Source organism: Scandinavium lactucae (assembly GCF_033843265.1).
Lineage (GTDB): Bacteria > Pseudomonadota > Gammaproteobacteria > Enterobacterales > Enterobacteriaceae > Scandinavium > Scandinavium lactucae.
In genome coordinates, this window is record NZ_JAWXRD010000009.1 from 1 (window position 1) to 41,192 (window position 41,192).

Annotated in this window: 41 protein-coding genes, 1 tRNA gene and 1 pseudogene; 25 read left to right on the plus strand and 18 right to left on the minus strand. The window is 50.6% G+C overall.

The genetic code is table 11. The features are described 5' to 3' along the window. The 3 genes and pseudogenes from SIK69_RS07450 to SIK69_RS07460 all read left to right on the plus strand — a co-directional run. Positions 1–485: HNH/endonuclease VII fold putative polymorphic toxin (locus SIK69_RS07450; RefSeq protein ID WP_319785771.1), on the plus strand; the 485-nt coding region annotated here is incomplete at its 5' end. Between the two features lie 5 nt (positions 486–490). After that, positions 491–883 carry an Imm50 family immunity protein gene (locus SIK69_RS07455; protein WP_319785772.1) on the plus strand — a complete coding sequence of 131 codons (393 nt, stop codon included), beginning with the start codon at positions 491–493 and terminating at the stop codon, positions 881–883. 573 nt (positions 884–1,456) lie between these two features. Next, positions 1,457–1,576, plus strand: a pseudogene (locus SIK69_RS07460) (integrase core domain-containing protein); the annotation flags it as partial. Positions 1,577–1,857: 281 nt separating this feature from the next. On the opposite strand, the gene SIK69_RS07465 reads toward SIK69_RS07460, so the two are convergent. From SIK69_RS07465 to aspA, 6 genes are all read right to left on the minus strand, one after another. Continuing rightward, a tRNA-Phe gene (locus SIK69_RS07465) sits at positions 1,858–1,933 on the minus strand. Positions 1,934–2,057: 124 nt separating this feature from the next. Beyond that, positions 2,058–2,633: a transcriptional regulator gene (locus tag SIK69_RS07470; protein WP_319629178.1), complete on the minus strand. Its 576-nt coding sequence runs from the start codon at positions 2,631–2,633 to the stop codon at positions 2,058–2,060. 36 nt (positions 2,634–2,669) lie between these two features. Continuing rightward, positions 2,670–4,382, minus strand: a complete 1,713-nt coding sequence (locus SIK69_RS07475) for a protein-disulfide reductase DsbD (RefSeq protein WP_319785773.1) — start codon at positions 4,380–4,382, stop codon at positions 2,670–2,672. Continuing rightward, complete coding sequence (cutA, locus tag SIK69_RS07480) at positions 4,358–4,681, minus strand: divalent cation tolerance protein CutA (RefSeq protein ID WP_319629180.1); 324 nt, start codon at positions 4,679–4,681, stop codon at positions 4,358–4,360. Before cutA ends, SIK69_RS07475 begins: the two co-directional genes overlap by 25 nt. A gap of 112 nt (positions 4,682–4,793) precedes the next feature. Further along, positions 4,794–6,095 carry an anaerobic C4-dicarboxylate transporter gene (locus SIK69_RS07485; RefSeq protein ID WP_319629181.1) on the minus strand — a complete coding sequence of 434 codons (1,302 nt, stop codon included), beginning with the start codon at positions 6,093–6,095 and terminating at the stop codon, positions 4,794–4,796. A 116-nt stretch (positions 6,096–6,211) separates the two neighbouring features. After that, on the minus strand, positions 6,212–7,648 hold the full coding sequence (gene aspA / locus SIK69_RS07490) for an aspartate ammonia-lyase (protein ID WP_319785774.1): 1,437 nt from the start codon (positions 7,646–7,648) through the stop codon (positions 6,212–6,214). 336 nt (positions 7,649–7,984) lie between these two features. Between aspA and SIK69_RS07495 the strand changes: the two genes are divergently transcribed. Further along, positions 7,985–8,455 carry an FxsA family protein gene (locus SIK69_RS07495; RefSeq protein ID WP_319629183.1) on the plus strand — a complete coding sequence of 157 codons (471 nt, stop codon included), beginning with the start codon at positions 7,985–7,987 and terminating at the stop codon, positions 8,453–8,455. Positions 8,456–8,497: 42 nt separating this feature from the next. Here SIK69_RS07495 and yjeH read toward each other — a convergent pair whose 3' ends face one another. Next, positions 8,498–9,742 (minus strand): L-methionine/branched-chain amino acid transporter, encoded by a 1,245-nt coding sequence (yjeH, locus tag SIK69_RS07500; protein ID WP_319785795.1) that lies wholly within the window; start codon positions 9,740–9,742, stop codon positions 8,498–8,500. A 208-nt stretch (positions 9,743–9,950) separates the two neighbouring features. Here yjeH and SIK69_RS07505 point away from each other — a divergent pair, with 208 nt between their 5' ends. The 15 genes from SIK69_RS07505 (at position 9,951) to SIK69_RS07575 (ending at position 25,295) form a co-directional block, all read left to right on the plus strand. Then, on the plus strand, positions 9,951–10,244 hold the full coding sequence (locus tag SIK69_RS07505) for a co-chaperone GroES (RefSeq protein ID WP_013367964.1): 294 nt from the start codon (positions 9,951–9,953) through the stop codon (positions 10,242–10,244). A gap of 38 nt (positions 10,245–10,282) precedes the next feature. Next, complete coding sequence (gene groL, locus SIK69_RS07510; RefSeq protein ID WP_319629185.1) at positions 10,283–11,926, plus strand: chaperonin GroEL; 1,644 nt, start codon at positions 10,283–10,285, stop codon at positions 11,924–11,926. Between the two features lie 522 nt (positions 11,927–12,448). Continuing rightward, positions 12,449–13,180 carry a type IV pilus major pilin gene (locus SIK69_RS07515; protein WP_319785775.1) on the plus strand — a complete coding sequence of 244 codons (732 nt, stop codon included), beginning with the start codon at positions 12,449–12,451 and terminating at the stop codon, positions 13,178–13,180. 75 nt (positions 13,181–13,255) lie between these two features. Next, entirely contained in the window at positions 13,256–14,986 is a 1,731-nt protein-coding gene (locus tag SIK69_RS07520) for a prepilin-type N-terminal cleavage/methylation domain-containing protein (protein WP_319785776.1), read from the plus strand. Positions 14,987–15,034: 48 nt separating this feature from the next. Further along, complete coding sequence (locus SIK69_RS07525; RefSeq protein ID WP_319785777.1) at positions 15,035–15,826, plus strand: TcpQ domain-containing protein; 792 nt, start codon at positions 15,035–15,037, stop codon at positions 15,824–15,826. A 24-nt stretch (positions 15,827–15,850) separates the two neighbouring features. Beyond that, entirely contained in the window at positions 15,851–17,296 is a 1,446-nt protein-coding gene (locus SIK69_RS07530) for a type II and III secretion system protein (RefSeq protein WP_319785778.1), read from the plus strand. Positions 17,297–17,312: 16 nt separating this feature from the next. Next, positions 17,313–17,879 carry a pilus assembly protein gene (locus tag SIK69_RS07535; RefSeq protein WP_319785779.1) on the plus strand — a complete coding sequence of 189 codons (567 nt, stop codon included), beginning with the start codon at positions 17,313–17,315 and terminating at the stop codon, positions 17,877–17,879. A gap of 3 nt (positions 17,880–17,882) precedes the next feature. Beyond that, complete coding sequence (locus SIK69_RS07540) at positions 17,883–18,737, plus strand: hypothetical protein (RefSeq protein ID WP_319785780.1); 855 nt, start codon at positions 17,883–17,885, stop codon at positions 18,735–18,737. Then, positions 18,719–19,237 (plus strand): hypothetical protein, encoded by a 519-nt coding sequence (locus SIK69_RS07545; RefSeq protein ID WP_319785781.1) that lies wholly within the window; start codon positions 18,719–18,721, stop codon positions 19,235–19,237. The genes SIK69_RS07540 and SIK69_RS07545 overlap by 19 nt, the downstream gene beginning before the upstream one ends. Next, on the plus strand, positions 19,234–20,760 hold the full coding sequence (locus SIK69_RS07550; protein WP_319785782.1) for an ATPase, T2SS/T4P/T4SS family: 1,527 nt from the start codon (positions 19,234–19,236) through the stop codon (positions 20,758–20,760). The genes SIK69_RS07545 and SIK69_RS07550 overlap by 4 nt, the downstream gene beginning before the upstream one ends. Continuing rightward, the gene (locus SIK69_RS07555) at positions 20,747–21,793 is read left to right on the plus strand and encodes a type II secretion system F family protein (protein WP_319785783.1); all 1,047 of its coding nucleotides are present in this window, start codon (positions 20,747–20,749) and stop codon (positions 21,791–21,793) included. The genes SIK69_RS07550 and SIK69_RS07555 overlap by 14 nt, the downstream gene beginning before the upstream one ends. Before the next feature lie 12 nt (positions 21,794–21,805). Continuing rightward, complete coding sequence (locus tag SIK69_RS07560; RefSeq protein ID WP_319785784.1) at positions 21,806–23,170, plus strand: hypothetical protein; 1,365 nt, start codon at positions 21,806–21,808, stop codon at positions 23,168–23,170. Between the two features lie 50 nt (positions 23,171–23,220). Then, on the plus strand, positions 23,221–24,045 hold the full coding sequence (locus tag SIK69_RS07565) for a prepilin peptidase (RefSeq protein WP_319785785.1): 825 nt from the start codon (positions 23,221–23,223) through the stop codon (positions 24,043–24,045). A gap of 33 nt (positions 24,046–24,078) precedes the next feature. Beyond that, complete coding sequence (locus SIK69_RS07570) at positions 24,079–24,864, plus strand: M23 family metallopeptidase (protein ID WP_319785786.1); 786 nt, start codon at positions 24,079–24,081, stop codon at positions 24,862–24,864. Positions 24,865–24,941: 77 nt separating this feature from the next. After that, a complete protein-coding gene (locus tag SIK69_RS07575; RefSeq protein ID WP_319629199.1) occupies positions 24,942–25,295 on the plus strand; it encodes a DUF4156 domain-containing protein in 354 nt (117 codons plus the stop codon). 42 nt (positions 25,296–25,337) lie between these two features. On the opposite strand, the gene yjeJ is transcribed toward SIK69_RS07575, so the two are convergent. Beyond that, positions 25,338–26,171, minus strand: coding sequence for a YjeJ family protein (gene yjeJ, locus SIK69_RS07580; protein ID WP_319785787.1), 834 nt, complete (start codon positions 26,169–26,171; stop codon positions 25,338–25,340). Positions 26,172–26,287: 116 nt separating this feature from the next. Beyond that, positions 26,288–27,316, minus strand: coding sequence for an EF-P beta-lysylation protein EpmB (gene epmB, locus SIK69_RS07585; protein ID WP_319629201.1), 1,029 nt, complete (start codon positions 27,314–27,316; stop codon positions 26,288–26,290). Between the two features lie 40 nt (positions 27,317–27,356). On the opposite strand from epmB, the gene efp reads away from it, so the two are divergent. The 3 genes from efp to ecnB all read left to right on the plus strand — a co-directional run bounded on the left by efp (position 27,357) and on the right by ecnB (position 28,375). Then, positions 27,357–27,923, plus strand: a complete 567-nt coding sequence (efp, locus tag SIK69_RS07590) for an elongation factor P (protein WP_319629202.1) — start codon at positions 27,357–27,359, stop codon at positions 27,921–27,923. 65 nt (positions 27,924–27,988) lie between these two features. Continuing rightward, a complete protein-coding gene (locus SIK69_RS07595) occupies positions 27,989–28,120 on the plus strand; it encodes an entericidin A/B family lipoprotein (protein WP_373422901.1) in 132 nt (43 codons plus the stop codon). Positions 28,121–28,228: 108 nt separating this feature from the next. Beyond that, entirely contained in the window at positions 28,229–28,375 is a 147-nt protein-coding gene (gene ecnB / locus SIK69_RS07600; protein ID WP_319785788.1) for a lipoprotein toxin entericidin B, read from the plus strand. Positions 28,376–28,406: 31 nt separating this feature from the next. Here the strand turns inward: ecnB and SIK69_RS07605 are convergent, their stop codons facing one another. Beyond that, a complete protein-coding gene (locus SIK69_RS07605; protein WP_319785789.1) occupies positions 28,407–28,997 on the minus strand; it encodes a LuxR C-terminal-related transcriptional regulator in 591 nt (196 codons plus the stop codon). Between the two features lie 257 nt (positions 28,998–29,254). Here SIK69_RS07605 and sugE point away from each other — a divergent pair, with 257 nt between their 5' ends. After that, positions 29,255–29,572 (plus strand): quaternary ammonium compound efflux SMR transporter SugE, encoded by a 318-nt coding sequence (sugE, locus tag SIK69_RS07610; RefSeq protein ID WP_319629206.1) that lies wholly within the window; start codon positions 29,255–29,257, stop codon positions 29,570–29,572. Here the strand turns inward: sugE and blc are convergent. The 5 genes from blc to frdA form a co-directional block, all read right to left on the minus strand. Continuing rightward, positions 29,569–30,099, minus strand: coding sequence for an outer membrane lipoprotein Blc (gene blc, locus SIK69_RS07615; RefSeq protein ID WP_319629207.1), 531 nt, complete (start codon positions 30,097–30,099; stop codon positions 29,569–29,571). The two genes, sugE and blc, sit on opposite strands and share 4 nt — an antisense overlap. Before the next feature lie 101 nt (positions 30,100–30,200). Next, complete coding sequence (gene frdD, locus SIK69_RS07620; RefSeq protein WP_319785790.1) at positions 30,201–30,560, minus strand: fumarate reductase subunit FrdD; 360 nt, start codon at positions 30,558–30,560, stop codon at positions 30,201–30,203. 10 nt (positions 30,561–30,570) lie between these two features. Beyond that, on the minus strand, positions 30,571–30,966 hold the full coding sequence (gene frdC / locus SIK69_RS07625; protein ID WP_312628970.1) for a fumarate reductase subunit FrdC: 396 nt from the start codon (positions 30,964–30,966) through the stop codon (positions 30,571–30,573). A gap of 10 nt (positions 30,967–30,976) precedes the next feature. Continuing rightward, positions 30,977–31,711, minus strand: a complete 735-nt coding sequence (locus SIK69_RS07630; RefSeq protein ID WP_319629209.1) for a succinate dehydrogenase/fumarate reductase iron-sulfur subunit — start codon at positions 31,709–31,711, stop codon at positions 30,977–30,979. Next, positions 31,704–33,494, minus strand: a complete 1,791-nt coding sequence (gene frdA, locus SIK69_RS07635; RefSeq protein WP_319785791.1) for a fumarate reductase (quinol) flavoprotein subunit — start codon at positions 33,492–33,494, stop codon at positions 31,704–31,706. The genes SIK69_RS07630 and frdA overlap by 8 nt, the downstream gene beginning before the upstream one ends. A 312-nt stretch (positions 33,495–33,806) precedes the next feature. Here frdA and epmA point away from each other — a divergent pair, with 312 nt between their 5' ends. After that, positions 33,807–34,784: an elongation factor P--(R)-beta-lysine ligase gene (gene epmA, locus SIK69_RS07640; RefSeq protein ID WP_319785792.1), complete on the plus strand. Its 978-nt coding sequence runs from the start codon at positions 33,807–33,809 to the stop codon at positions 34,782–34,784. A gap of 58 nt (positions 34,785–34,842) precedes the next feature. Here the strand turns inward: epmA and mscM are convergent, their stop codons facing one another. The 3 genes from mscM to rsgA all read right to left on the minus strand — a co-directional run bounded on the left by mscM (position 34,843) and on the right by rsgA (position 40,287). Further along, positions 34,843–38,157 carry a miniconductance mechanosensitive channel MscM gene (gene mscM, locus SIK69_RS07645; protein ID WP_319785793.1) on the minus strand — a complete coding sequence of 1,105 codons (3,315 nt, stop codon included), beginning with the start codon at positions 38,155–38,157 and terminating at the stop codon, positions 34,843–34,845. Between the two features lie 19 nt (positions 38,158–38,176). Further along, positions 38,177–39,145, minus strand: coding sequence for an archaetidylserine decarboxylase (gene asd / locus SIK69_RS07650; protein WP_319785794.1), 969 nt, complete (start codon positions 39,143–39,145; stop codon positions 38,177–38,179). A gap of 89 nt (positions 39,146–39,234) precedes the next feature. After that, positions 39,235–40,287 carry a small ribosomal subunit biogenesis GTPase RsgA gene (gene rsgA / locus SIK69_RS07655; RefSeq protein WP_319629214.1) on the minus strand — a complete coding sequence of 351 codons (1,053 nt, stop codon included), beginning with the start codon at positions 40,285–40,287 and terminating at the stop codon, positions 39,235–39,237. Positions 40,288–40,393: 106 nt separating this feature from the next. Here rsgA and orn point away from each other — a divergent pair, with 106 nt between their 5' ends. After that, positions 40,394–40,939 (plus strand): oligoribonuclease, encoded by a 546-nt coding sequence (orn, locus tag SIK69_RS07660; RefSeq protein ID WP_319629215.1) that lies wholly within the window; start codon positions 40,394–40,396, stop codon positions 40,937–40,939. Positions 40,940–41,192 lie beyond the last annotated feature (253 nt).

Consider the following 41,192-nt stretch of genomic DNA (forward strand, 5'->3'; position numbering starts at 1 on the left):
ACTATGATACGGAGACGGGGCAGTACCTGACGCCGGACCCAATCGGGCTGGCGGGTGGGGTGAACCCGTACGGGTATGTGCATAACCCGCTGAGCTGGGTGGATCCGCTGGGGCTGGCTTGTTGTCCGCCGAAGTATGGTTCAAGGAATGAAGCTTTCAGGGCAGCAAAAAGGGATGCGGGCATAGCTATGGGGCAACAACCAGATTTAATTGGTCGAGTTGAATTAACAGATATCAATGGGCACAAAACATTAGATACTAATTATAAGCCGATCATTACAAGGGAATATCATTATACACGGTCTGATGGTTCTAAAATTGTAATCCAGGAACACTCTACGGGGCATATTTATGGCCCTTCAGGAGCACCAGGCAACCAAGGGCCACATTTTAACACCCGGCCATATGATCTGGATTCAGGAAATGGTTCAAGAAATAGCTCTGTACCTGGGACATCTGATCACTATGAATTTCCAGGGAGGTAATATTTATGTGGTTTGAACATGCCATTTTTAAAGAGAAGTTGAAGTTCATGTTTAACAATGAGCTTTCGATTGAACATGTTGAGCTTGATACAGTTTTATACTATAGCATATCCATGTTAAGGGTACGCTTGAATAGTAGAGTGTTACCAGCCATTACTCCAGAAAAATGGAGGGGGATTAATTATAATTCGTTGTCGATAACATTGGAGTTTGGCAATGTTAAACAATTTGAATGCAAGGGTGGTGATATTGGATTTGAATGTTGTCCAATCATTACCCCTACTAAAGAAAAAACCACCCTACAGATAATGAAAGGTAATTTCATTCTTTATTGTGAGGCTGATTTTATGACAATAAAAGATATTATTCCTTTCATAGACACTCGGTTTGATTGTTAATTGTGGTCTCTAGGAAAGATCTTTCTGATCTTTCCTAAGCTTTATTATCAAATTCCCGCTCAATATACTAAACCAGTACATCCTGTATTCCCTTCATCATCCCCCCCGTCTGATAAACCTGCTTACTGGTAGGGGAGTCAGCGGGCAGTGTAAAAACCTAGGTACTTGAAAAAATGGAACAGGAATTTCTGATGTAGATCTCACATGAATAGATGGTTAGATGGGGCTAATGGCCAACCAGTCTAGGCGAGACAAATACAAATGGGAGCATAAAATTATTCAATATCACAACCCTGATACTCAGAAATAACACCTGGTATGGTGCTGACCCTCACTTTAATTTCAGGTCAGAACGACCAGATAATCCGGGTGATGCCGGGCGGGAGAGCGTTCCCGGAAGAGCGATTAGAGTACGACGCTGACCTGAATATCCGGGCGGCCTGGGCGGCGGCGGAACCGTTCAGCCAGCAACAGCGGGTGGGGCGGGTGGTCAGCCGTGGCGACTGTGAGTACCGGTACGACACCACCAGACGACTGACGGAAAAGCGGTTGTGCCGGGACGGCTGGCGACCACAGCGGTGGCTGGCGGAATACAACAGCGAGCGGTCTCATGAATCCCTGAATAACCTGACGCCGGAAGAATACCGACTGAAGGCTGAAAAACCGGAAACCTCAAAAAGTGCGTGGAACTAAAACAGGGGTGCTTACAAAATCACGTTCTCCGTACTTAAGTCAGGAACGTATCAACGCTATTCAGAACAGGTCGCAGAAAAGAAAAAGCCCCGTTTTTCAGCGAGGCCTTATGAATAGTAGTGCCCGGACTCGGACTAACGCCGAAGGCGTTGAACAGCGCGCTTGTCGCGCTGACCTCGAAGGGGTGAGCCGCTCGCGGTGAATAATCGAACGGAGTTCGATGGAGAGTCCGTTTCCTCAGAAAGCAAAAAACCCGCCATAGGCGGGTTTTTCTAAATAAGTGGTGCCCGGACTCGGAATCGAACCAAGGACACGGGGATTTTCAATCCCCTGCTCTACCGACTGAGCTATCCGGGCAACGGGGCGAATTAAACCCTAATCAGCGATTGGCGTCAACCCAAATCACGGAAAACTGACGCGTTTGCTTAACTTTACGGCAGTTTGCGCAATTTCGCTGCGATTAGCCTCAGGGTGTCGCCTGTCAGGTTAATGCCCCACCTGAACGACACTGAGCAAAGCGCAAAATATCCTCGGCCAGACGCTGCGCGGTGTCCACATCCTGTTGACTGCGCTTGACCAGCAAACGGCTCAGACAGCCTTCCAGCACCAGCTCCATCTGCTTTGCCACCATCGTTGGGTCATCAATTTCAAGCTGGGTCAGCAGCTCATGGGTGAATTCATGAGCGGCGCGCTTTTGCCGTTCTGCCATCTGATGAATCGGGTGCTCTGGATCCGGATAAAACGTACAGGCAGCAATAAACAGACAGCCGGGATAGCGATGGTTGCTCACACATTCGGTTAGTGCGTTATAGCGGGCCATCAGCTTTTGTTCGCTGGTCAGTTCCTCATTCAGCATAAGCTGACGACGCCAGATATCGACTTGCTGACTCAGATAGCGCAGGACGTCATAAAGAAGCGCTTCTTTATCGGGCCAGAAACGCTTCAGGGCATCGAGCTGCGTATCGGTCGCATCGGCGACCATCTCCAGCGTTGTGTCAGCAATCCCTTTGAGTTCAAGTAATTGCAGGGCCTTCCCCAAAACTTCTTCGCGTTGCACGGCTTTGTCCTCCGTTAATCCCTTTAAAAGTGTCGTTTACTGGGCCAGTTTCTGCAAATGCGCCTGAAACGCGGCGGCATCCATAAACCCGGCAACCCGCATGGCTGGGATCTCTTTTCCTGCGGGATCAAAAAACAGAATGGTTGGCAGACCCGGAACTTGCAACTGTTTAAGCAGGGCAGCATCCTGGGCTGTGTTGCGCGTCACGTCGGCTTGCAGCAAAACGCTATTTTTCAGCGCCTGCTGGACCTGCGGATCGCTAAAGGTGTATTTCTCAAATTCTTTACAGGCCACGCACCAGTCGGCGTACAGGTCGAGCATTACCGGTTTACCGTTCGCACTGGCCAGCGCCTGGTTCAGCTCATCGACATTGGCGATGCGCGTGAAATTTAAGTGCGCTTGTTGCTGGGTTTGCACCGCGCCAAAAGCCCAGTCTTGTAATGGGCGCACGCTAACTAGCGCCGCTGCCAGCAGAATGATTTGCACCACTCGCATCCACGGTTTGCTGGCCGCCAGACTGGTGATAAATGCCCAGCCAAAGAAGGCGATGCCGAGCATCGACCACAGACGCAACCCCCACACGTCGCCGATAATCCGCTCCAGCAGGAACACTGGCAGGGCGAGGATCACAAAGCCAAAGGCAATTTTGACCTGTGCCATCCACGGGCCGCTTTTCGGCAATAGGCGGTTACCGAAGACGGTGACCAGAATCAGCGGTAAGCCCATGCCCAGCGCGTACAAATAGAGCGTGCCGCCACCGAGCCACAGATTACCACTTTGCGCGATGTACAGCAGGATGGCGCTGAGCGGGGCGGTAGTGCAGGGCGAGCAGATCAATCCGGCGATCGCCCCCATCACAAAGACACCGCCCGCCGAACCACCTTGCTGACGGTTGCTCATCAACGTCAGTCGCGTTTGCAGCGATGAAGGCAGTTGCAGGCTGAACAAACCAAACATCGACAGGGCTAGCAGGATAAATACCGCAGAGAGGCCAATCAGCACGTAAGGATGCTGGAGTGCCGCCTGGAATTTTAACCCAGCCGCCGCCACCACCAAACCCAGCGCGGTATAGGTCAGCGCCATGCCCTGAACATAGATAAATGACAGCAGCAGCGCACGTCCGGTAGAAAGGCGCTGCTGGCCACCGAGGACAATCCCGGAGATCAGCGGATACATCGGTAACACGCAGGGCGTAAAGGCGATGCCGATACCGATCAGCAATGCCCATAATGCTGAAAATGGCAGGGATGTGGTTTCAGAGGCAGTGCTGCCTTTCACCTCGACATTCTGTTGTGCAGCAGGCGCTGGGATGGCCGCCGAAGCTACCACTTCGCTCAATGGCACCACTTTGGTTTCCGGCGGATAGCAGAATCCGGCCTCGGCGCAGCCCTGATAAGTGACGGTCAGAGTTGCCCCTTTGCTGGCCTCGGCAATCGTAACCGGCAGTGTGAGCTGATGGCGGTAAATTTCGCTTTTGCCAAAGAACTCGTCTTCATGCCACTCGCCGTCTGGCAGATGCAAAGGGGCGACTGAGGCCTGCGCCGGGGTTACCGTTATCTGTTTGCGATACAGATAATAGCCATCTTTAATTTGCCAGCTCAGGTTCAGGTCATGCGCATTCTGCTGAAAATCAAAAGCAAATGCCTGGTCGGCAGGAATAAAATTGGAGCGGCCGGGCGCGTCAAACAGTCCGGCAAAGGCTGATGTGCTGCACAGCAGCAGGATCAGCGTAATGAATCGTTGAGCCATGAGAGGTATGTGTTGTCTCCGTGGGAAACGGGTAAAACCAGCAGTTCTGGCGTTTGATACGGGTGATGTGACTTCAGGCACTCCAGCAGCTTCTGCTGATGTTCCGTGTCGGATTTCAACAGCATCTGCACTTCATACTCTTGCTCCAGCTTGCCCTCCCAGTAGTAGAGCGAGGTAGCGCCAGGCAGGAGAGTCACGCAGGCGGCAAGCTTTTCAGCCAGCACTTTGGCGGCCAGATCCTGGGCCGTAGCTTCATCCGGGGCGGTACAGAGTACAACAACTGCATCAGGCAGGGTCATCTTCAACCTCGTATCGGCGAAAAAAGGCACTATAGCATGATGCGGGGGAAGGGGATGAATGCGTCGGGCCGCTGAGCAGCCCGACTTTAACTAATTTTACACCCTGAAGGGTTTAGAGGATGAAGCTGCCCAGCAGGAAGCCGAAACAGACGGCAAAGACCACGCCCATGGTGCCCGGAATAAAGAACGGATGGTTAAACACGAAGCGGCCAATGCGCGTGGTGCCGGTGTCGTCCATCTGTACCGCGGCGACGAGCGTTGGGTAGGTCGGCAGAATAAACAGGCCAGAGACGGCAGCAAACGAGGCTACGGCGGTCAGCGGCGTTACGTTCAGCGCCAATGCCATCGGCATCAATGCTTTCGCGGTGGCAGCCTGGGAATAGAGCAGAGCGGATGCGAAGAAGAAAATGACCGCCAGCAGCCACGGATGGCCCTGAATCACGGTGCCCGCGGTCTCTTTAATCCAATCGATGTTCGCCGAAACGAAGGTATCGCCCAGCCAGGCCACGCCCAGAATACAGATACAGGCGCTCATCCCGGCCTTAAAGGTGCTGGAACTGAGGATACTGTCGGTTTCCACGTCACACAGAATGGTAGTCAGGGTAGCGACGCTGAGCATGATAATCAGGATGGCGTTGGTGGTGTTCATCAGCGGTGTGGCGACCAGCCCCAGGCTTGGGCTGTTGATGATGGCATACGCCACCACGCAGAGTACCCCGAGCAGGAACATCAGCACCGACAGTTTTGCCCGCGGTTTGATTTCCATCTGGCGTTCGCCACGCAGTTCAACCAGGCCTTCTTCCAAACGCTTCAGGTACACCGGGTCATCGGAGAGTTTAGAGTTAAACAGCATGGTGACGAGGAATGACATCAGCAACACCGCCAGCAGTGTCGACGGGATAACCACCGACAGCAGATGAATGTAGCTCACGCCGTGGCCTTCCAGCACCGAAGACATGTACACCACCGCTGCGGAGATTGGGGACGCGGTAATGGCAATCTGGGCTGCCACTACGGCGGTGGAGAGTGGACGGCAGGGCTTAATACCTTGTTCTTTTGCCACTTCGGCAATCACGGGCAGTGTCGCCAGCGAAATGTTACCGGTGCCTGCAAAAATGGTCAGGAAGTAGGTGACGACAGGCGCGAGAATGGTGATGTATTTCGGGTTTTTACGCAGCAGTTTTTCCGTTTGATTGACGAGATAGTCCAGGCCACCGGCAATCTGCATCGCCGAGATAGCCGCGATAACCGCCATAATGATGGAGATAACGTCAAACGGGATGTGTCCCGGCTTGACGCCAATGAGGGCCAGCACCAAAACGCCTAAACCGCCGGCGTAACCGATACCAATCCCTCCGAGTCTGGCGCCAAGAAATATCGCCGCTAATACAATGATAAGTTCAATGACTATCATGATTGCTTCCCTTGATTGTTAGATGTTGGATACTTAAATGTTATTTTTTTGATGTTCTATAAAAGAAAAAAGGCACGTCACCGCTGACGTGCCTCGCATGATTTTAACCTGAATTATTACTGTTCGCTTTCATCGGTAAAACGCTTCGCTTTATAGGCCGGGTGCATCAGGTTTTGTGGGGAGAAGATATCGTCCAGCTCTGTTTCGGTCAGCAGACCACGCTCCAGGACGACTTCACGCACGCTCTTCCCGGTTTCCGCACAAATTTTGCCGACGATATCGCCGTTGTGGTGACCAATGAACGGGTTGAGGTAGGTGACGATGCCGATGGAATTATAGACGTAACTCTCACACACTTCTTTGTTGGCGGTAATGCCGTTGATGCATTTTTCCAGCAGGTTGTAGCAGGCGTTGGTCAGGATGTGGATAGATTCAAACATCGCTTGGCCAATCACTGGCTCCATCACGTTCAGCTGCAGCTGGCCTGCTTCAGAAGCCATGGTAACGGTGGTGTCGTTACCGATCACTTTAAAGCACACCTGGTTGACGACTTCCGGCACGACCGGGTTCACTTTGGCTGGCATGATAGACGAACCGGCCTGCAGTTCTGGCAGGTTGATTTCGTTCAGACCAGCGCGCGGGCCGGAGGAGAGCAGGCGCAGGTCGTTACAGATTTTCGACAGTTTCACCGCCAGACGTTTCAGGGCGCTGTGAACCATCACGTATGCGCCACAGTCGGAGGTGGCTTCAATCAGGTCTTCGGCAGGTACTACCGGCATGTTGGCCACTTCAGCCAGTTTCTGCACCGCCAACTGCTGATAGCCATCCGGCGTGTTCAGACGCGTTCCGATGGCGGTTGCGCCCAGGTTCACTTCGAGCAGCAGTTCTGCGGTGCGCAGCAGGTTTTTGGTTTCCTCATTCAACAACACGTTGAACGCGTGGAATTCCTGACCGAGGGTCATCGGCACCGCGTCCTGAAGCTGGGTGCGACCCATTTTCAGAATGTCCTGGAATTCAACGGATTTTCGCTGGAAGCCATCGCCTAACTGATTGATAGCGTCAATTAATTTCACCACGGAGGCATACACCGCGATGCGGAAACCCGTAGGGTAAGCATCGTTGGTCGACTGGCATTTATTGACGTGATCGTTAGGGTTCAGATACTGATATTCCCCTTTCTGGTGTCCCATCAGCTCCAGGCCGATATTTGCCAGCACTTCGTTAGTGTTCATGTTCACCGAGGTGCCAGCACCGCCCTGATAGACGTCGACCGGGAACTGGTCCATGCATTTGCCGTTGTTCAGCACTTCATCACAGGCGGCAATAATGGCGTCGGCAACCCCTTTCGGGATGGTGTGCAGCTCTTTATTCGCCAGTGCAGCGGCTTTCTTCACCATGACCATCCCGCGAACAAATTCCGGGATGTCGCTGATTTTGCTGTTGCTAATGTAGAAGTTTTCAATCGCTCTCAGAGTATGGACACCATAGTAAGCGTCCGCTGGAACTTCCCTGGTACCCAACAAATCTTCTTCGATACGAATGTTGTTTAACATGTGAACCTTCTTGATTAAGCTGCTAATGAATTCACCCTACACACAGGATGAGTGGGGTCATGTGTGTTTTTTGACCGACGATTATTTCCTTAATCGGCCCGGTGCCCATGATCATATGCTGATAATAGCGAATTGCCGTAATCTGGATCACTTATTATGCGCCGATCCGCATCGGATTTATTAATCTGTGAAATGAATCACCGCATTAACCGTGCGGGAAAAAAGGCCGCTGATGCCGATTGAAAACGGCGATTTAGCCTCCATCTCCAGATCACGCGAATCGCAAACTCATTCAAACAGACGCCGGGAGCGGCTGTTGCTCAACAGGAGAAACCAGTGCGCTGGATACCTTTTATTGCATTTTTTTTATACGTTTATATTGAGATCTCGATATTCATTCAGGTCGCGCATGTATTGGGCGTACTGCTGACCCTGATTCTGGTGATCTTCACTTCGATTATCGGGATGTCGCTGGTGCGTAACCAGGGCTTCAAAAACCTTGTGATGATGCAGCAGAAGATGCAGGCGGGTGAAAGCCCAGCGGCAGAGATGATCAAAAGCGTGTCGCTGATTATCTCTGGTTTGTTGCTGATTTTACCGGGCTTCTTCACCGATTTCCTCGGTTTGTTACTGCTGTTGCCGCCGGTGCAAAAACACCTGACGCTTAAGCTAATGCCGCATCTGCGCTTTGTACGTACGCCAGGGGGCGGATTTACCGCCGGTAATGCGGGTGGGGATACCTTCGAAGGGGAGTACCAACGCAAGGACCAGGAGCGTGACCGTCTGGAAAACAAAGACGATCGCTAATGAAGAGTGCCCGGTGACATTGCGTTCGCCGGGCGTGTCAGACTAAGCGTGGACTTGGCCACGCTTGGGCAAGAACAGCCACAGTGCTGCCAGCATGAAAATGGCGTACAGACTTTTCAGGCCGAGCATTGCCATTAAAAGCACGCACAACACCCCGCCAATCACCGCCAAAACTCGATATCGCCCCTTCAACAGACGGCAACCGGCCAGCATACACAGCAAATAAATCATAATGAAAATACCGTTGGCATAGACGATCAGCGCTTGCAGATTAATGCTCAACGTATAGATGCCGAGGGTACTTAGCACGCAACAACCCAGTACCGCATTGAGTGCATTAATCGGCAGTCGGCGGGGTGAAAGCTGCGCCAGACGGCTGTCAGGCCGATACTGTGCCTGCGACCACACCATCCGGGCGAAGCTCTGAATATAGATATTCAGGCTCGCGAAGCAGGCCAGAAAACCCACCACACTGGCAATCCATAATGCTTTCACACCGAACAATGTCACCACGATGGACGGCAATGACGCAGCGGCGGCTTTCTCTACCCCGAAGGCATGGAAATGCAGCACCAGCACGGTACAGGCCCAGTAAACCGCACCTGCCAAAAGTAGGCCAATCATCAACGCCCGCGGGAAATCACGCTCCGGTTGTTTGAATTCGGATGCCATATGAGCGAATGCCTCCAGCCCCACGAAACACCAGAACATCACCGACAGCGCGGCGAAAAGCTGCGAGTGGTCGATGCTGGCAATTGGCGGGAACGGAATGGCGGACAGCGTAATGTCACCCGCCCACCATAAGGCCACAATCAGCGCGACAATCGCAGCCGCGACCAGCGTTTGCAGATTCGCGCTGGTGCTGGCTCCGCGAGAACTGACCCACCAGATGATGCAGAGCGTACCGAGTTCCGCCAGTAGCAGCTGTTCATCGTGCCAGCCAAACAGCGCCTGGCTAAAACCGGTGGCGATATGCAGTGCCGCAGGCAGTCCGACCGGGATAACCGACAGAAAAAGCCAGCCGGTCACGCGTTCAAGGCGCGGGCCAAACGCCATGCCGACAAAATGTGCCACGCCACCGGCGCTGGGGAAATGACGGCCTAATATTGCAAAGACAACAGCAATCGGGAACACCAGAAGGATAAGCGCGGGCCACGCCCACAGACTGTTGTCGCCTGCGACCAGCGCACCCAGCGCCGGAACGGCAAAAACGCCGGTGCCGAGCAGCGAAGTAGACAACAGCCCCACACCCTGCGCCAGCCCCAGCTCTTGTTTCAAACCACTCATCACATCAACCTGTTGCGAGAAAGTGAGCATCGTAGCACTTCAGGGACGAGTGGCGTTTTGTGAGAACAGCACAATCAAAAAATTTTTTTTAGATTTGCCCCTTGAAGCGATAGAAGGCGGCCCCCATCTCTCAGGTCACTAGCCGGTAAACCACTGCGGCCCGGCGTCACCCATAACTGATAAAGACTTTCTCAAAGGAGAGCTATCAATGAGTATTCGTCCGTTACATGATCGTGTGATCGTCAAACGTAAAGAAGTTGAATCCAAATCTGCGGGCGGCATCGTTCTGACCGGTTCAGCAGCAGGCAAATCAACTCGTGGCGAAATCATCGCTGTCGGTAAAGGCCGCATCCTGGAAAACGGTACAGTGCAGCCACTGGACGTGAAAGTGGGCGACATCGTTATTTTCAACGATGGCTACGGCGTGAAGTCCGAGAAGATCGACAACGAAGAAGTCCTGATCATGTCCGAAAGCGACATTCTGGCAATTGTTGAAGCGTAATCCACGCGCACACTGAACGAATTTGAGGAATAAAGAACATGGCAGCTAAAGACGTAAAATTCGGTAACGACGCTCGTGTGAAAATGCTGCGCGGCGTGAACGTACTGGCAGATGCAGTGAAAGTTACCCTCGGCCCTAAAGGCCGTAACGTGGTTCTGGATAAATCTTTCGGTGCACCGACCATCACCAAAGACGGTGTTTCCGTTGCACGTGAAATCGAACTGGAAGACAAGTTCGAAAACATGGGCGCGCAGATGGTTAAAGAAGTTGCCTCTAAAGCGAACGATGCTGCAGGCGACGGTACCACTACCGCAACCGTACTGGCTCAGTCCATCATCACTGAAGGTCTGAAAGCCGTTGCTGCGGGCATGAACCCAATGGATCTGAAACGCGGTATCGACAAAGCTGTTGCTGCGGCTGTTGAAGAACTGAAAACTCTGTCCGTACCGTGCTCTGACTCTAAAGCTATCGCTCAGGTAGGCACCATCTCTGCTAACTCCGACGAAACCGTGGGTAAACTCATCGCAGAAGCGATGGATAAAGTGGGCAAAGAAGGTGTTATCACCGTTGAAGACGGTACCGGTCTGCAGGACGAACTGGACGTGGTTGAAGGTATGCAGTTCGACCGTGGCTACCTGTCCCCGTACTTCATCAACAAGCCAGAAACTGGCGCAGTAGAACTGGAAAGCCCGTTCATTCTGCTGGCTGACAAAAAAATCTCTAACATCCGCGAAATGCTGCCAGTGCTGGAAGCCGTTGCGAAAGCAGGCAAGCCGCTGGTTATCATTGCTGAAGACGTTGAAGGCGAAGCGCTGGCAACGCTGGTGGTTAACACCATGCGTGGCATCGTGAAAGTGGCTGCGGTTAAAGCACCTGGCTTCGGCGACCGTCGTAAAGCGATGCTGCAGGACATCGCCACCCTGACTGGCGGTACCGTTATCTCTGAAGAGATCGGTATGGAGTTGGAAAAAGCGACTCTGGAAGACCTTGGTCAGGCGAAACGCGTTGTTATCAATAAAGACACCACCACCATCATCGATGGCGTGGGTGAAGAAGCGGCAATTCAGGGTCGTGTGACTCAGATTCGCCAGCAGATTGAAGAAGCAACGTCTGACTACGATCGTGAAAAACTGCAGGAACGTGTAGCGAAACTGGCTGGCGGCGTTGCCGTTATCAAAGTGGGTGCTGCGACTGAAGTTGAAATGAAAGAGAAGAAAGCGCGTGTTGAAGATGCTCTGCACGCAACCCGTGCTGCGGTAGAAGAAGGCGTGGTTGCAGGCGGTGGCGTTGCGCTGATCCGTGTTGCAAGCAAGCTGGGCGAACTGCGTGGCTTGAATGAAGATCAGAACGTGGGTATCAAAGTTGCGCTGCGCGCAATGGAAGCTCCACTGCGTCAGATCGTGCTGAACTGCGGTGAAGAGCCATCTGTAGTGGCTAACACTGTGAAAGCGGGTGACGGTAACTACGGTTACAACGCAGCGACCGAAGAATACGGCAACATGATCGACATGGGTATCCTCGACCCAACCAAAGTAACCCGTTCTGCACTGCAGTACGCAGCCTCTGTCGCTGGTCTGATGATCACCACCGAATGTATGGTGACTGACATGCCTAAAGGCGATGCGCCTGACTTAGGTGCTGGCGGCATGGGCGGCATGGGTGGCATGGGCGGCATGATGTAATAGCCCGTTTCTTATCCCTTATTAAAGGGTAAGGATGCCAAAAAAGGACAAGCCGAAAGGCTTGTCCTTTTTTTATTTCTGTATTCATACGAAATATGGAATCAAATAATTACCGCAACATTTAACGCTCTCCTTTAAATATTAATTAAAGAGCCTCGTGTTTTCTGACAATATCCGCTTTTTTTAGACTATTTATGAATGATCATTCAAACTGATCATTAATTTATGAATGATCTGATTTAAAAATATTATTAGCGGGGGTGATCGGTTACTACAGCTTATGCCTATTTGTATATTGATATATTCCTAATTGTTAGATGATGATCACTTTCAACGAGCAGAAAGATGTTTTTTTGTTCTACCATGCACTCGCTGGTTTTGAATGGGTGAAAGCAGGGAATTGAGCAACGGTTCTATTTCGTTCATTGCTGCACTTTTCTTTAGATTTTACTCTGTATATAGCCAGCGGAGTCGTTTAACGACGTATGGCAAGGTAGACTTTAAATCAAAGGATAGATTGTAATGAAAAATGCTATTTCCGCGTTAAAGCGCAAAGCAAATCAATATCAAGGACTAAAAAAACAACGTGGTGTGACCTTATTGGAAATCATCATCGTTCTGGGGATTATTGGTATTATCGCAGCAGGTGTGGTTGTTCTGGCGCAACGAGCGTTCTTTACTCAAGATATTAGCGATCTTGCGGACAGTGCTAACACCATCCATGTCTCCACCGTTGACGGTTTTGGTAAGGATGGCGGATATCCTGCTGGCGGTGTAGCCGCACTTGGATTTGCTGATGAAACAGCGCTGAAAACGGATGCGTCTGGCGATATTCTGGCAACCTTGTACAAGATGGGAAAAATTTCCAATTCTGAAGCCCGAAACAGTATCTCTGGTGACTACTTTGTCATCCAGGGAGTACCGACAGTCGCCGAGTCAACAGACCTGAAAGGGTTCGTTCTCAGTGTTAATGGCCTGGATATGGAACAATGTCGTGCACTACTTGGACAGGTTGCAGGTGACTGGGAATATGTTGAAGTGACCTCAGCTGCTTCCGGCACAGCCCCTGAGCTTCCTGCATCTCTCGATGTGGACACAACGACCATCCCTGCCGCGGGTACCATTTTACCGCTTAACACCGTGGGTGTTCTGAAAAGTCTGGCGGTATCAACAAACCGCGATCTGAATAGTGCAGACTATGCAATGGCCTGTGCTGATTCCAGCACAAACGCCATTAACTTAGGTAGTCGTTAATATTTTACCGTAAGCCTGATACAAACGCCTCCTTTTGGGGGCGTTATTTGTATGCCGAATAGCATGGTAAGTGAAATGTCGCTAACGAAAAAGAGTAAGGGTTTTACGTTGCTCGAAATGATTATCGTCATGGGCATCATGGGGATTATTCTTGCCACGATAACGGTATACAAAAAAAGACAAATAGAGGCCGTAGGTAGGCAAAATCTGGCGAATGTGGTCGTTGGGGATATCTATGGGTTGCTAACCTTTGCTAATGAGGATGTCATTGGTGTCGATGAAAATGGTGATGGCAAGGCTGACGTTCTTAGTCTTGATAATCCGCTTTATGATAAAAAGTATGTTCCCAATGGTGACCTTAAAAACAAAACCTACAGTCAGCGCGTATCCAACATCGCCCTTACGGATGAGATAGATAATTCAGGTAATTATATTCAGTGGGATAATAGTAAGGGGCGTGGATATTTCACCAGCAAATCCTGTAAGAATGGGAATAACAGTGTCGCGGAAGGAACATTTTTCAAAGAGTATCTCCCCTGCAACCAACCCACGAACAGTAGTCACCGGGATCTGGTATTAGAGCGTGTGGACATGGTAGGCGATGAGCAGACGCACTCCATCGACCGTATCGATTTTATTGTTGCTTATAATCCTGGCCCCACCAAAAGCAGCGACGTGCAGAAATTTTCTATTGAAAACTACACCACTGCGTTTAGTGAAGCTTTTGCTCACTATGGCCTGGTCTATTCTCGTGCCGACATGATTTATCGTTCTACGGCGATGAGTAGTACGGCCAACAATTACGGTAAGAACTGGACGTTGCTCAAACTCAAAGGGGCTGCATCTGAAGATGATGCGATTGCCTTTGGTAGCATGGCTTCGCATATGGATGAAGTTGCATTGAACATGCAGCAACTCGGTATTCGCTTCAGCTTTGCTGCGGGGGTGGGGAAATACCTGAAGTCTGATGGTTCCGTGGGCGCTGATAATCTCTGCTGGAATTCAACGGCAGGCACGATGACTCACTGCCTCAAAGTCAATGAAGGCAGTACCGGTACGGATAGCAAAGGGCGAAATGATGAAGATGGCGTAATGCATTTAACCGCTGAAACGACGGATCCCGCAGATAAAGACCATACGGTGACCGGTACGTTAATGGCAAATGTGGTCTTCGAAGGCGAGGTATTTAACGCCCAAACGGGTAAGTTTGAACAAGCGTTAATGACTAACCCTGTGATCACCTACGAATCTTTTGGCAACACTAGGGGCAGCAACAGTGTGGTGATTGACGATCCCGAAAGCTATACAGCAGATGTGGCTGATGAACCGGGGAGCATTCAATTACCCGTACAGCCTTGCCCAACGCTACCTCCCGATCCTGATAACCCCAATCTATCAACTAAGAAAGCGTTAATGCCAAGAATGGTCGCCGCTATCTCTTCTATCGTCGCAGATGCAGGGAAGAGTGAGAGCAGTGACGGATCGACAGGCCATGATAGTGATTTTGCCGATTTTATTAACAGTGGTGAAAACAGAACTGCCGCAAAAGGATTATTAGATCATCTCAGCGGCGTGGCAATTCAAGTAAACCTCGAGAAACCGAGCACGATTCAAGATGATTATAACGGTGCTTATTGGATTATCAGCGCGACGACGGGTGTCTACGATAATGCTAGTGGTCAAGCAGTAAGCGTGATTAACCCCAGCTCACTTTCAGTCGTGTTGACCTCATGGTGCAGTTCAATTCCACAACCTGACTGGGAGGATGGTGGGAAGGGAGCGAGGCCACCAAAGATAAGTCCTTAATCAGGTATTTGGAGAAATATTTTTCGTTAAATTTTAGGATGAAATTAAATGAAGGTTAAAATAATGACTCTCGTGTGGGCTATTACCCTGGTAATGATTCCGACGGCGCAGGCATTGGTCAATGCTGAGCCACAATTGAAAAGTGAGTCAACATCGCTCCTGGTTGCCCAACCCGAGCCCACACCTGTAGTGATAGCCGCTAGCACATCAGCAGATGCGGTAACGTCGGGCAATAAACCCTCTACGTCCTATCTCACTCAGCCCCTACCGGGTGCAATATCTTTAGCGCGTCCGGAGCAAGGGGCTAGCTCAACTATACCGGTTACATCGGCTAAGGCTGAGCCTAAAGCTATAACGACAACAACCGCGAAGGCTCCTGTAGTTGATGCAGTAAAACCTGTGAGTCAGACTTCAACTTCCTCCCTCGCTAAGCCGGCTGCCAAAAAAGTCGTCATTGCTGCGGTACCTGTACCGGTGGCCATTGAGCCCTCATCTGCTCTAACACCTGTTACCTATGCACCCGCCAGCGGCAAAAAAGCGCAGAATCCGTTTACGAATTCATCACCCAATTATTCGGCCTCTCCCCCTCCCTCCGTCACGCTGGTGCTAAATAGCGGAAATTTACTTAGCCAGGATATTAAGACGTGGGCAGAAAAGTCAGGGTTTAAACTGCTTTGGCGAAGCAAGAGTGATTATCTTATTTATAGTCCAATTGTGCTGACTGGTAGAAATAATGATGAAGTGTTAACTGCGTTAGGCAAACTTTTTGCTTCTGAGAATTATGGCTTGATCATAAAAAACTATCAGAAGAATCATGTTTTACTTATTGATGATATGTAACGGATAATTTTCAGGGAAGGTGGTATGAAAATAAAAATAGTTGTCTGTCTATTGCTTTTATTGCTGCAGGGGTGTGCTCAGGAATTTGAGAAGGAGTATGGTCGCTCGCAGGTTAAGGAATCCTTGCCTGGGGCTAAAAGTGCGGATCAGATGAAAGCACAGCCCTATGTTAAATATGATGAAGCCTATTTGGGGAAACGGGTTGATTATAGCGCTAAGCGTCAGAGTTTGTTGGCTAAAATTGTAACAATCAACTCATATGAGCCCGCAGATATTAATACCGTCCTTGATGTGGTTCTCGCCCAAACTGGTGTTAGTCATCGAGTAAATAATAGGGTTCCAGGAGGGACAAACGACGAAACGATAAGCCTGGGCAATCATAGTGTCAGTTTCAATGGTTCATTTGATGAGTTCATGCGCTATATATCTGCATTATATGATGTCAATACCGTTTTGGATGAAAATGATATTCTTACCGTCAGCGCCTACGGTGTCTACGCTATTAAGCTTGATTATTATGGTGAGGATAGTAAATATGAGGCCAAGCTTGAACTCTCTAATGATGGAGTAGAGGGCGGAGGGATGACCGGGAAATCGGAAACTAAATTTGAGTCATCTTTTTGGGATGACGTAGAGGACATGGCGAAAAAATATGTCTCAAGCGGTCTGTACAGCATTTTCAAAGATGCTTCGACAATTACTATGACCGGTAGGCCTTCTGAATATAACGCATTAAATAATGTTCTTAAAAGATATCAAGGCGATAACAATCGCCAGTTTGTTGTGTCATACAAGATTTTCACCCTCGATAATAATAAAGTGAAAGAATACGGGGCTGGCCTAAATATGAGCTATGTCGATGGAGGCAGCAGCGTTGTAATTGATAGTCAGGGATTGATGGATATGTTGGGAGGCGGTGCGAGCGTGGCGTTAGGCACCGATCGTGCATTTAGCGTAGATGCAAAGCTCAATGCACTCTATCAGCTTACCGGGAGTAAAGTGTTACAGAGCGGTTCGTTTGTGACACGCAATAACACGCCAATTCCTCTAAATATGACCAACTCCCAGTACTATGTCTCTGGCCGTACCCGCACAGTCAACAATGATACCGGTGAAGAAGATATTGAAGTTGAAACCTCTGAAATTGTTACTGGCACCAGTTTTATTATAACACCAAGAGTAATGACTGATGGTCGGGTAGAAGTCACCAGTGGTTTTACCAAAAGCCAACTTAACTCCATTGATACTTTTGATACTGTTCAGTTGCCCAATGTAACAACGACAGAAATGTTTAACTCAGCTGCTATTGATGCCGGGAATTTACTGATGGTGGCGAAGTATGAAGCACAAATATCCAGTGAAGATTCTCAGTATCAGGTTTTAGGGTATGGCGATAATAAAGCTGACGGCGAGATAACTGTCGTCATGGTCGTCGGTATCGACTATTACCGCACACCGTTAAATCGTTAGTGGATGGAGTAAGCTAATGCTCAATACACTTTCTAAGAAAAATATCCTGACAGAACTTATTTGGGATTCACCGTCTCATGATGATCGAGATACGGGATACAGCAAATGGATGGCCACTGTTCGTCGTAGCCATCGAATGTATGTCTACATCGCCAATGATGATGCGACCCAAGGGGATTTGCAAAATCTCGTTGGCTACTCGGAGAATACCTCCCCTGGTTGTGAACCCTTTGCCGTGCATCTGCGTAATTTATTAGGCGATGGTATCTATTATGTCAAGTTGGCAGAGAACCAGCATTATTTCTTAATTGTTTATAATGGGGGGATTGTCAGTGGAACGGATTGTATCGTCAGTGAGGTGTTCTTTAATGAAATGCTAAACCAACTGCCTGAATCACGATTCTCTACTCTAAACATCAGTGAAGTGACTGCTGCGCAATTCGAAAGGATCATGGAGTCCTGCGAAGCAAAACAGTTGGTTTACAAAAGGAAGCAGCGCCTTTTTTGGGTCGGCGTGGGGGTTGGGGTGCTGGTTTTACTCATCGCTTCAGCTATTTTTCTGTATAGCATAATCGCAGGCTAATTTATGATTAAGGGCTTACAGCTTCGGAAAAATACAAAACCCATGTCAAGAAAAACGATAGTGGGTTTTGTTATCGTTATTATATTGTTACTCACAACTATCGGTTCTGGAGGATGGTATTATTTTGTCCATAAACCAGCGTTAGCCGTTGCCGAAATGAAACGTCAGCAAGATGAGCAGCTATCGCGAGATATCAAAGAAGTTGATGATTTTTATTTGACATCTTTGTCGGGAGGTAGCATCCAGAGCCTGATCTCATTATTGACTGAGATAGTTGCGAGTTATGAGTTATTGAATAAGTTTAGTTACACCAATGAAACTTTTGTTTGTGACTCACGCAGCTGCTCCTTTAATTATCAGCTTGGCAAGAATGGCACCTTTGCTGTAATGCAAAAAACGTTTTGGGGAAAGACCTACACTTCTAATTTTTCAACTAAAGGGTTTGATTATACTGGTATTAAGTCCGGATTGAATAATAACGAAGTGCTTGTGCAATATAAGAAAAGGAATAATAAAGGATTGAAATATCCATGCGGAGATGTACTAAGTTACATTTACTCCTGGAATACAATAATGGCACGCGAATGGGAAATTAAAATAGATTCGCCACCTTCCTCAAAAGTGCTTGAAAAGGAGAAAACACTGGCATTAAAAGGTAGAGCTACGCTGTTTAAGTTTAACTTCATAAAATGGTCAATGAAGTTTCCTAAATTAGAACCCAAGGATAATAGTAAATTACTTTATCTGGCAAGTCTATTTGGGCGTCAGGCATATAGTGATGCTTTTATTGTCCAAAAAATAGATAGTGTGAAAGCGAAAAAAATATCAGGAGTTGTTGTATGCAAAAGTGGAATTTGAGAGTTGCTATGATGTTATTGATAGCTGTTATTTCTTCATCAGGCATTGCTGAAGACGGTTCAGTAAATGGTGAGCCAGAGGTTGTACCTGCGCCGATTCAGGATCATATTTCAAAAATCGTTGAGGAAGACTTTTCCTATAACCAGACGCAGCGTCGTCTGTCGCAAGAAGTTGAACTGGCGAAGTTGCGTCTTGAAATGGCAAAACTAAAAAGCGAAGCCGCAGAGCTAGTCTCACCACCCTTAATGACGCCGTATTCTGCACCTGTTTCCGATTCAGACGGTAAGGATAAAAAAAGTCCTCCCGTAACGAAAGCTAGTGGCGAACCTAAAATTCTGATGCTTTCACAACTGGCCGGTATTACACGTGCTGCAATCTTAATTGGCGATAAAACTATTTTTGTTCGCCCTGGTGAAGTATTTCCAGCAAATGGGAAGGAGTATACCGTTCAACAAGGAAGTGGCATAAAAAATGCCATTGTGAAGGAAGTGCTGCGGTGATCGTAGATTATGTTCGTTTAACGGAAGAGGCCATCCATAACGGTGAGTGGACTTTTTACGAAATAGAGGAGCGGATGCTCATTGGCCGACTGGGTGAGCAGGATTTTCTCGTTTCACAGCGTTCGTTGATAGATGAACTACATATTCTTCAGTATGAACTTCGTAAGCTAAACGATATTTATAGACATAATGTGGTGGGGATTGCAGGTGTTAATGAGGCGGTTTATTTTAAGGTTTTTGAACTGGTCTCTTTGCAGAAGCAACGGCGTATTGCTCTGGATATTAGCGAAACGCAAAAAGAGCTGGAGTCAATTTTACTGGATGCAGTGAGATTGGGGGCAAGCGACCTGCATATCACGCGCAATGATATCATTGCTCAGTTTGAGGTTCGTGTGAATGGGCTCCTGATGCCGATGATGCAAATGCCCTCCAGCAAGTGTGATGAGCTGGTGTTCGTACTGTATAACGTACAGGCCACCACGCGGGACACTACCTGGAACCGGACCATTCCCCAAAGTGCAAACATCCTCTATACCTTAAATAAACGCAGTTTTCGTTTTCGCTACGCGCATTTCCCTGTTTTTGGTGAAACAGCGGATTGTTACCACGCAGTATTACGTATCATCCCGGCTGGGATGGCGAAAGGTTCGGTAGCCAATCTGGATAAGCTGGGTGTCTCTTCAGAAGAATTAGACGACCTGAAGAAAATTCTCAGTAACCCTTATGGCGCTTATATTATTGCTGGCACCACCGGTTCAGGGAAGTCCACTACCCTGAAAAACCTGATGGAGTGGTTGCAGATCAATCGCTACGGGGATCGGGGATGCTTTTTAACCGTTGAAGATCCGGTTGAATATCAAATCTACGGCGCTAAACAAAGTTCGGTTTTAAGCACCGATGGCGGCGGTTTCCATTCAGCGATCAAATCCGCGTTGCGACGTGACCCTGATGTCCTGATGGTTGGGGAAATTCGCGACAACGTATCCGCGAATGCCCTGGCAGGGGCCGTCGAAAGTGGTCACTACTGTTTTACCACCGTCCATGCTGGGAACATTGTTTCATTGCTTCAGCGCTTATCGGCAATGGGGATCACTAAAGACAAATTATCCACACCGGGTTTTGTTGCAGGGCTTCAATGCCAGAAACTGGTGCCTGTTATCTGCGCACATTGCCGAAAGTCCGTAGAGATAAGCTTTGGTGGACGGTCCATGAGTCTGTATGAACAAAATGAGTCGGGTTGCGATAACTGCAAACGTACCGGGATTAGCGGTAGGCAACTGGTTATGGAATATATGCGCCCTACCTACGATGAAATGGAAGCCATCTCAAGAGAAGCCTGGCTACAGGTCTATACGTTTTGGCGAAAAAAACGCATCACAGCCGCTGGAATTAGTGAAGGGTTTGAGATTAAAGAGAAAGTATTTGCTGAAGTATTACGTGGACGCGTTTGTGCCACGTGGTTTTCTTTGGAGTTTGGCGATATCGAACAGGGCGATATGGAGGTGATCCTTGGCAAAATTTAGCAAAAAACAACGACTTTATTTATATAAATTCTGTGCCGATATGATCGCAACCGAGTTGCCACTGTATGATTCACTGATTAAATTGCAGCATGAAGGCAAAACTTTATTAGGCAGCGGTTTCGCCCAGAAAGTGGGACTCCTCACGAAAAATATGGAGGCTGGACTGACCGGGGCTTCCATTGCCATAATCTTTGAAGGGTTGGTCCCACAAAGTGAACTCAGTGTGATAAATGCCGCTGAGCAAAGTGGGAGCCTGGCAGATGGATTTATGACGCTTGTTAATGTTATTACATATAACAGTGAGCTAAAAAGTAAAATCCTGTCCTCGGTCACATTCCCTATTATAATGTTTATTATTTCTCTGGTTGTAATTTCAGGCTATGCGCTAAAAGTCTTCCCCGCGTTTGAAAGTGTGGTACCGGTGAGTAAATGGCCAAAAGTCACACAGGTGTTATATACTTTCGGACAAGCGCTAGCGGCTGGATTATGGATGTATATATTAGCATGGGTTGTTTTTGCAGTGATAATTATAAAATTACTGCTGACGAATCTTTGTGGCCCTTTACGTAATAAAGTTGTTGATCGTATTCTTCCCTTCTCGACATATAAACAAATTGCAGCGTCAATCTTCCTTAATAACTTGGCCTTAATGTTGAAAAATAATATTCCGCTTAATGATGGTTTGGCAATTATTTTATTAAATTCAAACAAGTGGTTAAGATCGCACATTAACGCGATGCGTGAAAATATGGCGACTGGAATGGGCTACGGGGAAGCGCTTAATACTGGGTTATTTGGCGCGGAAACATTGCTGAATATCAGTCTGTATGCTGGGCTCCCTTCTTTTAATGAGGTGCTAAACTCAGTTTCCAACAAGTCGAGGGAAAATGTGAGGTCATATATTCTTAAATTATCAGGTGTATTGAAATCACTGTCGACTTTGGTGCTCGGTGGGAGCGTTATTTGGGTGTTTGCCGCATTATTTTCGCTTTCAGATACGCTTGGGAAAATGGGGTCGAGTGGATCGTTTTAAAAAGGAAATAGGATGAATATGTTAAGCCCGAAAAGATTTTTCTTTTTGCTACTTGTCGGTTCGTTGCCGTTCAGCACCCTTTATGCCAGTAGCCCGAAAGGAGGTGCATTTAACTTCGCCGAAATTGATACTAGCGGAGGTAGCACAGACCCGTTAGATATGCCATTGGCTTTGCCGGTAGCTAATTTTTTTGGTTATACCCGTGATGGGAATAAATATTCCTATACTGCAAAAAACTCTCTGCCGATAGCGATAAATATTATGTATATCGAGTCGTCTTTTGGCCATATACCTGACTCTCAACAACCGCCGATCACAGATGATAATTTCGATTTTTCAGAGCATTATATGCATTACAACGCTGACGAAAGGTACAGTTGGGTGAGTGGTGGTAAAGAAGGAGACTGGAGTTTACCAATCATTAACGCAAAACCCCATGTTCTGGGGGATGCTATCCCGGCTATTACCGCATGTTATGGTTCGTATGAAACGCCTAAGGAATCACGTTACAAGTGTCGACCTGCTTCGACAACCTCTACGCAGGAACTATCTGGTTATAATAACCTGATCAATTTTGCGGCCAGTAAAAATAAACCGTTGTGGGTTGGGTCAATCGTTTTCCCTGCCGCATCTGATGGACCGGAGGGAAATACCAGTAATGTAGCTATCGGTGGTGAAGGGCACGAAATGGTCATTTATCTGCCGCATCGTCGTATGTCATTAATACATTTCGAAGCTATTCTTTTGGGGGATGCTAAAGGTAGTGACCGACGTCTTGCTGCGTGGACGCTTAAAAGTGATGATGGTGAGCATTTTATTCCCTACCTGGACTCATATGATGATGTTATGGGGCCGGCATTTGTCTCAGTAGGAAAAGATACATTAAATAATCGAACACTCGAGCCCCTATATCTAATTCCTTATTACATGAACGATAGCGTGCGTATTATCGATATTGCGGCTATTCATACTCGACTGGTAGGTGGTGTTGAATGGCCTGGCATATGGAGCGATCATGCACCGGTGGCCTCTGGGTTGGGGATCGAAGGGAGTAATATCTTCATGTGTTTTAATGGGGAAAAAGGCTCTGTGGATGATTATACCGACCTGGAACATTTCCAGGAGCCTTCGATAACAGGGATCAGTCCCGATAGAAACAGTAATATATTTGTTCCTGAAGGACAAAAGGGGTTTACGCTGGCGCAGTTTTTAGCGGCAATGAGTTACCCGCCGGCTACTGAGGATAATGCCTATATCTGTGACACGAAAGGTACGCAATTATTTTCTAATCGAATTGAGTATTATCCTACCGGACCTACTGTTAATGACTTTTCTGATTTTATGGTGCTTGAAAAAAATATCACGCTAAAACAGTAATCGTTCAAGTGGTATCAGTCGTTTCCAGAAGCATTCAAAGGACTGAATTTATGTATACATTTTATTTGTGGTTTTACCCGGTAATGGCAGCGATATTGGGTTTGTTTATCGGTAGTTTCCTTAACGTCCTGATCTATCGTCTGCCACTCATGCTGTACGCACAAAGTAATGCTGATGCCGAGGGCGTCAACCTGTGGTGGCCACCTTCGCACTGCCCTCAGTGTGGGGGACCGGTATGGCGTCGCGATAATATCCCTGTCTTAAGTTGGCTTTGGCTTAAAGGGAAGTGCCGTCACTGCCATTGCGCTATCTCGGTGATCTACCTTATCTCAGAGTTAGTGTGCGGCCTCGTTTTCACCCTACTGACTATCCTGGCGTGGCCGCAGTATACCGAAATCCAGATCGCGAGTTTTTTCCTCTTTTTTTGCTTGCTGTATAGCTTGGCAGCGATCGACTTCCAGCACTTATTGTTGCCAGATACCCTGGTCTTTTTACTGTTGTGGAGCGGCCTCGCTTGCTCAGTTGCGGGAATAACTGATGTCAAACCGCGATCGGCTATTTATGGCGTTATTATGGCGTGGTTGTTGATCTACAGCGTGATGACGGCGTATGCGAAAATACGTGGACGAGAAGGGTTAGGCAATGGCGATGTCAAACTTATTGCGGCTATCTCCGCATGGCTGGGGGTTGAAAAACTTCCGGCATTAATCATTCTCTCATCTGTCTTCGGTATTATTCTGTATCTGTTTTTCCTGCGCTCTAATAAGTGTCGTTCAATTGATGAGGATAATTCAGACTCGCCAACATCTTACATCCCCTTTGGCCCCGCGATTTCAATCTCCGCGCTGCTGTTATTTTATATGGGATTGTACTGAACCATGCGCCGTCTAATCTGTGGAGCCTGTTTATTGTCACCACTCACAGGATCGGCAAGTAATCAGGCGGGTTTTACTCTGGCGCTGGTGAGTATTGGCCAATTGTCAGTAGTCACTACCGAGGAGATTTTTACCCCTGTACTTTTGATGAGAGAAAAAGAAAAGACACCTCTCCTGGCACAGATGGCTGGGACTACTTACCCTCGTTTTCTTGCCCCTCTAGCTATTCCGCTGCGTGTGACGTCGTCCTTTCGTTTTCGTTATCATCCTGTAACGCATCGCTTTGCTCAGCATGAGGGAACTGATTATGCTGCCCCTCGTTTGACACCAGTCCTGGCGAGTGAGCAGGGAATAGTGGTGGAGGCGGACACCCATCCCTTCGCGGGTAATTATGTGGTTCTACAGCATCCTGGCGGCTGGCGTAGCCGCTATCTGCATCTGGATAAAATTATTGTTACGATGGGGCAGAAGGTGGCGAGAGGCAATTTGATTGCGCTGTCGGGAAATACTGGCCGAACCACCGGCCCTCATCTGCATTTTGAGCTTTCCTGGCGGGGGCATTTGGTCAATGGTGAAAAATACCTTTCATCCTCCGCCCATTATGCCAACCTCCACTCGGTGCAAGCCATCGCTCGCGCGCCGAAACCCGCCGTGCCTAAAGTGATTATGATCGCGGAAATAGCGGGCAAGAAAAAAGTTATCATTAAGTATCAAGGTAAAACGATATTTGCCAGTCCGAATCAGACAGTGTTCGGCAACTATAAAGTGGTTATGCAAAGTGGACGTTATCGGTTACAGAATATGACACCTACGGGTTAATGTTTTCGTTCCCTGGATAACTCTGGTATAAGATTTGTCAGGACTAAAAGGTCAACTTTATGATCACGAGGAACAACATGCGTATCAACGTTTCAACAGGAATGGTTGCCGTTGCCCTGCTGCTGGCTGGCTGCAGTTCCAGCAATGATTTGACTGCAGGCGGGCAGAATGTTCGCTTTGTTGAAGATAAACCGGGCGCAGAATGCCAGCTGGTTGGCACCGCAACGGGAAAACAGAGTAACTGGCTCTCTGGTCAGCATGGCGAAGAGGGCGGCTCTATGCGTGGTGCGGCCAATGCGCTTCGCAATCAGGCCGCAGAGTTGGGTGGGAACGTTATTTACGGCGTTAGCAGCCCGACTCAAGGGATGCTCTCCAGCTTTGTTCCGACCGACAGCGAAATGATCGGCCAGGTTTATAAATGCCCTAACTGATTTCTCAGTGGCGAATACGCCCTCATTGTTGAGGGCGTTTTGTTATTTTGCTGTCTTTTGCCATAGCGCGTGAATTGCGCGTAAGCAGCGTTCACGTGGCAGATGATCCGCCCCGGATGCCAGCGTGCTCACTGAAACCTGACACGAAATTCCTTCCAGGTTTTTCAGCCGTGGGCTAAACGCCAGTAGCCGTTGGGCAACCGCTTTATTATCTTCACGATTGCGGGTTTTCACCACGGTGCCGTACGCCTGCTGTTCACCTTGCTCATCCGTATAGTGATATACGAGTGCCAGCGTTTCGCTAAACAGTGCCAGCTTCCATGCTGGATGCTGATACGTATCATATTCCAGTTCGCCACCCGGCTTTATCTGTGCATCGTATAGCGGTAAAAAATCCAATAAAGAGGCCAGACGCAGCGATAGCGGATGCATTCCCGCATTATTGATAGCGTGGGTAATCGCATTAATGATCAAGGCGATTTGTGCATCTTCAATTATCAGCAACAGGGTATTGCCGCCCTGAAGCGTCAAGGTCAGTTGCAGTTCATTTTTACGCTTATTCAGCGGCTCGATTTTCTCAACGCGTTGACGTACGTCCGCGTGCAGCAGTTCACTTTGGGTCAAGTCAGGAATATTCTTTTGTAGCGCTGCCGTGGCGGCGTCCTGCTGCTGTTTAAAGCGGGCTTTTTGTTTGCTGCTACCCAAATGCTGCAGGTGCAGGCGATATTCGAAACAGATCAACAAATCGCGCAGTGCTAACGCGGGAAGCAACAGCAACTGCTGCTCGTTGTGCTGGTTTATTTTTAGCGCCAGCGCCAAAAATTGTTCGCCGTGGCGAATGACGCCGGTATTCATGCCGGTGAGGATTGCGCTCATGATGTTCTCCCTGTTTTTGCGGGGGCTAAAATAGCACTCACAGGGCGCAGGGAAGAGTCGGTATCCGGACTTGCCACCTACGCGAAGGGCTACGCGCAGGTGATAGTTGACAGGTCTTAGTTCTGACGCAGCTGTAAATCGAGTGGCGTTTTGCTCGGCTCGCCACCAATCTCGCGCGCCAGTTTCGGCACCATATACCCGGACACCCTCGTCAGCAGGTCGCGCATAATCGCCCGAGCCTCTTCGTCACTCACCATAAAGTGCGCCGCACCTTGCACCTTATCGAGCACGTGCAGGTAATACGGCATCACGCCTGCATCAAACAACGCATTACTGAGGTCTGCCAGGGTTTGCGCATTATCGTTCACACCGCGCAGCAGGACGCTCTGGTTGAGCAGCGTTACCCCCGCCATTTTAAGTTTGCGCATCGCCAGCCGAAATTCATCATCAATTTCCTGGGCGTGGTTGACGTGATTCACCAGCAGAATTTGCAGTGATGAAACGGCGAAACGTTCCGCCAGTCCCTCGGTAATACGCGCCGGGATGACAATCGGTAAACGGCTGTGGATACGCAGGCGCTTGATATGCGGGATCGCTTCCAGGGCGTCAAGCAGCCAGGTCAGTTCATGATCTTTGGCCATCAGCGGATCGCCGCCGGAGAAGATTATCTCATCGAGTTCAGGATGGGCTGCGATGTAATCCAGCGCCACCTGCCAGTTACGCTTATTGCCCTGGTTATCGGCATACGGGAAATGTCGACGGAAGCAATAACGGCAGTTCACCGCACAGCCCCCTTTGACCAATAGCAACGCCCGGTTGCGGTATTTGTGCAGCAGGCCAGGCACCACGCTGTGCTGTTCTTCCAGCGGGTCGGTACTGAAACCAGGGGCGGCAACGAACTCCTGCTGCGAGGTCAGAACCTGCAGCAGCAATGGGTCACGGGGGTTGCCTTTTTCCATGCGCGCGGCAAACGCCCGCGGAACACGCAGCGGGAATAAGCGTCTTGCTTCACGTCCGGCGAGCAAATTTTCATCAGCGTCTACATTTAATAGACGCAACAGTTCATCAGGATCGGTGATTACATCGGCAAGTTGCGATAACCAATCTTCTCTGGATGGGGTGTTTAGGGTTACAATATGCGCCATTTTGTGGCTTAGCTACCAGTTAACAAATTTAGAGGGCCTTATGGCGACTTATTCTAGCAACGATTTCCGTGCCGGTCTTAAAATCATGATGGACGGAGAACCGTACTCCGTTGAATCCAGCGAATTCGTAAAACCAGGCAAAGGCCAGGCGTTTGCACGCGTTAAGCTGCGTCGTCTGCTGACCGGTACTCGCGTTGAGAAAACCTTCAAATCTACCGATTCCGCTGAAGGTGCAGACGTTGTAGATATGAACCTGACTTACCTGTACAACGACGGTGAGTTCTATCACTTCATGAACAACGAAACCTTCGAGCAGCTGGCTGCCGATGAGAAAGCGGTTGGCGAAAATGCTAAATGGCTGCTGGATCAGGCTGAGTGCATCGTGACGCTGTGGGATGGCCGTCCAATCGCCGTTACCCCACCGAACTTCGTTGAGCTGGAAATCGTTGAAACCGATCCAGGCCTGAAAGGTGATACCGCAGGTACTGGCGGTAAGCCAGCAACTCTGAGCACCGGCGCGGTGGTTAAGGTTCCTCTGTTTGTACAGATCGGCGAGACGATCAAAGTGGATACCCGCTCTGGCGAATACGTTTCTCGCGTGAAGTAATTCATGCTATAAAAAGTCGGCACAGCATTGTGGCTGTGTCGATTTTTCTTCAAGGCGCAGGGATGATGAACCGTTTACTCAAACTCTTCTTTATACTGCTGTTCACCGGTACGCTGCTTTCGGGCTGCAACACTTTCCGCGGCTTCGGTCAGGACGTCCAACATCTGGGCAACTCAATCTCGCACGCTGCAAGCTAATCCCTTCCCATCATCCTAAAATTTTGCTGTTTTCGTCCACATTGGGCGATTTTGTCTATGCTTATCTTGCTACACAAATAATACTGACTGGCAAAAAAGGATGACATTATGATTAAGAAAACCATTGCTGCGTTCTTTTCTCTCCTGGTGCTCTCTTCTGTACTTTCGGGGTGTAACACCACGAAAGGGGTAGGGCAGGATATTTCTGACGGCGGCGACGCGATTTCAGGTGCAGCGACCAAAGCTCAGAACTAAAGATGTTCGGTACGGCTCTCCGGCCGTACCGTTATTCAACGCACTTGGCTGATGCGGCTGTGGGAATAAAAGGCGAAAAGCGATTTTCGACCTTTAATTTCATACGGATATTGCGTTTATAGGTATACACCGTTTTGCCGTTAATCTGCATTTCACTGGCGATCGCGTGATTGCTGGCACCCTCCATCCACAACGACAGCACTTTCTCTTCCTGACGAGTGAGCAGTGGCAGAGCGTTACGTGCCGGATTAACGATTGGTCCGCTATGCAGAATCTCAATAATACGGCGAGAGAGCGTTTCCAGCGGCGCTTTTTTAGAAATAACGTCACCGACATTTTTAAATAAGAAGGGCTCGTTCTGGAGTCGAATCAGGCGCGTACGTTGTTCACAGACGGCCAGCAGCGCGGGCAAAAAATGAGATTGCTTCAGATCGTGCTGAAAATCAGTAAAGTCAGCGATCACTAAATGCGGCTGCCAGCTTTCGACATGAGCTTTCGCCAGTAATAAGCTGTTCAGTTGAGTGACCAAAAATGATAACGAATCACCATTGACCTGCTGCAACCTTTTTTCTAACCCAAGACGGGTGAAACTGCAGCGATCAATAATCAGAATTTTATACATGCTGGGTAAATGAGTGCTTCATAGTGTGCGGATGCAAAGGGATCATGAGGCCATCATAGAGACTATTACGCTCAAATAAAAAGGCGATCTCCGCATTGAAATGCGCTCATTTCACTTAATCATCGCGGAAAATGAACTTAACGCAAATTACTTGCATCCGTGGAATCAGCGGCTAAAATAAACACTCTTCTTAACCTTGCAGGACGACCTGCAAGCGTATCGATAAAACCGGGGACGACCCCAATCTGGAGTCAAAAATGTCCTGGTTAATTCTTGTTGTGGCAGGTCTTCTTGAAGTGGTTTGGGCCGTTGGCCTGAAATATACCCACGGTTTTACCCGATTGGTGCCGAGCGTGATTACCGCGACGGCGATGATCGTCAGTGTCGCTATGCTGTCATGGGCGATGAAAACCCTACCAGTGGGCACCGCCTACGCCATCTGGACCGGTATCGGCGCGGTTGGTGCGGCTGTCACGGGTATTCTGCTGCTCGGTGAATCTGCCAGTGCCGCTCGTATTTTCAGCCTGGTGCTGATCGTCTGCGGCATCATTGGCCTGAAGCTCAGCGCGCACTAATACGTCTGCTTCACCCACACTAACTTCTGTACGGGGAAACCCTGCCGGGTCGCGATATCCAGCATCTGCTGCTTCATTTCTGCGGAAATGGTGGGCGTGCGAGCGAGGATCCACAAGTAATCGCGATCCGGCCCACAGACCAACGCATGTTTATACTCTTTATCCACCGCGATAACGTTATAGCTGCCATAGAACGGGCCGATGAAGGACACCTTCAAGGCGGCCCGGTCAGGTGAGCCGGTAAAATATGCGATGCCGTCGACTTTTTGCCACATCCTACGGTCCGGGTTATAGCCTCTATTGAGTACGTTAATGCCGCTATCGCTGCGCAGGCTGTAGGTGGCGGTGACTCTCTCCAGCCCTTTTTCAAAATTGTGGTCCAGGCGGGCGATTTCATACCATGTGCCGAGATAACGATTGGTGTCAAACGGGGAGACGACGGTTACGCCGGGGGGCGGAACGGGATGACTACAGGCAACAACCAAAAACGCAGCAGCAACAGTCGCAATGATGGGCAGCAGACGCATGGTAATGTCCTTGCATGTTTTTTTGTAAGTGTAGAACCGAGCGGGGAAAAAGTACGAGAAGCACAAAGAAATATGCCCGGCGTGTGCCGGGCATCTCAGCTTTAAATGAAAATCACACCAACCAAAGTGATGACGGTCAGAATAGCCGCCAGACCATAGAATACCCATTTGCCATTCGGCACATGAATTTTCAGGTCATGCATGGCGTGATGGATACGGTGCAGACCGCACCACAGCGGCAGAACAATCATCAGGAACAGGAACGCGCGGCCAACAAAGCTTTGGGCAAAGGCGAGCACCCTTTCGTAGCTGAAGGCGTCATGCGGAGCCAGGCCGAGCGGCAGCAGAATGCCGACCAGCAGCACCATCACCGGTGCGACAATCGCACCCCACATACCGCCAGCCCCAAACAGGCCCCAGAATACGGGTTCGTCCGAACGTTTTGGATTTGGATTGATCATCTTGGTCTCCTTACCAGAACAGTGCGACAAACAGGACCACCACGGTGACTACAATCGTCACCCCCCACAGCGCTTTAATCACTGGCTCGGGTCCCATTTTTTCGCCTTTTACGATAACGTTAGCGGCTTTTGGTGCCAGTTCGAACCAGGTTTTGGTGTGCAGTAAGGCTGCCGCTAAGGTGATCAGATTGAGGATAACCACAATCGGGTTTTGCAGAAAACCGACGTAACCCGCCCAGGATTCGGCCCCGTGTTTCAGGGCAAACAGGCCGTAAATCAATACGATGCTGAACCACACCGTGGGAACTGCCGTGCCTTCGCGAATCATATAGAAGCGATAGAAGGGCAGTTTTTTCCACCACGTGGAAGTCATCGGCTGCACGTAGGGTTTGCGTTTTGTCGTCATGATGCACTCCTTAGCGTGGTTTCAGGGTTGCGATAAGAAAGTCTTTCGAACTTTCCACTTTGCCCTGCTGAATGGCGGCGGCCGGATCGACATGCTTCGGACAGACTTCCGAGCAATAGCCAACAAAAGTACAGCTCCAGACGCCATTTTTGCCGTTCAGTTGCGCCATACGCTCCTTTTTGCCGTGGTCGCGGTTATCTTCGTTATAACGATGCGCCAGAGTAATTGCCGCCGGGCCAATAAATTCCTTATTGAGACCAAACTGCGGGCAGGCGGCATAACACAGGCCGCAGTTGATGCAGCCGGAGAACTGATGGTATTTCGCCATCTGGGCCGGGGTTTGCACGTTCGGCCCCTGATCCGGTGTGCGCGGATTACCGATGATGTACGGCTTAATCGCTTCCAGACTTTCGATAAAGTGGGTCATGTCGACCACTAAATCACGCTCAATCGGGAAGTTAGCCAGCGCTTCGACTTTAAGGCCGTTTTCGTATTCACGCAGGAAGGTCTTACAGGCCAGCTTCGGCACCTTGTTGACCATCATGCCGCAGGAACCGCAAATCGCCATGCGACAGGACCAGCGATAGCTCAGGTCTGGGGCGAGGTTATCTTTGATATAGCCGAGCGCGTCTAACAGTGACGTTTGTTCGTCATACGGCACGTCGTAAAACGCGCTATGCGGGGCCGTGTCCACTTCCGGGTTGTAGCGCACGATCTCGACTTTCAGGTTTTTCATCTCAGCCATTCGCCTTCTCCTTCTTATCGGCCGCTTCCGCTTCGCCACCGTACATGCGTTTTGCCGGTGGCAGAGTGGTGATTTTCACATCACTGTAGTCGAGGCGCGTGGTGCCATCGGCATCGCGGAAGGCGAGGGTATGCTTGAGGAAGTTCACGTCATCACGTTCGGTACAGCCTTCATCCAGACGCTGATGCGCCCCGCGAGACTCTTTTCGTGCGAGCGCGGAATGCGCCATACATTCTGCAACGTTCAGGCCGTGACCCAGTTCGATGGTGTACAGCAGGTCAGTGTTGAAAACGCTTGAGGTATCGGTAATGCGTACGCGTTTAAAGCGTTCCTGCAGCTCCGCCAGCTTGTCGATGGTCTTCTGCATCAACTCCGGTGTGCGGTAGATGCCGCAGCCTTCTTCCATCGACAGGCCCATTTCATCGCGTATTTTCGCCCAGTTTTCGCTGCCTTCCTGATTAACCAGCGCCTTTAGGCGTTTTTCGACATCGACAACTTGTGCATCCAGTGCGGCGCTGTTGGCTTCGCCTGCGGTAGAGGCGCGTTCCATCGCCCGTTCACCGGCCATACGACCAAACACCACCAGTTCTGCCAGTGAGTTTGAACCCAGACGGTTTGCGCCGTGCAGGCCGACGGAGGAACATTCTCCCACCGCAAACAGGCCTTTGATTCGGCTTTCACATTGCTGGTCGGTTTCAATTCCGCCCATAGTGTAGTGCGCGGTAGGACGCACCGGAATCGGGTCTTTCACCGGGTCGACACCGACGTAGGCTTTTGCCAGTTCGCAAATGAACGGCAAACGCTCCAGCAGCTTTTTCTCACCGAGGTGGCGCAGGTCCAGATAGACCACGTCGCCGCGAGGCGTGGCGATAGTGTTGCCCTTACGCCATTCGTGCCAGAACGCCTGCGACACTTTGTCGCGCGGGCCCAGCTCCATGTATTTGTTCTTTGGTTCACCGAGCGGGGTTTCCGGACCCATGCCGTAATCCTGCAAATAACGATAGCCGTCTTTATTGACCAGAATACCGCCTTCGCCACGGCAGCCTTCGGTCATTAGAATGCCGGAGCCCGGCAGGCCGGTAGGGTGATACTGAACGAATTCCATATCGCGTAGCGGCACGCCGTGGCTCAACGCCATGCCCATGCCGTCACCGGTGACGATGCCGCCGTTGGTGTTGTAGCGATAAACGCGTCCGGCACCACCAGTCGCCATCACCACCGCGTTGGCGCGAATTTGAATCAGTTCGCCTTCCATCATGTTCATCGCCACGAGGCCGCGAGCCTGGCCATCATCGACCAGGATATCCAGCACGAAATGCTCGTCAAAGCGTTGAATTTGTGGGAACTGAAGAGAGGTCTGGAAGAGGGTGTGTAGCATGTGGAAGCCGGTTTTGTCCGCGGCAAACCAGGTACGCTCGATTTTCATCCCGCCGAAGCGGCGCACGTTGACAGAACCATCCTCACGGCGACTCCACGGGCAACCCCATTGCTCAAGCTGGGTCATCTCGGTAGGGCAGTGGTGAACAAAGTAATCAACAACATCCTGCTCACAGAGCCAGTCACCCCCGGCGACGGTATCGTGAAAATGGTACTCAAAGCTGTCATGGTCCTGAGCGACCGCCGCAGACCCGCCTTCGGCGGCAACGGTGTGGCTACGCATAGGATAGACTTTTGAAATCAGTGCGATTTTAGCGTTGGGATTAGCTTGCGCTGCGGCGATGGCCGCTCGTAATCCCGCTCCGCCTGCGCCTATAACGGCTAGATCGGCATGAAAGGTTTGCACGACATTCCTCCAGAATTGTTGTTATTCCGCAACATGCTTAACCAAAGGTAGTTCACCCGTTCAGCAAAGCCATTGCGAAAGCGATTCCACTGCTCCTTTATGGGTAGTGCAGTATATCCGCAAGGATGTGAGGGAAATTTGACGCGTTCGATTTTTTTGCTGATCCGTGCGGTGAATTATCATTGAAATTGATTAAGTCGATCACGAAATCAGGCGGGTCGCGGAAAAGTGATTTTTCATCGACCAAAATTTGTCTCATGCAGCGCTTGCGAGTAGACTTCGGGCCTTTGTTTGAATTCGGAGAGTTTTCCCATGAGCGAAACGGCCACCTGGCAGCCGAGCGCCTCCATCCCCAATCTGTTAAAACGCGCGGCCATTATGGCGGAAATCCGCCGCTTCTTTACCGACCGCGGTGTGCTTGAGGTGGAAACGCCGTGCATGAGTCAGGCGACGGTAACGGATATTCATCTGGTCCCGTTTGAGACACGTTTCGTCGGCCCCGGTCATTCTCAGGGCATCAATCTGTACATGATGACCAGCCCGGAATATCACATGAAGCGCCTGCTGGCGGCAGGATGTGGCCCGGTTTTCCAACTGTGCAGAAGCTTCCGTAACGAAGAGATGGGGCGTCATCACAACCCTGAATTCACCATGCTGGAGTGGTATCGCCCACATTACGACATGTACCGCCTGATCAACGAAGTCGACGATCTGCTGCAACAGGTACTGGAATGTCAGCCAGCGGAGAGCCTCTCTTATCAGCAGGCGTTTCAGCGTCATCTGGAAATCGACCCGCTGTCGGCAGATAAAACGCAGCTGCGCGAAGTGGCGGCCAAACTCGATCTCAGCAATATTGCCGATACTGAAGAAGACCGCGATACCCTGCTTCAACTGCTGTTCATGATGGGTGTAGAACCACATATCGGCAAAGACCGTCCAACCTTCATCTACCACTTCCCGGCAAGCCAGGCGTCACTGGCGCAGATCAGCACCGAAGATCACCGCGTGGCGGAGCGTTTTGAGGTGTATTACAAAGGTATTGAGCTAGCGAATGGTTTCCATGAACTGACCGACGCGCGCGAACAGCAGCAGCGTTTCGAGCAGGACAACCGCAAGCGTGCCGCCCGTGGTTTGCCGCAACAGCCTATCGACGTCAATCTGCTGGACGCGCTGAAAGCCGGTCTGCCGGATAGCTCCGGTGTGGCACTCGGCGTTGATCGTCTGGTGATGCTGGCGCTGGGCGCAGAAAACCTCGCGGATGTGATCGCTTTTACGGTGGATCGCGCCTGAATAAGCAGTGAGTGGTTACACCCTCTCCCCGCAGGAGAGGGCATCAGGCCGCTCTGGTTTACAAACTTCCCGCCGGGCGACGTCCCGCAGACGACAGCGTTCTCCCCGTTTTCCGTCCATCCAGGGTTTCCAGACGCATCTGGAACGGTGGGAACGGCATGTCTATCCCATGCTCGCGGAAGCCTGCCAGGATCAGCTGGTGGATCTCGTGGCGCAGCGGCATACGGTGGCCCATTTCGGCGGCATAGATACGCAGTTCGAAAATCTGGATCCCCTGTTGCAGGTCAACGAGGAAGACTTCCGGCGCAGGAGTGTCGATAACCAGCGAACAGCGCTCGGCGGCGGTCATCAAAATTTGCGTGACCTCTTCGCTGTTGGCATCCGATGGGGCCGGAACGGTCAACACCACGCGGGTGACCGAGTCCGACAGCGACCAGTTGATAAACTGCTCGGTGATAAACGCCTTGTTGGGCACGATTATCTCTTTGCGATCCCAATCGCTGATCGTTGTCGCACGGGTGTTGATCTTGGTCACGCTGCCGGTTAAATCGCGGATCGTGACGGTATCGCCAATACGGATTGGCTTTTCGAACAGGATGATCAGGCCGGAAATAAAGTTGGCGAAGATCTCCTGCAAACCAAACCCGAGGCCGACACCGAGCGCGGCAACCAGCCATTGTAGTTTCGCCCACTCAATCCCAATCATCGAGAAGCCCACCAGGCCACCGACCAGCATCAGCAGATATTTGGTGATGGTGGTGATGGCATAACCGGTGCCCGGTGTCAGGCTAAGATGCTGCAACACCGCCAGCTCAAGCAGGGCAGGGAGATTACGCACCAGCTGCGTGGTGACGATGAACACCAGGATAGCAATCAGCACCGCACCGAGCGTAATCGGCTCCAGGCTTTCCACCCCTTGCACCGTCGAGGTCACATCCCAGAGAGAGATGTTCTCAAGGAAGCCAAACGCTGAATGAATTTCTGACCACAGCACAATCACCGACACCAGGGCTATCAGCATCAGGATGGACCGCACCAGCCGCAGAGACTGTGCGCTGAGCGTGTCGAGATCCACTTCGCTAATATCCACTTCCGGTGACCCTTCCAGGCTCATGCTGTGGTGCGGATCTTCTTCGCCGCGCGCGCGCTGAGCCAGCATTTCTGCCCGGCGATGTTTAGCCCGATCGAAGGCGATACGACGACGCTGGATAAGCATCCAACGGCGGATCACATGATAAATCACCAGCAGCAAGAACCAGATCGCGACCGAGGTTTCCAGACGCGCCAGCAAGGCTTCTGCCGTTGCCAGATAGCCCACTAACGCCGCAAAAATCGCAATCAGCGGCGCGCCCATCAGCAGGTTCCACAGCATTCGGTTGATCATGTTGTCGCCGTTGCCCTCTTTGTCGAGGAACAGCGGAATGCCTGCGCGTTTAAGGCTAAGGGTCACAATCGCCAGCGCGCCGCAGATCAACACGAAACAGAGTCTGCCGAGAGACGACGAGAATTCCCTATCATGCAGATTATCAAACATGAACAGCGCCATGATCAGCGGCACGATGAGGCCAATGCTCATCAGATAATAGCGCATCGCCCGCGCCACGCGGTTACGCGGCCAGCCGAAGTGGGCGACAAACAGACCATTCGGGCGGGCAAAGGCGGCGCAAATCATGACCACCCACAGCAGCGGCACGGTGGCGGTTACGCCGTTGCCAATCGCCACCGCCAGCGGATAGGGCCACGCGGCCTGTAACCCGTAGCCCAGCGTCATCCATAGCACGGGTAATGGGGAGGCAACCAGAATCGACCAGAACACGGTCCGGAGCGTGAGCCAGAAGTGATCTTGCGTAACTTTTCCCACCCGGTTGCTGGAACGCTCCAGGAAGCGGGTGAAATGTTTGCGGGAGCTGATGCTGAAGCCGACGAGGATCAGCGCGGCAAACAGCGGGATCAGCGTTTCTTTACTGGTCAGCATCATGACCGACGCTTTGCCCAACTGGCTGAATGTATCGAGTGAAATCAGACGACGCAGATCCTGGACGATTTCCAGCGGCCAGGCGAAGGTAATCGGGCTGACATCGGAGGTCCAGAACAGATAGCGGTGCGTCGCTTCGTTAATTTCTTTCAGCGCCTCTTCCAGCTGACCGTTGGCCACTTTCAGCTTGGTAAGTTCGAGGATCAGCGTATCGCCACCCTGTAACAGCGAGTTGAGCAATTCGCGTTGGGTGCGCAGCTGTGCTTCAAGAATACGTGTCTCGTCGCTGGCCAACGGCTGGCCATCCGCCTGTCGAATTTCTCGTAGCTGTGGCTGTTTACTGAGCAAATCTTCATAGCGCAGACGGTGCACGCGCAGCTGCGCCATTTCGGTGTCGAGCTGCTGCGGTTTCGGCATCTCCGGCAGACGCGCAACCTGGGCGCGCAGGGCTTCGCCTAATAGATTGGATGAGCCCAACCATTGAGACTGTTCCCGTAATGTGTTGAGCGCCTGGCGGACCTGTAAGGTCTGATTGGTGGCCTGACGCTGCTGCGATGCCACCAGATCCATCCGTTGTGCCTGCTGATTCAGCGCCTGTGACAGCTCGCGGTTAACGGCGAATTGTTTCACCAGGCTTGGCGGCAGGTTGGCGCTGTTTTCGGCCAGTAACTCGGTGCTTTCCAGCGCCTTTTCCGCTTCACGCTGACGCTGGCTATTGAGTTGATTCCGCAGCGCCTGCAAATAAGCATCGAGCTGTTCGCTCTGCTTCTGTGCCAGTTCAGAGCGCATGCGCGCCAGTTCCTGACGATTGTTGGCAGACAGCTGCGCCAGCTCCAGTTCATCGACCTGGGCTTTGAGCTTGGCGGATTCCGCCTGCAGGCTGAGATTCTGTGCCTGTGCGGTTTTGCCCGTCGCGGTGCCGACCCGACGTTCTACGTCGTTGAGCTGGCGGCGCGCATCGGTTTGCTGTTGGGGCAGCTGACTCAGTGAATCGGCAATTTCCCGGGCGCGCTCCTGCTCCTGTTGGGCCTGACGGCTCTTTTCCAGCAGTTGACTACTAACCTGCAGGATTTCCTGACTCAAGGCATCGCTAGTGAGGTTTTCCGGTGCCTGACGCGGCTCATCGCGCAAATTAGTCAGCTGGGTGCGCAGCGTCTGGGAAAGTTTGGGGAAGTTGTCGATAACTTGCTGATATTGCTGTGCGCGCTCAAGCGAACCTTTACGTTCCTCGAGCGCGTTCAGCGCAGACTGGAGTGCCTCAACGGCTTCAGGCTGGGCGGGCTTTGCCGCTTTCGCCTGTTCCAGTTCCTGTGATATTTGATTGGCGTCGGGGGCGCTGGCTGCGTACGCCCCCATGCTGAGGCACCAGGCCATCAGTAAAGTGATAATCAGGCGCACGTCAGCGGTCCTTCTAAAGTTAAACCTGGTCTTTGTTGGCGTCGGTCTGTGGGGCGACATCTTCAACGATAGTCACCTCATCTTCCACGATGACAACCGGTTCTGTTTCTGGCGCGGCGAACGTCTCAGTCGAAACCGCCAGCGGCATACCGATTTTGGTAGCCGACAGACTGGCGAGCTGTTCGACCAGCTGAACTTTACCTGGCGCAAACAGGTTGATTACGGTGGAACCCAGTTTGAAGCGACCCATTTCCTGACCTTTCAGCAGGGCAACAGAGCCTTCGCTTTCGCCTGTAGGCCAAGTCCAGCGTTTGATCACCCCTTCACGTGGTGGCGTAATAGTGCCAGCCCAGACGGTTTCAATGCTGCCAACAATCGTTGCGCCGACCAGAATCTGTGCCATTGGGCCAAATTCAGTATCAAACAGACAGATAACGCGTTCGTTACGGGCAAACAGGTTCGGTACGTTCTGCGCCGTCAGATGGTTGACGGAGAACAGGTCGCCGGGCACATAAATCATTTCACGCAGGATACCGTTACACGGCATGTGTACGCGGTGATAGTCGCGCGGCGACAGATAGGTCGTCGCGAAAGAACCATTACGGAACAGGTCTGCCATCAGGTAGTTGCCTGCCAGCAGCGCTTCCAGACTGTAGTTATGGCCTTTCGCCTGTAGGATTTTGTCGTCTTCGATTTTACCCAGCTGGCTAATCACGCCGTCTGCTGGCATGACCAGAACGCACGGGTCGGTATCAATCGGGCGCACTTCATCGCGCAGCGGACGTACAAAGAAATCGTTAAAGGTGCGATAGCTGGCGGTGTCAGGCTTCTGCGCCTCTTTCATGTCAACCTTGTAGAATTTCACGAACATATCGATGACCAGTTTCGTCAACCAACCTGCTCGTTTGCTTGCGCCCCAGCCTGCGAGGCGGGTGAGCCACAGTTTAGGCAAAAGATATTGAAGCGAAAGTTTAAATGAATTTAGCAAGGTAGCCTCCAGGCCAATGGTTGTAACAGGCTCCGGGATTCTGAGCCTTTTAAAAAAGGGGCTGATTCTATCGGCGATCAGCTTAAATGTCAGTCGTCGGTTTCAGAAAAGCTTTTACGCGATTTTACCTGCGACATACTTTCCAGAATGCGGTGATAATTTTCAAAACGTGTTTGCGCTATCTCACCTTTGGCGACCGCTTCACGAATGGCGCAGCCAGGATCGTTATCGTGTTTACAGTCTCGATATTTGCAGTCGCCTAAGTAATTCTGGAATTCGACAAAACCGTTAAAGATTTGTTCCGGCTCAAGGTGCCAGAGACCAAACTCACGCACTCCAGGGGAGTCGATAACATCGCCGCCGTGCGGGAAATGGTACAAACGAGAAGCGGTGGTGGTATGTTGGCCGAGCCCCGAGTTATCAGAAACATCGTTGGTCAGAATTTCTTTTTGCAGGCCCAGAAGGTTGTTCAGCAGGCTGGATTTACCCACGCCGGACTGGCCCGCAAAGATGCTGATACGCCCGGTGAGCGCTTCTTCAAGCGGCTTCAGGCCATCTTTCTTGTGGCTGGACACCATCAGCACGGGGTAGCCAATCTTGCGATAGATGTCCATCTGCTCATCAACAAACGCTCTGCCTTTGTCATCAAGAAGATCGATTTTATTCAGCACAAGCAGCGGCTCAACGTCGAGCGTCTCGCAGGCGACAAGATAGCGATCGATAATATTAAGAGATAGCTCTGGCAAGATGGCAGATACGACGACGATCTGGTTGATATTTGCGGCAATCGGTTTTACGCCGTCGTAAAAGTCCGGGCGCGTCAGAACCGACGTGCGTTCATGCACCGCTTCTACGATGCCTTTGACGTTCACGCCTTCTGCGGCGGTTTTACCCGGACGCCAGACCACGCGGTCGCCAGTCACCAGGGAACGAATGGTGCGGCGGATATTGCAGCGGTGAACGCTGCCTTCGGTGTCTTCGACGTCGGCATGCATACCGAAACGGCTTATCACAATGCCTTCAGCTTTTTCGCCAAACAGGTTGTCATCGAAATCGGGCTTCTCCGAAGTCGTTTTAAGACGGCGCTCGTGGTTGGCGTTCACCCGGCGCTGCTGACCTTTGGAGAGTTTATTTTTACTCAATCGTGCTGACTCCTGGTCGCCCCTGAGGGGCAAAACCTCTATGATACACGCTATTTTAGATGAATATAGTCACTGTCGTTGTGACGCGAGAAGGGTGGAAAATAGCATGAGTGCAAATGAAAACAACCTCATTTGGATCGATCTTGAGATGACGGGCCTCGATCCCGAGCGCGATCGCATTATTGAAATCGCAACGCTGGTGACCGATGCGAACCTTAACATTTTGGCAGAAGGCCCGACCATCGCGGTACATCAGTCCGATGCGCAGTTAGCGCTGATGGATGACTGGAACGTGCGCACCCATACCGGCAGCGGTCTGGTTGAGCGGGTAAAAGCCAGTACCCAGGACGATCGCGCTGCGGAACTCGCCACGATTGAATTCCTCAAGCAGTGGGTACCGGAAGGAAAATCGCCTATTTGCGGCAACAGCATTGGCCAGGACCGTCGCTTCTTGTTCAAGTACATGCCTGAGCTGGAATCCTACTTCCATTACCGCTATCTGGATGTCAGCACCCTGAAAGAGCTGGCGCGTCGCTGGAAACCGGAAATTCTCGACGGCTTCAAGAAACAGGGCACCCATCAGGCGATGGACGACATTCGCGAGTCAGTGGCTGAACTGGCGTATTACCGCGAACACTTTATTAATCTGTAAGCGTGTTGCCCGGCGGCACAGGCCTGTCGGGCGCATGAGTGGGGCGTTTGGTCTAAAAAACGGCGATATGATGAATATTCCATCACTTGAACTGAATTTCAAAAAAATCGCTTACAGGGGGGTTGCAGCTAAAAGGATTTCTCGTATAATGCGCCTCCCGTAACGATAGGAATTTCCGCGTTACGGCAGCACCAAATTTGCGGGAATAGCTCAGTTGGTAGAGCACGACCTTGCCAAGGTCGGGGTCGCGAGT

What these genes read in the sequence shown, in the direction of transcription:
- epmA (WP_319785792.1), top strand. Translation starts at nt 33,807, where the DNA reads ATGAGCGAAACGGCCACCTGGCAGCCGAGCGCCTCCATCCCCAATCTG.
- epmB (WP_319629201.1), bottom strand. Translation starts at nt 27,316, where the DNA reads ATGGCGCATATTGTAACCCTAAACACCCCATCCAGAGAAGATTGGTTA.
- frdD (WP_319785790.1), bottom strand. Translation starts at nt 30,560, where the DNA reads ATGATCAATCCAAATCCAAAACGTTCGGACGAACCCGTATTCTGGGGC.
- SIK69_RS07595 (WP_373422901.1), top strand. Translation starts at nt 27,989, where the DNA reads ATGAACCGTTTACTCAAACTCTTCTTTATACTGCTGTTCACCGGTACG.
- SIK69_RS07475 (WP_319785773.1), bottom strand. Translation starts at nt 4,382, where the DNA reads ATGGCTCAACGATTCATTACGCTGATCCTGCTGCTGTGCAGCACATCA.
- groL (WP_319629185.1), top strand. Translation starts at nt 10,283, where the DNA reads ATGGCAGCTAAAGACGTAAAATTCGGTAACGACGCTCGTGTGAAAATG.
- SIK69_RS07530 (WP_319785778.1), top strand. Translation starts at nt 15,851, where the DNA reads ATGAAAATAAAAATAGTTGTCTGTCTATTGCTTTTATTGCTGCAGGGG.
- efp (WP_319629202.1), top strand. Translation starts at nt 27,357, where the DNA reads ATGGCGACTTATTCTAGCAACGATTTCCGTGCCGGTCTTAAAATCATG.
- blc (WP_319629207.1), bottom strand. Translation starts at nt 30,099, where the DNA reads ATGCGTCTGCTGCCCATCATTGCGACTGTTGCTGCTGCGTTTTTGGTT.
- cutA (WP_319629180.1), bottom strand. Translation starts at nt 4,681, where the DNA reads ATGACCCTGCCTGATGCAGTTGTTGTACTCTGTACCGCCCCGGATGAA.
- SIK69_RS07545 (WP_319785781.1), top strand. Translation starts at nt 18,719, where the DNA reads ATGCAAAAGTGGAATTTGAGAGTTGCTATGATGTTATTGATAGCTGTT.
- SIK69_RS07630 (WP_319629209.1), bottom strand. Translation starts at nt 31,711, where the DNA reads ATGGCTGAGATGAAAAACCTGAAAGTCGAGATCGTGCGCTACAACCCG.
- SIK69_RS07535 (WP_319785779.1), top strand. Translation starts at nt 17,313, where the DNA reads ATGCTCAATACACTTTCTAAGAAAAATATCCTGACAGAACTTATTTGG.
- sugE (WP_319629206.1), top strand. Translation starts at nt 29,255, where the DNA reads ATGTCCTGGTTAATTCTTGTTGTGGCAGGTCTTCTTGAAGTGGTTTGG.
- yjeJ (WP_319785787.1), bottom strand. Translation starts at nt 26,171, where the DNA reads ATGAGCGCAATCCTCACCGGCATGAATACCGGCGTCATTCGCCACGGC.
- orn (WP_319629215.1), top strand. Translation starts at nt 40,394, where the DNA reads ATGAGTGCAAATGAAAACAACCTCATTTGGATCGATCTTGAGATGACG.
- aspA (WP_319785774.1), bottom strand. Translation starts at nt 7,648, where the DNA reads ATGTTAAACAACATTCGTATCGAAGAAGATTTGTTGGGTACCAGGGAA.
- SIK69_RS07485 (WP_319629181.1), bottom strand. Translation starts at nt 6,095, where the DNA reads ATGATAGTCATTGAACTTATCATTGTATTAGCGGCGATATTTCTTGGC.
- yjeH (WP_319785795.1), bottom strand. Translation starts at nt 9,742, where the DNA reads ATGAGTGGTTTGAAACAAGAGCTGGGGCTGGCGCAGGGTGTGGGGCTG.
- SIK69_RS07520 (WP_319785776.1), top strand. Translation starts at nt 13,256, where the DNA reads ATGTCGCTAACGAAAAAGAGTAAGGGTTTTACGTTGCTCGAAATGATT.
- frdC (WP_312628970.1), bottom strand. Translation starts at nt 30,966, where the DNA reads ATGACGACAAAACGCAAACCCTACGTGCAGCCGATGACTTCCACGTGG.
- SIK69_RS07575 (WP_319629199.1), top strand. Translation starts at nt 24,942, where the DNA reads ATGCGTATCAACGTTTCAACAGGAATGGTTGCCGTTGCCCTGCTGCTG.
- SIK69_RS07565 (WP_319785785.1), top strand. Translation starts at nt 23,221, where the DNA reads ATGTATACATTTTATTTGTGGTTTTACCCGGTAATGGCAGCGATATTG.
- SIK69_RS07605 (WP_319785789.1), bottom strand. Translation starts at nt 28,997, where the DNA reads ATGTATAAAATTCTGATTATTGATCGCTGCAGTTTCACCCGTCTTGGG.
- SIK69_RS07560 (WP_319785784.1), top strand. Translation starts at nt 21,806, where the DNA reads ATGAATATGTTAAGCCCGAAAAGATTTTTCTTTTTGCTACTTGTCGGT.
- SIK69_RS07505 (WP_013367964.1), top strand. Translation starts at nt 9,951, where the DNA reads ATGAGTATTCGTCCGTTACATGATCGTGTGATCGTCAAACGTAAAGAA.
- ecnB (WP_319785788.1), top strand. Translation starts at nt 28,229, where the DNA reads ATGATTAAGAAAACCATTGCTGCGTTCTTTTCTCTCCTGGTGCTCTCT.
- SIK69_RS07525 (WP_319785777.1), top strand. Translation starts at nt 15,035, where the DNA reads ATGAAGGTTAAAATAATGACTCTCGTGTGGGCTATTACCCTGGTAATG.
- SIK69_RS07515 (WP_319785775.1), top strand. Translation starts at nt 12,449, where the DNA reads ATGAAAAATGCTATTTCCGCGTTAAAGCGCAAAGCAAATCAATATCAA.
- SIK69_RS07455 (WP_319785772.1), top strand. Translation starts at nt 491, where the DNA reads ATGTGGTTTGAACATGCCATTTTTAAAGAGAAGTTGAAGTTCATGTTT.
- SIK69_RS07540 (WP_319785780.1), top strand. Translation starts at nt 17,883, where the DNA reads ATGATTAAGGGCTTACAGCTTCGGAAAAATACAAAACCCATGTCAAGA.